Origin of the sequence: Methylobacterium sp. Leaf94, from assembly GCF_001426045.1 — a bacterium.
GTDB lineage: Bacteria > Pseudomonadota > Alphaproteobacteria > Rhizobiales > Beijerinckiaceae > Methylobacterium.
This window is the reverse complement of record NZ_LMRM01000008.1, coordinates 108,428-160,443: the sequence shown is the minus strand read 5'-3', so window position 1 is coordinate 160,443 and position 52,016 is coordinate 108,428. Positions and strand designations below refer to the sequence as shown.

Genomic DNA, 52,016 nt, shown 5'->3' with positions numbered 1-52,016 from the left:
GAGCAGCCATCGCATCCTCCTCAGGCTCCAAACCCAGGAATGAATCACGACCGAGATGCCGACGCTACCCCGCGTAAGTCCTGCTCAGCGAGGCTTGGTATGAGTGCATTCCTTGCGGGGGGCGCACCTCCGGAAGCGAGACGCTGGAGTCGAGGCAATCCTCAGGTCAATGACCCTAAAATTGCTAATGATCCTCGGATCGTCGACGACGTGACGGCCGTCGCGAACGCCAACATGGCCGATCAAGATCACGGGCCTATCGTGTTCGTCGAGGCTTTTCGGCTACACACCCCGAACCGAAGCTCTCGGGCCGCCGGTGAATGGCCCGTTTTCGGGATCCGCTGACGGCGGATCCTACTGATCACATGGGTGGATATCTGCCAGTCCGCTTTTGAGAGATGATGCGAAAGAAGCCGACGCCGCCGTGTGCCGAGGACATGCGGTCATGAGCCATTGTTTGTTACCCTCTGAACACACACGGCTAAAAAGCCCTGAAGTAGTATTGACGGCGTGCCGTTTGGTCGGGCTCCTTATGCCCGACGGTTCCTCTCCGGAGGATCAAAAGGGAACGCGGTGAGGACGAGGTCCGAAAGGGCCTCCCCGAAGCCTCGGCTGCCCCCGCAACTGTAAGCGGCGAGCCCATCATCAACACGTCACTGGGTCTTCGGGCCTGGGAAGACGATGAGAGGGCGGTGACCCGCGAGCCAGGAGACCTGCCGTCAGTCGTGGTCACACGCGAAACGCATCGGGCGGGGTGTCCTGATGGGTGTCGAGGCGTTCGGCTGTCCTCACGACAGGCAAGCGCCCAGGCCTCGTTCGCGGTGACGTGCCACAGACGTCGCCCGAGGCTTGTCCCGTGTCCTTCCCCTCCCGATCCGCGTGCCTGCGCACGCTCGCGCTCGCCTGCGCCTCCCTTCCCGTATCCGCCCTGGCGCAACAGGCTGCAGCACCCTTCGCCGGCGTCCCGCGCGGCGCCGAGGCGGCCGTCACGCTCTCCGAGCTTTCCGTCTCCGCCACCGGCGTTCCGACCCCGGTCGACCAGGTCGGATCGAGCGTCACCGTGCTTACCGCCGCCACCCTAGAGGCCCAACAGCGCCGCACCGTGCCGGATGCCCTCCAGCAGGTGCCGGGCCTCAACGTCGTCCAGACCGGTGGACCTGGGGGCCAGACCTCGGTGTTCATCCGCGGCTCGAACTCCAACCACGTGAAGGTGCTCATCGACGGGATCGACGCGACCGACCCGTCGAACCCGAACGGCTCGTTCGACTTCGGACAGCTCCTGACCGACGACCTTTCCCGCATTGAGGTGCTGCGGGGTCCCCAGAGCGGCCTCTACGGCAGCGACGCCATCGGAGGTGCCATTTCCTTCACGACAAAGCGTGGCGAGGGACCGGCCAGGGCTACCGCGCGGATCGAAGGCGGGTCGTTCGGGACCTTCAATCAGAGCGGCAGGATCAGCGGGTCGGAGGACGGCTTCGACTATTCGGTCTCGATCCAGCACTTCCGTGCGGCGGCAACGCCGGTGACACCACCGAACCTCGTCCCGTTCGGCCGCCCGATTCATCCCAACTTCTATGACAACGAGACCGTCTCGGCGAAGTTCGGCTACCAGTTCACCGACACCTTCCGCATCAACTCGGTGACGCGCTTCATCAATTCCCGTCTCCTATTCACGGGAACCGACTACAGCACCTTCCCAGCCTTCCCGGCGGCGTTCCGGAGTGCCGCCGACGTGCAGCAGGTCTTCACCCGCAACGAGGCCGAGTGGACACCGTTCGCTGGGTTCCACAACCTCTTCGCGATCAACTACTCGAACTTGTTCAACAGACAGCAGGGCCCCCTCGACCCCCTTGCCACGCCGGACGCGACGACGGGCCTGGGCGAGCGCACGCGCTACGAGTACCGCGGGGACTACCAGCTCTCGCCCGGCAACCTCGTCCTGTTCGGCGCTCAGCGTGACGACGAGAGCCTGTCGACCACCGACCCGAGCCCGTTCGGGGCCGGCAACTTGCGGGCGAGGAACGGCAACACGGCCGGCTACGGGGAGGTCCAGCTGACGCCCTTCGAGCGGGCGTCGTTCGTTGCCAACATCCGCCACGACGAGAACGACGCCTTCGGGCCGGCCACCACCTTCCGCGTCGCGCCGAGCTACATCCTGCCCTTCACCGAGACCCGGATCAAAGGCAGCGTCGGCACCGGCTTCAAGGCGCCGACCCTGAGCCAGCTGTTCCAGAGCTTCCCGGCCTTGAACTTCTTCGCCAACCCGAACCTCAGGCCGGAGGAGAGCCTCGGCTACGACGCCGGCATCGAGCAGCCCCTGGGGGACCGCGTCCTCGTCGGCGCGACTTACTACGCCAACGACTTCAAGAACCTCATCACCTCGAACGCGACGTTCACCTCGAACGAGAACGTCGGCCGGGCCGAATCGTACGGGGCGGAAGCCTTCGTCGCTGTCCGGTTCTCCGATACCTTTAAGGGCCGGGTCGACTACACCAACACGGTGACCAAGAACGAGATCACCCACCAGGAGCTCCTGCGACGGCCCCGCCATAAGGGCAGCGCGACGGCCTTCTGGACACCCCTCCCGGGCCTGACCGTCAGCGGGACCGTGATCGTGCTCGGCCACTTCGTCGACGGCAACCGCGACTTCTCGGTGGCCCGGCTCAAGAACCCCGGCTTTACCCTGGTCAACCTCGCGGTGAACTACGACGTCAGCGAGACGGTGAGCGTGTTTGGGCGGGTCGATAACCTGTTCGACCGCCGCTACGAGAACCCCACCGGCTTCCTCGGGGCAGGCCTCGCCGTTTACGGCGGCGTCCACCTGACCGCGTTTTGAGACCGCCGATGGCACGACGGTCAGGCTTCGCGGTCCTGACGGTGATGCTGGCGGTCAGCCAAATCTGGTCGATTGCCGCTGGGATGGCCGCCCCGGCATCCGGGGGACCCCGGCACGTCGTCTCGATGAACCTCTGCGCGGACGAGCTCGTCCTGCGGCTTGCCGACCGCGATCAGGTCGCCGCCGTAACCTACCTCGCTCAAGACCCGCGCGGCTCGACCGTCGCACGGGAGGCTGCCGGCATCGCGGTGACGCGCGGCCTGTCGGAGGAGATCGTCGCCCTCCGGCCCGACCTCGTCGTTGCCGGTGCCTTCACGACACGGACCACGGTGGGCCTGCTCAAGCGCGTCGGCTTCCCCCTTCTCGAACTCGCCGTACCCAACGACTTCGAGGGGGTGCGGGCCCAGATCCGGACCGTCGCTGCGGCCCTCGGGCACCCGGCGCGCGGCGAGGCGATGGTCGCGGACCTCGACGCACGGCTGGCGCAGGTGATGCCGGCGGCCAAACCCTTGCGGGCCCTCGTGATGCGTCCGAACGCCTTCACGGTGGCACCCGGCAGCCTCGGCGACGCGGTGATCCGTGCCGCCGGCCTCGCCAACGTCGCCGCCGAACTCGGTCGCGACCGGTTCGGGCAGGTCCCGCTGGAAGCGGCGGCCTTGGCCGACGCCGACCTCATCGTCCTCGACGAGGGGGAGCCCGGCGCGCCGTCGCTCGCCGATGCCCTGCTGCATCATCCCGTCCTCGACGCGCTGCGCCGGCAGGGGCGTACCGTCTCGATTCCGAACCGGCTCTGGACCTGTCCAGGTCCGCAGGTCGCCGAGGTCGTGGCCTTACTCGCTGCGGCGGCACACCAACGGGCGGCACGATGAACGCTCCCCTCCCGCCTCCCATGCGGGTCGACCGGGCGGTCGTCGGACCCCGCGCGGTCGTCTGGATACTCGGCCTGCTTGTGCTCGTCCTGACGGTCGCGTCCATCGCGGTCGGGTATGCCCCCTTCGACGTTCCGGCGGCGGCTGGCGACCTCATCGCCGGACGGGTGACCCTCCCGGCGCTGGTGCTCTGGGAACTGCGCCTACCTCGTGCCTTGCTCGGCAGCCTTGTCGGCTTCAGCCTTGGGCTCACCGGGGCGGCGATGCAGGGCTACCTGCGCAACCCTCTCGCCGATCCCGGCATCCTCGGCATCTCCTCGGCTGCGGCCCTTGGGGCCGTGGTGGTTTTCTATGGCGGCTTCGCAGCCTCGCTTAGCCTGGCCCTTCCGCTCGGCGGGATCGCCGGCGCCGCCGTGGCGGCGCTCGCCCTGAACCTCGTTGCCGCAAGAGGCGGCACCACGCTGGGATTAATCCTCGCCGGTGTCGCCCTGTCGAGCCTCACGGGTGCCATGACGGCGCTGGCGCTAAACCTGTCGCCCAACCCCTACGCGGCCCTGGAGATCGTGTTCTGGCTGATGGGGTCGCTCGCGGACCGCAGCATGGATCATGTCTGGCTTTGCCTGCCGTTGATGGCGGTGGGCTGGGGCCTGATGCTGTCCACCGGCCGCGCGCTGGATGCCCTGACGCTGGGCGAGGACACGGCCGCGAGTCTCGGCTTCCATCTGGTCTCGGTCCGCCTGCGCCTCGTCACGGGCGCGGCACTCGCCGTGGGCAGCGGCGTCGCCGTCAGCGGCGCAATCGGCTTCGTCGGCCTCGTGGTGCCCCACCTCGTGCGACCACTGGTCGGCGCACGCCCTGGTGCCAGCCTATGGCCGAGTGGCCTCGCCGGGGCCGCCCTCGTGCTTGCCGCTGACTTGGGCGTTCGTCTCCTGGCAACGCGGCCTGAACTCAAGCTGGGCGTGGTGACTGCCCTCGTCGGGGCGCCGTTCCTGATCGTTCTGTTGATGCGCGAACGGGGGCGCGGCGCATGAGCCTCGCTACCGAAGCCCTCGATGTACGCCTCGGCGGCCGGGCAGTCCTCTCCAGCGTGAGCCTGTCCCTTGAGCCGGGCACGCTCGTTGGTCTGGTCGGTCCGAACGGCGCTGGCAAGACCACCCTCCTGCGAGCCCTTGCGGGCTTGGTCGCCCCGACCAAGGGCCGCGTAAATATCGACGGTATGCCGCTCAAAGGCATCTCCCGCGACGCGCGCGCCAAGCGCATCGCGGTCCTTTTCCAGGGCGCGGGGGCCGGTTGGCCGATGCAGGTGCGTGACCTCGTCGCCCTCGGCAGGCTGCCGCATCGACGCGCGTTCGGTCGCCTCGATGGCGCCGATCACGCCGCCATAAATCGAGCGATGGCACGGACCGATGTCGCGCGCTTCGCCGAGCGGACCGAACCGACCCTGTCCACGGGCGAGCGGATGCGCGTGCTGCTGGCGCGGGCGCTCGCCGTCGAAGCGGAGTGGTTGTTGGCCGACGAACCGATCACCGCCCTCGACCCTGCCCACCAGCTCGACGCCATGACGCTGTTGCGGAGCGTGGCCCTGGCCGGCACCGGCGTCGTCGCCGTCATGCACGATCTGACCCTCGCGGCCCGGTTCTGCGACCGGATCGTGGTCCTGGGCGCGGGACGTGTCGCCGCCGATGGACACCCGGACGTTGCGTTGACCGACCGGCTACTTTCGGACGTCTTTGGCGTCACAGTTTGCCGTGGAGCTGGACCGGACGGAGTCCCCTACATCCTGCCCTGGAACCGTTCGGGGCCCCATACGGAGGAGATCGATGCAGCCTTCCCCAAACAGCCCTGATGCCACCGTCGCCCTTCTGCGCGGTGCACTGGCCGATCCGACCACGGCCTGGAGCCTGGGCAGCTTCGGTGCCATCGCCGAGTTCATGCGCGATCCCGACGAACCCGTCGTGGCGCTGCCGGACGAGCGCCTGGGACTTGCGACCACGCGCGGGGCCATCGCCCTGACCCCGAGCTCCGACCTGCGGCCCGTCGCCTACGAGACGGCCGTTTCGTCCGGCTGGAACCACGCCATCGCGCTTTGCTTGCCGGAGGCGACCTGCGCGATGAACCGCAGGACCGTGGTGACGGAGCTCGGGCCCGACCGAAACGCCGCCCGGGTCGAGGATCGCGACGGCATCCTGTTCGACCTCGGCCTCGGCCTTCTCGCCGTGGATGCCTGCGTGCGGGTACGCGATCCGGAGGCCGTCGAGCGGCTGCGGGCCGGCGTCGGCATGCCGCTATTCGACCACGCAAACCCCATCGGGCCGCATCTCGTCGCCATGAGCCCGCACCGGGTATTCCTGGCGCGGGCCGGGCGCGTCGAGGTCTATGCCCCGATCCCCGGGGCTGGCGGTACCAGTCCTGAAGGTCCGCACACGCACGTACTGCCGAAGCTCCTGCGCAGCGGTCGGACCCATGCCGCCACGACGCCGATCCCGGCGGGCTGGGTCCCCTGCGGAGGCCTGCACCCGGCCCACCCCTACAAGGACATGATGGGCGACCGCATCACCTTCGATACCGGCCGCTACGAAGCGTTCCAGGCGATGCTCGACCATTGGGGTGATCCGGAACTCGTGGCCATCAAGCGCGGCGGGCCCGAGGCGCCCGGCGGCACGGTGTCGACCCGCCACGCCCAGGGCGCACGCCGGGTCGCCGAGGCCCAGGCACGTTACCTGCGGGGCGAGATCATCGAGGCCACGGCAGGCGACGACGAGGATGCAGAGGCGGCGGCCTGACCGTGACCCGGACGGTGCCCGGCAGGAATCGGTGGGGTACGCCCCAGAGGGTAATCGGCCTAATCGGCTGCCCGGGCGCGGGGAAGACGACCTACGCCCGCCGCTTCGATCCGCTCGACGGCTGGGTCCACCTCACCCTCGACGACTTCCGTCAGACCCTCTGGCCGCCGCACCGGCAGGTCTACTGGGAACTCAGGCAGGGCTCACATGACGATGCGGCCCGGGACCTCCTGCACCGGGTCAAGGAAGCGGCCCTGGATGCCGCCCTGACGAGCGGCTTCAGCGTGGTGATGGCGGACACACATCTCATCAGACCCGTGTTCGAGCGCGAGCTTGGGATCGTCGCCCGACACGGGCTCACCGTGGAGTGGAAAGTGTTCGACGTGCCGTGGGAGGTTCTGAAAGTCCGCAACGCGGAGCGTGGTCGGGTGGACCCGTCGCATCGCCAGCCGGATGAGGTCCTCCGGTTCACCTACGAGGTTTTCCAATCCCCGGACGCTTGGTGGCGTAGCTTGTCGCCGCAGCAGGTCGAGGTCCTGACCTGACGGACGCAGCGAGCGATCCGTGTTCCCAAGTGTTGCCGGCAGGGCATAACCCCTCGTGCATTGCACTTGGTCCGTTGACGGGCATGGGCGTCGGCATGGTACCTCGGCTGTGACGGTTCCTCCCCGGAGGATCAAAAGGGAACGCGGTGCGGGGGTAGCCCCAACGCCGCGGCTGCCCCCGCAACTGTAAGCGGCGAGCCCTTCGCCACCGACGTCACTGAGCGGCCTCGCTCGGGAAGACGGTGAAGGGCGATGACCCGCGAGCCAGGAGACCTGCCGTCAGTCGTGGTCACACGCGAGACACGCTGGGCGGGGTGCCCCGGCGGGTGCGGAAGCATGCGCGCTGCGCGTGGTTCGGCCTCGTTCGCGGTGACGTGCCACTGCCGTCGCCCGAGGCCCATCAACGTGTCCCGTTCACCGTCCATCCCGCTGATGTCCGTGCTGGCCCTGTCCTGCGCGATCCCCACCGCCGTCGCCGCCCAGGGGGCGCCCTCGGGCGAGACCGCCGTGGTGCTCGACGCGCTTTCGGTCGAGGGTACCCTTACCGCCATGCCGACCTACCGGGTGCCCGAGCTCTACAGCGGCTCCAAGACGGTGACGCCGCGCCGCGACCTGCCGCAGCAGGTCGACGTGGTGCCCCGGGAGGTCCTGGTCGACACCGCCGCGACCCGGGTCGAGCGCGCCCTCGACTACGTACCCGGGGTCGGCAAGCAGAACGACTTCGGCGCCCAGAACCTCGCCCTCTACTCCGTCCGCGGCTTCGCAACCCAGGATATCTTCCAGAATGGGTTCAACATCGCCCGCGGCTACAACGGCGCCCCCGACACCCAAAACGTCCAGTCCATCGAGGTCCTGAAGGGCCCGGCCGGCGCCCTCTATGGCCGCAGCGATCCGGGCGGGACCGTGAATATCCTCACCAAGCAGCCCGTAGCGCGACCCTTCGTCGAGATGGGCACTCTGTTCGGCAGCTTCGGCAACGCACGCACCACGGTCGATGCCGGCGGGGCGCTGAGCGAGGACGGCAGCGTCCTCTACCGCTTCAACGGCGCGCTCGCCCGCCAGGACAGCTTTCGAGATTTCGTCGACGGAGATCGGGTGCTGCTCGCGCCGGTGGTGAGCTGGCAGGTCACCCCCGACACCAAGATCACGTTCGAGGCGCAGTACCTGCGCAACCGCCAGACCTTCGACCGCGGTACGGTGGCGGTGAACAACCGCCTCGGCCTCGTCCCGCGCTCGCGCTTCTTCGGCGAGCCGGGCGACGATTCCGTATCCGAGAGCGCGCTGCTGCAGGTGCGGTTGGAGCACGCCTTCAACACCGACTGGCATTTGCGCGTCGCCACCCACCTTAACACCGGAAGCCTCACCGGCCTGCAGACCGGCACGACCGGGATCCTCGACGACGGCCGCACGCTGCTGCGCGAGTTCCGCCAGCACGACTTCACCTGGGGCGTCGCCATCGGGCAAGCCGAACTCGTCGGGCGCTTCGAGACCGGGCCCATCGCCCACACCTTGCTGCTCGGCCTGGAGCACGAGCGCTACAACAGCACCGAGAACCTCCTGCGCTCGACCCCGCGCCTCGACCCCTTCGCCATCGACCTGTTCAACCCGGTCTACGGGCAGGCCAAGCCCCCGTTCACGCGCCGCTACAGCGCAAGCGAGAACGTCGGCAACACGGCGGTCTACCTCCAGGACCAGATCGCCCTGAGCCCGGAATGGAAGCTGCTGCTGGGCAACCGCACCGACTTCTACAACCAGACCTTCCGCGACAAGGTCGCGAACGAACGGACCGAACAGGACCGTACCGGCTTCTCGCCGCGGGCCGGGCTCGTCTACCAGCCGCTGTCGTTCCTGGCGCTCTACGGCAACGTCGCCGCCTCGTTCCGCCCCAACACCGGCTTCGACAGCGCCTCCCGGCCCTTCGCGCCCGAGACCGGGTTCGCGTACGAGGTCGGGGCCAAGCTCGACCTGTTCGACGGCCTCAGCGTGACGGCCGCCGCCTTCCACATCGAGAAGGAGAACGTGCTCACCACCGATCCGGCGGACTTCTTCTTCCAGATCGCCGCCGGGGCCGTACGCAGCCAGGGCTTTGACGTCAGCCTCGTCGGGCAGGTCACCCCGGAGTTCCGGGTGATCGGCGGCTATGCCTTCATCGACGCGGCCGTCACCCGCGACGAGGTGCTGCGTCCCGGGTCACCCCTCCTCAACATCCCGCGCCATAGCGGCTCGCTGCTCGGCATCTACGAGGTCCAGGCCGGCGACTGGAAGGGTTTTGGGATCGGCGGCGGGTTCCGGGCCGTCGGTTCGCGCCTCGGCGACAGCGGGGTCGAGAGCTTCCGGCTGCCCGGCTACGTCCTGACGGACGCGCTGGCCTACTACCGCTATGAGAACCTGCGCTTTGGGCTCAACGTCGACAACATATTCGACGAGACCTACTACGAGCGCTCCTACAACACCTTCTGGGTCGGCGTCGGCGAGCCGCGGCGGGTCACCGTCAGCATGACGGCACGGTTCTGATGGGCGAGCGTCCGGAGCCATTCGAGGCGTCCGCCGGCATGTCGGCCCTGTCCGGCCGCATCGCGTCAATCGATGCCCTGCGCGGACTGGTGATGGTGCTGATGCTGCTCGATCATCTGCGCGAGACCTGGTTCCTCCACGTTCCCGTAGCCGACCCGATCGACGCTCGGACAACTCTGCCGGCCGTGGCCCTGGCCCGTCTCGTCGTCAGCCTGTGCGCACCCATCTTCATCGCGCTGACCGGCGTGGCAGCTTTCCTGTTCGGCACCAAACATTCGCTGGCCGAGACACGAGCCTACCTGCTGAAGCGTGGCCTCGTTCTAATGGCGCTGGAGGTCATCTACCTCTCGGAACTGTACTGGGGCGTCGCCAGTCCGACGATTTGGCTGCAGGTGATCTGGTGCATCGGCATCTGCATGATCGTCCTGGCGGTGCTGATCGGCCTGCCGCGTCCGGTCCTCTTCGTTGTCGGATCGCTGATCGTCTGCGGACACAACCTCCTCGACCCGATCCACCTCCAGCCTGACCAACCATTTTTCGCTGTCTGGGCGATGCTGCACCAGCGTGACGTCATCGCGCTGCCCTTGGGGCTGGTCGCAAAAACGACCTATCCCGTGTTCCCGTGGATTGGCGTGATCGTGCTCGGCTACGCAGTCGGCCCGTGGTTCCTACCGAGCGTCGAGGACCGCACCCGCGAGCGCCGGTTCCTGGCCCTCGGCTGCGGGATGCTCGTCGCCTTCGTGGTGCTGCGCCTGGCGAACGGGTATGGCGACAAGCCCTGGTTCGTGGTCGAGGGCGATGCACTTCGGACCGCGATGAGCTTCCTCGCATTGACGAAGTATCCCCCCTCGCTGCTGTTCCTGCTGCTGACGCTCGGAATCGGGGCGCTCCTCCTCGTTGCGCTTGAACGAATGCGCGACGCCCCAGTCGTCGCGGCCTTAGCAGTGTTCGGCGGTGCGCCAATGTTCTTCTACTTGCTCCACCTGACGATCCTGCGGCTCCTGTACCATGGTGCCGCCGCCATCTGGGGCCCGACGCAGGGCAGCGTGTTCGGCGTGGAAGATTATGGCTGGGTGCTGGCCTGGTACGTCGGCCTGGTCGTACCCTTGTACTGGCCGACGGCGTGGTTCTCGCGCTTCAAAGTGGCACGTCGCGATATCGCCTGGCTCAAGTATCTCTAGTTTCAAAGCACAACTTGGTCCGATCGTCTCGTCCCCTCTCCGACGAATTGCTTTACGATATATTGCGCAAGTTATTCCTTAGCACCAGCCATGGTCTTAGATTGATTGCGCAATGACGCGCGGGTCCCAGTCGCCCTTATACAAACGACCGCTTTCGAGCATCAACGAAGCTTTGGTGAACGACCAGTTCGGGTCGTAAGCAGCTATTCGAACGGTCAAGCTGATTAGGTTCAGACCATAACCCCGGCACGCGGGTACGAGCTGGGATCGCTCCGGACGCCGCCGATCTCTTAGTGCCCCCTGACAGCCTGGAAACAGTCACGTGGTCGCCGGAGGGAGCCCTGTATCGCGTGGTGGGCGACCCGGAGGCGGAACAGCATCACCGAGGACGAATGCCGCCGCCGGGAGGCACTGGCGAGCGCCGTATTCAGGGCATGCGGGTTGGACCTGATGGCCTTCAACGATGCAGCTCGCCGCCCAGACGTGGTTGTCCCGGTGCTTTGCGACCGTTGGGATCGAACTGGTTTCGGAGAACTGGGCAGCTGAAAAAGACTGCACCCCCAGTGCACCCCACAGCGAATAACCTGGGGTGCAGGGTTAGCGGCCATTCCCGCTAACATACTGAGATTGTTTGGTTAGTTTGGTGGGTGCACAAGGGTTCGAACCTTGGACCCGCTGATTAAGAGGCCTCTGAAAGCCTAGCAGTCTCAAAGACCATTTCGACAAATTCCCTCTTCGTTCCTGCATTGTAGGAAAAGGGAAATTTGGCCTTGTCGAAACGAGAGTTGATCCCCCCTCCCCCCTCGAAAACGAAGAACGCCGTCGCGGGGGTGAAGGCCCGCAACGGCGCTAAACAGAAGACCCCGGGTAAGAGCTTCGGTGCGAAGAATACCGCCGCGCGGCCCGCGCTGGCAAGTCGCCTCGTCGCGCTGATCGGCCGGGACGGCACGGTCACCGCCCTCTTCAACCGGCCCGATGAGATGCGTGCCTTCCTGCAGGGAGGCCGGGCATGAGCGACCTCCGCACCATCGCCACCGTCCGCAAGAACAACTCGGAGGAGATCCGGGTAAGCGTCGCCATCCATGATGGCTACGCCCTCGTCGACATGCGGGTGTTCTCGGCGCCCCGCAGCAGCCGCGGCGAGCCCGTGGCGACCAAGGCCGGCATCTGCCTCACTCGGACCAAGCTGCCCGAACTCATCCTGGCCCTGCAGGCCGCAGAGCGCGAGGTGATGCGATGATGGGCTCCACCATGGTGCCCGACGTGGTGCCCCCGACCGCCTTCGACAGCGAGCAGGCCCTGCTCGGCGCCATCCTGCACAACAACGACGCCCTCGACCGCGCCCGCGATCACGTGCAGCCCAGCGACTTCTTCGAGCCGCTGCACCGGCACATCTTCGAGGTGATGATACAACGCCGGGATGCCGGCGAGGCCATCGACTTCGGGCTGATGAAGGCTGTCCTCGGCAACGCCGACCTCGGCGGCCAGACCGTCGGCGGATACCTCGCCAAGCTGGTCTCGGAGGCGATTACCGTCAGCGGCGCGGCGAGCTATGCCCGGCTGATCGCCCAGGCCGCGCGGATGCGGCGAGTGCTGGAGACCTCCCAGGCCGCTGTCGCAGCCATGACAGACGGATCGGTGCGAAGCCCGACCGAATACGCCGCCTACATGATCGAGGCGCTGGACGAGGTCGCAAGCGCCGGCCTTAGCGAGAGTGCCCGGCGCGTCACTCTCGGCCAGGGCGTCGCCAGCGTGCTCGCCCGGGTAGATCAGACCCGGATGGGCAAGGGCATCATCGGCGTGCCCTACGGGGTGCCGAAGCTCGACACCGCCACCCTCGGCATGCGCCCCGGACAGTTCGTGGTGCTCGCCGGCCGGCCCGCCATGGGCAAGACCACGGCCGCTCTCCACATCGCGCTGACGGCCGCGCGCCGCAGTGGAGCTGTCGGCCTGATCTCCCTGGAGATGAACGCCGAGGAGCTGTCCGAACGCGTACTCTCGGCCCTGGCCTACAATCCGCGGGAATGGGACCAGATTACCTACCGGGCCATCGCCGAGGCGCGCGGACTGTCAGAGACCGCCATGGGCCGCCTGCGCGATGCGACAGAGGCGTGCGCCGACATCCCGCTCTGGATTGAACAGCAGCCCGGCCTCACCCTCTCGCAGATCTCGGCCCGGGCCCGGCAGATGAAGCTTAAGGCCGAGCGGATGGGCATCCCGTTCGCGGCTCTCATCATCGACCACATCGGCTTGATCCGCCCGTCCAAGCGCTACTCGGGCAACCGGGTGCAGGAGATGACCGAGATCAGTTCCGGCCTGAAGGGGCTGGCCAAGGAGCTCGGTATTCCGGTGCTCGGCTTGTCCCAGCTCAACCGCGAGGTGGAGAAGCGCCAGGACAAGCGCCCCATCCTCTCAGACCTGCGCGAAAGCGGGTCGATCGAGCAGGATGCCGACGTGGTGCTCGGGCTGTACCGCGACGCCTACTACCTCGAGCACAAGGCTGACCGAACCGACGTCGAGGAGGATCGGCTCGCGCGCACCATCAACACGCTGGAAATCGAGATCCTAAAGCAGCGTTCCGGACCCACGATCCGGATCGAGTGCTTCTGTGATGTCGCCTGCAATGTCCTGGCGGAGGCACGCTGATGGTCGGTTTCTACAAGCACGACATCCCCGCCTGGATGAACGGCACCGAGACACTGAGCGACAGTGCTTATCGCGCCTACCACGTCGTCATTCAGCTCATCATGCTCAACGAAGGGCCAATCGCCATGAACGAGCGTGGCCTGTCCGGCCGCTGCAACATGACCGTGAAGGCGTTCGGACGGGCGCTCGCCGAACTGGTCGCAGCCGGCAAAGTCACGGTGAAAGACGGGTGCATTCACAACGCGCGGGCGGATCGCGAGCTCGAATCGGTGATGAAAAATCGGGAAAATGCTGGGAAAGGCGGAAAAACCCGAGCAATCCGCGCAGAAACTCAGAAAAACATCCCGGATGAGACGCCTAACCCATTGGAAACAAACGATGCGTCTCAAGCGACGCTAGAAAACCTTTCAAGCCTAAAAGAGAAGAGAAGAGAAGACTCCCCTATAGTCCCCAAGGGGACAGACCCGCCGGGCTTCGCCGAGTTCTGGTCCGCCTATCCGAAACGAGACGGCGACAACCCCCGGAAGCCTGCCGTGAGGGCCTACGCCAAGGTGATCCGCGACGGAGCCGACCCGGCCGCGATCCTCAAAGCGGTCCGCGCCCATGCGGCCGACCTGCAGGCCAAGGGCAAGGTCGGAACCGAGTTCGTTCCTCTGGCAACGACCTGGCTCAACCAAGCCCGCTTCGAGCGCTTCGCCCAAGGTGGGGGCGTCGATGGCAGCAGCGCCTCCGCGGATCCGGCCGCCTACCTCGCCACGCTCTCGGCTGACGACTGGCGCGGGCACCTACGGCGCTGGAAGACCACCGGTGGGCAGTGGACGCTGGCGCAGAGGACGCCGCCCCCCGACGATCCTCGGACGCTGGTCCCGGCCGGCGTGCTCGCCGAATTCGGGATCCTCCACACGGCCCGGCCGAGCCTCACGCTGCTGACGGGGACAGGCTGATGGCTGCCGGACTGGAGACCTTCGCCAAGGTTCGCGCCCTTCACGATCGCACCGACAGCCCGGGTGAGAAGACCGCGGCGATGCTGAAGATGCAGACCCTCGCCCGGAAGGCCGGGATGAGCGTCGAACAGGCAATGTCCACTTTGGACACCCCGAAACCCAAGACCCAAGCGCAGGCTGCGGCCGACGCCTTCAACGACTTCTTCAACACCCCCGAGATGCGGGCCCAGCGAGCCGAGCGCGAGCGTGAGCGGGCAGCCAAGCGCAGCGTCCTGCTTGCAGAATACGGGTCCGAGGATGCCGTCTGGGCCGACACCGAACGTGAGACTGCCCTGCGTCGAGCCTGCGAGCCCTTGTTTGGCTCGGGTGAGACCTGGAACACCATCTATCGCCTGGACGGATGGGGGTCCCTCGACTCCCGCTCGCGGATGCCGGAGAGCGTCCGCCAGGCGGTCACAAGGGCATGGCCCTTACCGGCGACGACTGCGGCCGCGTGGGCGGAGTACGAGGCTGCGGAGAAGCGGGACAGCGACCGGTGCGCCTTCGATAGGGACTACTCGCCCCATCTGTGGGCCGACGCGCGCCGCTACGTCCTCGAGGATCTCTGCCAGTGCCTTCCGGCCCGGTCCCTGAACGACATCCGTGCACGGCTCTCCTGGATGGAGCATGTGGCCCGGCTCGACATGGCGCGATCATGGGAGGAGCAGGAGCCAGCCTTAAGCACCCTCCGCGCCGACATTGAGCGCATGGGGGCTCGTATCCGGGACGAGGCTGCACCCGTCCAAAGTGGACAACGAGGTACGAGCGAGCCGGTGAGCTCCCCCGATCCGGGGACCTCAAGCCCCCCCGTCCAATCTGGACACCCCTGCCGTACCAACGCCGAGAAGCGCCGCGACGTGCTGGCCCTGCTTGATACCGAGAACGCTGGCACCGCCCCTCTCACGGATCGTGAGATCGCGCGCAGAGCAGGTGTCTCTCCGCAGACCGTCGGAAACATCAGGAGGCGCAGCCATGTGGAGGGTTGAGGCAAGCTTGCCGGACTGCATAACCATGCACCGGAGCGCGAACGGCAACGCAACCGGAGTGATCACCTCAACCCGCCTCGGTGAATGCTACGAAGCCTTAAGCTCGATTAGCTTTCGGCCAATGTTGTATAGGCGCTTATCATCTTCGTGGGCACACCGCGTGAGGTTCGCGATCTTATGGTTATCGCGCTGTCCCATTTTGTACGCTTCGATAACGTGCCCCATCTCCTTGGCGTCGCCTTTGCTGAAGGCTTCTTTTAGTTCGGGCCGGCCTTTCACGTCTTCGCCCTGGTTCAAGCTCCAGTCCAAGTCCTCTTTAACTGATTTCCAGTTTGCGGACATGCTTACCTCCCTCGTCCCATACGGGACCGGGATCAGGATACGCTGCTTTTAAGGCTCGTCGAGCTTTCATGAACTTCGCGAGTAAATGGGAGGCGCCCATGGCGACGGATGCCGAGCGTCCAGCCCTTCATCATGGCTCAGCCACAATGAGGGGCTTCGCGAAGGCACTAAACGACAAACGGCGAGGCTCTCGCCCCGCCGCTCGATTATTCCGAAGGTGGATAGCCTTAGTAGGCAGCGCCGCGAACTGGGCGGCTATCCGGATAGCTCATCTCGTCGTTCTGCTCGACGTTACCGTAGCGAGCAGCACGATCACCCCGGCGGGGACCAACCGAACCCGTCACGATGCTATCGGCTGCGCCGACAGTCCCACCGACCACACCGCCCACGGCACCAGTCACGCCACCGAGGACGTTTGGAACTCCGCCGATTAGACCGCCCTGCGACCGCGGCGGGTCAATGTGGGCGCCCCAGACATTGAGGGTCCCATCACGGTTGTAGCTGGCGCTGTCGGAATTGAAGTTCTGAGCGAAGCTCGGGGACGCAGCAAAGCCGATCGCCAGTGCGATGCCGGCGACGATCTTGGAAGAATTCTTCATGGTAGTTCCTTTCGTCCTCCGCCCGATCCGTAAGCGTCTAAGTCGCTCTTGATCAGACGAATGATTGGCGCTGGGCTCTACCTCGTGTCCCTATTCGCTCGCACAACCCTTTTTGTGCATCGGGTCGCAGGCGTATAGTTCAAAGCTAATGAAAAAGATTTGAAATATTGCGCTGCGACATTTGTATTATTCGAAATCACCCTTTGCCATCAGCTAGTTCCGGCTTCTGGTGTTCAGAGGTGCGTGCATCGCAGCAATGCACCTATGCGCTGAGCTCAGCCGCAAGCTAGACCGAGGGGGCACCTCGAAGTTCCCAACTCTAGGACGCTTTTACCGCATCAGGTCCCATCCGCAGATTTTATCCTGCTGGGTTTTCTTGGGGGTGCGGAGTCCGCAGAAAGGCGACCTCATGTCGTCCCCAGGAAATCGCAAAATCTCCCATGTTTGCTATGGCTTAGAGGGACATCGCGAGGCGTTTCGAGTACCGTCTTGCCCTGCGGAGTTTCTACTCCGCACTCCGCACTTACTCCGCACCTCCGCACCACCATCGAGAGGACCCTTCGATGACCGACAGCGAGGAGAATGCCCGGCGTGCTACTCGTGCCTTTGAGGCCGCTGGAGACCGTCTTGCCGAGCGCGGCGTATCGGATTCGGACATCGGCCGGGCATTGGTAGCTGCTGGGTTGTCCCGCTGGTCGCGGTCCGTTGGCGCCGAGGTTCTGGCTGAAGAGCTTGCTCGACTGACTGCAGGCGTTGCCGCGGTGGTCCGCAGCGATATCGGCGAGCCCTCTGTTCCACCGTCCCCAATCCATTGATAGGTAGGCTGGATTGCGGCTTGACGGCTGATAGGTTTTTCCTATTCTTGTTTTCAGGTCACGGGACGGCACGCCGGGCGCTGCCGTTACGATCGCAGGGGTCACCTCTGCGAGGGATCGCCTAAAGCTCAGTACCTCGGCATGAGCGATTCTGCTGAGGCTGCTGCGGTGCCAGATCAAGCCATCGCGCGAGATGCAGGTGGATTGGGACGGTGATGAGCTGAGGCCGCTGACGTCAAAAGCGTCGGTGTGAGCGCGGGCTCCCATCAGGTTTCGCATTCGCGAGGCCGTTTCCTCACATTCCGAGACGAACGATGACCCACGCCTCCCTCAATGGGACCGCAGGGCACTACCCAAGGGCCATGCTTGGCTCGGTAATGGCCTCGGTCCCCCTCCCGCGCGCGCTTCTGAGCACACGTCCCGATGGACTGCCTGGCCTTCGGGCCGACCTCGATCCGAAGGAGGTTTTGCGTCAGATCGCGGCTGATTTCGATGCGTTCAAGACGCGCCATCGTGGTGAGATGGATGGTGTCCAGTCTGCCTACGATGACATGCAGAAGCGACTTGCCGCACTCGGCATCGCCCCAAGTGGCGACTCTTCTGCCCTTCCGGTCGATCCGGAGTACACCCGCACCTTCGCGAACTGGATGCGCCGCGACGACGGCGAGCAGGAGCTGAAGCGGGCGAACGCCAGCGGCGAGCGAGCCATCATCCGGGCCGCCATGAACAGCGGCAGCAACCAGGATGGCGGGTACATCGCTCCCGTCGAGTGGGATCGGCAGATCCACAAGGCCCTGCGCCTGGAAAGCTCCCTTCGCAACCTCTGCACCGTCGTCAGCACCGCGAGCGGCGGCTACAGCACGCTCTGGAACACGGGCGGCTGGGGCTCCGGCTGGGTCGGTGAGACCGCCACTCGTCCGCAGACCTCGACGGCCACCCTGGCGCCTATAACCTTCAAGGCCGGCGAACTCTACGCGCAGCCGGCCATCACGCAGAACCTGCTGGAAGACGCCGGCATCAATCTTGAGGACTGGCTGGCCGCTGAGGTGGCGGACGAGTTCAATAAGCAGGAGGGCATCGCCTTCATCAGCGGCGACGGTGTGAACAAGCCGCAGGGTTTCCTCAGCTACATCGGCACCGGCACCAACATCCACCCGGGCGGTGAGCCGGGCGTCACGAACACGGGTGCAGCCGCGGCCATCACCGGTGACGGCCTGATCGCCCTGGTCTACGCGCTCGGTGCCCGCTACCGGGCCAACGGGTCGTGGCTGATGAATTCGGCGACGATGGGCGCGGTCTCGAAGCTGAAGGACGGCCAGGGCAACTACCTCTGGCAGCCGTCGCTGATCCTGGGCCAGCCCCCGACCCTCGTCGGCAAGCCGGTCTACTTCGACGAGTCGATGCCCGACGTGGCTGCCGGAGCGCTCCCCGTGGCCTTCGGCGACTGGAGCCGGTTCTACGTGATCAACGATCGCGTCGGTACCAGCCTCCTGCGCGACCCCTATACCGCTAAGCCCTTCGTGCTGTTCTACACCCGGAAGCGCGTCGGCGGCGGCATCCTTGATCCGAGAGCGGTGCGCTTCCTCAAGGTCGCCGCCTAATCCGAGATGGGTCCGGTCCATCAGGCCGCGAAACCTCCTCCCGGACCCTAGCGCCGATCCTGTCGAGACCTGGCGCCAGGGTCGGCGCACACCATTCCAAGATTGCGGGTCGCTTCGTGTTTCGCGCCCGCCGGACCACTCGCATGGTGTCCGCAACAACAGCGAGAGCCGGCAGTCTGCGTATCCCTGGGCGTGGCCGGCACACCTCTTTCCGCGCCCCACCGTGGGGCGGAAACTCCCAGGCGGGACCACGGATGTACTGGCCCGCCTGGGGGATCACTCAACCAGTTCCTTCCACAATCAAGCTGCCACCGCCAGAGAAGCCTGTAGGCAATGGTGGCGTGGTTCCAATCTCTCGAATGTTCAGAGGACTTCCTATGCGCTTCGTCCTTGTCATCCTCGCACTCTTCTTGCCCCTGGTGGCTCAAGCGCAAAACCTGCCCGGGCCTCGGTTTCGGGCACCGCCAGCGAATGACAACTCGGATCTCGGCGCAACGACGGGCTACATCCGCCGGATGTTCACCGGAACGGTGTTCGCTTCGACCTATCTGACGGACCTGACATGCGCCACGGACCAGAGTGACAACGTCACAACGGCAGCAGCAGCGGTGCCTGCTGGGGGCCGACTGGTCTTCCCGGCCGGCTGTGTGCGCATCGGCAGCACGGTCACCAACACGAGCCAGTTCTGGGAGGGGGCAGGACGCGCCGAGGCCGGTGGGACAGAGTTCCGCTACACCAACGCCAGCGGACCCGCGGTGAAGTTGATGGGCGGCGGTGCTCGCTTCAGCAATTTCCGTATGACCCACACGGTCGATCCTACGGTCACGGCAGCCGTTGCGATCCAGATGGCCGACGGTATCCAGAACCCGCGCGGGCAGATGGTGGACCACGTCGCAATCCGAGATTTCCGCGACCAAGTCGACATCCAGTCCGGCGAGTTCTGGTCCTTCACGCACTTCGATCTCTACCGCGCAAAACGGTATGGGATGCGCATCCGGAACGGCTTCAATGTCGACAGCGGTGACGGCTCAATCGTTGCCGGCACAATTTACACGGACCTCGTGGCCGGTGGTGACGCGGCGATCCGCCATGAAAGCGGCGGTGGCCTGAAGGTTTCGGCCACCAAGATCCTTCAGTTCGCTCGAGGCGTCGACTTGGCGATCGCGAACGACAGCGAGACCAGCGACCTGTTCCTCGATGACAGCGTGAGCATCGAGGGCCAGTACGATACCGCCGTCTCGCTCGGGCGGATCAGCCCTACCGGTAACGGCAAATTCTACAACATCCGCATCAACGCACAGATCGCAGCCACGCCGGTCTCTGTCGCGGTCCACGCCGGCATATCCAACGCAGTGATCGGCCCTATCGTCAGATCGACGGGGTACGGGGTCATCATCGACGGAGGGGACAACATCACGGTCCCAGACGGTACGGTGATGGAACAGGTGGGTAGCGCAGCGGTGGCGGTGAACGACCCGGCCACCAACGTCAGCGTCGGTAAGGTCAACTGCACCACCTGTGTGGCGATCACAAACGACAACCGTAACACGGGGGCGGGGCCGATGACGCGGTACGAGACGCTACCCATCAACCTGCCGCAGTCCACAAGCTACAAGGACATCGCTCAGATCGACATTCCGCCGCTGCGTGGTGCGCGCATCAGCGTTCAGGTTGAAGGCGTTTTGCAAACCGTCGGGAACGTGAACCGCTTCATCGACACCTTGGCCAGCAACACGGGCTCTGCGGTGTCCATCCCGGCATCCCTGGTTGATTCTTCGATCGGCAGCCAGGTCGACCTTCGCTTCGATGTAGGCACTGTCCCTGGCTCTGTTCGTATCGGCGTCAGACCCAATGCTGCGGCCGGAGGCGGCAATCTTCAGGGATCGATCACAATCAGGGTCGATGGAAAGACAACCCGATTTAAGCTGCTCTGACCTTCCGGTCACCAAAAGCGCAGCTGGCGCTCTTCGGTGAGGGCTGCGGACCCGAGGCCTTCGTGCCGCTCCCCGACGGCAAGCGGATCCCTGTGGCGATGTCTGGTACGGCCCCCAGCAGCGAGCCGGCCTCGAGCACTGACGCTCGCACCTTCAACATCGACCTGCGGGGCTCCTCCCTCACGGAGGCCCAGGTCAAGGCGGCTCTCGACCAAGCCATCTCGGCGCATGACGCCAACATCAATCGGACCATGGGTCAGCGGATCGCGAACTGGCGCGAGCGATATTGAAGCCTGGAACAGTACTCCGAAGTGGCATATCCGGGCGCCCTCCCCAATATGACATTAGGAAGTTGGACTACGAGACATAGATATTCAGTGAAAAAGTGACCTGAAGATCATGGCGCAGGAGTCAACAGATAGGTCTTCGTTTCTCCAAAGATAAAAACACATGTTGTGCAGATAATTGATATCAAATCCCCTTGGCTCGTCCTCGTAGGAAGCACAACAGAGATAAGCGATATCGAAAGATAAGAGCTGATTGTGATATTCTCTGTAGAACCGCGGCAGTCGAGTCATGTCCTGTGCATCGTCATACGAAAGACCGAGCACATGATCCGCCTCAACAGCGTCAAGATCACCGTAGTCACTATCAGTAAACTCAACCTCGGTGATGATTTTACTCTTGTATAAAGCCTGCATTAAAGCGCCTGCGCGCTTATAATGGTCTGGATTTTCTGAATGAAGGAGCACCGTATACCCCTTGATGCTCTGCATGTATTCTATGTAGGCATACTTAATACGTTCAGCGTCGACCTTATTGGTGCATCCAAAATCAGTAATCACTTGACCTGGAACGTTCTCAAAGTGATTTCTAATGAATTCCTGAAAGAAACCCTCATCCTCTAAGCGGTTAAAGATATCCATCCTCGCCTATCTCACAGTTTTTTTGCCAGACGTTCAGACATAAAAAAAAGGCCCTGCAACTTGCAAGGCCTTAAAGAATTGAAGAGGTGTAGTTTTACTTCTTCGTGCCGTAAGCGTCACGCAGAACGGCGAGCGCACTGAGGTTGTCGTAAGGGTCGCGACGCTGCTGCGGCAACGAATTGCTTGGGTACATACGTACCCCCTTGCTGGTGGCAGCGGAGCCGACCGGCTTCTTGCTTTTGACGTCTGCCATGCGAAGCTCCTAAGGTTGCTCCCGACATGCTTAAGACGCTTCTGAAGCTGGTTCAGACGCGCCTGCAGTCAAGATCCGAGATGGCTTGAGAGAGTTTCCTCTCTCTGTGAGTGAGAGATAGCGATACGCGTTCCGAAGTCAATCAGCGCTTGACGGATCCCAGCTAGGTATGCAGCCGCCAAAGCACGGCATTTCTGCGCTACCGCTCTGAGACATCAGAGGATTTTCGATAAGACACAGGCGAAGAGATTTCTTTGAAGTGATGTCTCTGATTTCGTCTCTGAGACCGAGATCATGCCTACGAGAGGGTCTACGCCGCTCGATGTCGCACCTTGCAAACGTCTGCAAGGCGACGGCGAATTCAAGCGAATACTCGAAAATTTGAGAGAGCCTTAAAAATTATTCAACGGCCTGAACCCCGACATTCGTTACTCGGGTGAGCAATCGAGGCCTCTAGCCCAATCCCCGATGCGTAGGGCTAAGGCCTCGGTCTTGCGCTTGGGGCAGCCTCAACAAGCGCCTCCAGATCCCGCCGAAGGACAACGGTTGAACCGCCGATCTTCTTCGCTGGAATTTCCGCCCTCGCGATCATCGCCCACATTGTCGAAGCACTGATGCCGATCATCCGGGCCGCCTCGGGAACTCGGTAGGCGAGCGCTGGATCGTTCACTTTCGAGACGATGGGTTCGCTCAAGCCGGCTTCATCCTGATGCGCTCGATAGGGCAACGGCATGGCCTGTCCCTACATTCCCGGCTTTGGTCCTGGAAGGGGCGCAGGAGCAGATGCGTGCTGGGCGTTAGGCCTTCGTCCCCTGAAACGGCCGGAACAGCCAGGCAAGCCGCCCAGCCTCTTCATCCTCGGCATCACTGATCTGATCGACGATCTGCCCGAGTGGTGCCGGTAGTTCGACCTCGTACTTATCAAGGATGATGGCTGCGTCGAGCAGGGCGTTGATGTGAGCCTTGGGCACAAGCTGGTCGGCAGCCTGGGCTGCGAGCACTTGGTCAGCGAGGAGGGTCGCAAGGCGGGTCACCTCGGAAAGGCGATCGAGAGTATCCACTTTCTCGCTGCTGGGCATCACAGGCTCGCTGCTCATGGCTTCTTATCAAGCTGGGACGCCTCAGTTGTTGGGAGACGAGGATGATGGCTAGTCACGCTTAGCGATTGAGTCGGGGATCATGCTGATATCAATTTTGGGACTTGCCGCTCCGAAAGCTGCTGCAGCAGATGTGATAACAGCTGCTGCACGCTCCATACCTCTTTTGTCATTATCTTCGCCTGTTAACGTTCTTTCAATTTCTCGTAGAATCAACTGGTCTATTTCATCTATTAAGTGATGGAGTAGGTCTGTGCCAAATTTATCCAGATTATCTTTTTGGTGCGGAAGGACGGAAGCAATGATTGAAAGCGTTTTATCCTTATTCTCTAGGGCATCTGCGCCTATGCCAGTACGGCCGAGGGCGACTAGCGTATAGGGGTAATACAATATATGTCTATATGCTGTGAAATAAGTCCATAACAACGGTGAAATGAATGGTCTTTCCGCAATTGGATAGCCTTTGTTTTTCACCTCGTCGAGCTTATAGGATTGCCAAATACTCTCTAAAAATGATTTCATTTTGTCTGACTCTGCACCGCCAGCAGAAGCAATTTCCAATACCCTGTCCATTCTCATTACAGAAGTAAGCTGGGACAAAGATTTAAGTGTAGACAATTCGCACATGGAGCTCCATAGGCGCTCCACAGCTTCTAATCGGCGCTTGTCTAAGGCCGCATGTCTACTGGATATACCAGATAGAACACCACTTCTAAGTGCGGCAATTTGCTCATCTCTCCTCCGGACCTCGGCTTTCTGAGCTTCCTCGTCCTGCCGCAGTTGAGATCTGAGGACCTCCAACTTTGCATCGAATTTGTGCTGGACTGATTTCTCAATCCTAGCTCTGTAAATTGGGCCTGCTATCGCGCCAACAATGCCCAACATGCTGGTGCTTGCTAGCGCCGGAACCCAAGCCGAAACGAGCGGCCACCAATCCAAGGGGATCATTTACGCTTCGCCTTCAGTGCCTCCTCGACGAGCCGGCGGATGGCTTCGGATCGTGAAGGAATGTCGACCTCGGTGCGACGCCAATCATCAATCTCGCTTGCCTGCCCCTCAGTGAGGCGAAGCTGAACTGACACAGGGAAATCGCGTCCTGCTGGCCGACCTGCCTTTTTCGGGTTTACCGGAATTGACTCATCCATATTTCTAATTTACCAGAAAGGCAGGCCGAGCGGAAGCGTCAACTTCCTGCCCGGCCCTGACCACTCACGTCGAGGCACGACGCATCATGGCTATCCGGAATTCTACAGCATCGGCTCGCGCCGGTGAACGCTCTCGCTCGCCTTTCGCAGCGGTTTACTCCCGTCCCATGCCCCTGCTGGAGCCTGATGAGGCTGAGGCGGAGGACGGGCCCGTCATCACTCCGGTGCGGCCCGACTCGGCACACGTCCGAGCGCCCCGCTTCCTCGACTTCGCCGGAGACCTTGTCTCGGCCGTCCTGATCATCGCCGGGGGCGTGTTCGCCTACGGCTTCGTGCAGCTCGGTTGAGGGGAGGCGAGCATGTCGACGAAACCAAATCCTCCCCCGTCGAGCACTGGGTTCCCCCTACGCCAGCGCGTTGTCTCAGCATTCAAATCAACTGGCAGGAGGCAGGGATGAACGCGAAACCAAATCCTCCCCCCTCCCGCTCGGATCGGACGCTTCGCGAGCGCGCCGAGGCCGTGAGGTCCGCCGCCGCTCGGCATTCTCCGCCTTCGCTCGATGCCCGCCTAGACGTCGGCCGTAGCCTCGCTGACCAGTTTGACTTCGCGCCGTTCAGCGTCGTCGATCTTGCCCGCCTCTACGAGCTCACTAGGCAGACCGACGAGTACTGGGGCCAGATCGGCAGCATGCCTCTGTGCAGCAACGAGGATGGCCAAGGCTTCTCGGTTCTCACCAATCTTGGCCGGTTCGCCGAAATTGAGGAACACCGCATGGCGTTCCTTCGAGACAAGTGCGTGGCCGAGATCAGCCGGCGGGTGCCGGCGAACGATGCCGAGCGCGACGAAATCCTATGTGTTCGCATCATGCACGAGATCGACTGCAATGGCCGGGTCGATCGCTTGGATGCACCCACCCTCCTCGTTGAAGCGCTGAAGGCATGGGGCTGATCATGAGCAACGTTGTTCGCTTTCCGGCCTCTCGCCGGATCCAGGCCACTACCATCCCGCGGGAGGAGTTCGAGCGCTTGGCCGAGCTCGCCCTGGATGTCGTCGACAAGATCGTTGCGATCCTCGACGCGGCGGATGGCGATGCTGACTTCGAGTTTGGTGGCGATGCGGAGCCGTCTTTGGGCGCACCCGAGGGGCATGAGAGCCAAGTCGTGTGGCTGCGTGGCGGTTGGGACGACTTAGAGGCTTCTTAGTGCAGCGTGGGAGTTGCCACCATCATATAATGGTGGTAGGTACCACTCATGACTGATGCTCATCTCATCCACTTCTCGGCTGGCGAAGCTAATCGCATCACCGGGCTGACCCCGGTGATGCAGCGTGACTGGAGGCGCCGTGGCTTCCTCCTGCCGGTGGAGGGGCGAGCGAGCTTCAATGCCTTCGATCTTTCGGATCTGAAGATCATGAAGCTGCTTGCTGACGGCGGCGTAGGGCCTGCGTCTTCCAGGGCCTGGAAGCGGGCCGTGGCCTACTCCGTCGTGTCTCACGCGCTGAAATCCCCGGACGCCTACGAAGTGACCCTAGGTAATAGCGATGAGACTCGTCGGTCCATTCTGCGGCGCTACAGCCAGGAACCGGGAGCGCATACCGGCGAGTTCTTGCCGGCCAACGCGCACCACATGATCTTGCGTGCGCCACGGTTCGCCATCTGGTGGGGCGAAGAGCGGGCCTCAATGGGTGACAGCCTCGACGAACTGCATGGCTCACGCAATCAGCCCGGAGCGCCCACGATCCCCGGCATCTACCTGGACATCCATGGAGCGGCGACCGACCTGCTCCGCGATGCGGGTCATCTCGTGAAGCTTGAGGCGTAGCAATGGCCCGCCGTCAGACGATCACTCAAGCTGCCATCTCCCACGCTGTGCAGCGTGCTCAGGTTGCCGGTCCTGATTCCGGTCGGGCCGAGGGCTGACGATGGCTCGTCCGGTATCCTACCCGCTCGGTTCCTGGCCGCTGGAAATGCGCGCCGAAACCGCAGCTGCCTTCTGCGATGAGCCGAGCGTCGAAGCATTCCGGGCCAAGGTCGATCGCGGCATCTACTCCCGCCCCCGGACCGAGAGAGGCTGTTTGCCGAAGTGGCACCGTGAGCGTCTGTCTCAAGACATCGCCCGCCGGCACGGCCTTGTAATGCCCTCCCTCCCCCTGGCTGAAAGCATCGAGGGCCTGATCTGATGCCGCGTCGCAAGCCCCAGGGCTGGCCTAAGCTGATGGTGACGCGACGGCTGAAGTCTGGCCTGACCGGCTATTACTGGGTACCGCCCACCTGGGCGGCGAAGGGCGGTTGTCTGGTTCGGTCGGAAGCCCTTGGCACCGATTATGGAGCGGCGAAGTCCCGCTGTGACGACGTCCTCAATCCGCAGTTCGACGCTTGGCGCCAAACCGGAGCCATGCCTGTGGAGACGATCCGCACTCGCACAGGCACGTTCGATTGGATGGCCGCGCTTTACAAGACGTCGCCGAAGTACACCAGCAAGCCGCCCAAGACCCGCAAGGGCTATGACGCGGCCCTGCATCTCGTCTCCAGCTACGTGCTGAAGGATGGCCGGCGTTTCGGCACCCTGACGCTCGGAAGCATCACACCTGGCGCTGCCGATCGCCTCTACGAGCGCCTGAAGCTCAAGGCCGATGGTACGGAGCGCATCCGCACAGGCATCCTCGCCATGAGCATCGCGAAGCGCGCCTGGAACGTAGCGCGCCGCGACAAGCCCGATATCGTGCCGGCGGAGAATCCTTTCGCCAAGATGGATCTCGCCTACAAGGCCAAGCCGACCCGGCCGGTTACCCACGAGGAGCTACTGCGCTTCGTGGCCGCCGCGGATGCTGCCGGTGAACCCTCGATCGGTACGGCGGCGATGATCGCGTTCTTCTGGCTACAGCGTCAGGAGGACATCCTGAAGCGCTTGGCCTGGACGCACTACCGTCCGGCTGACAAGCCGGGCCTTGCCCGAATCTTCCACCACAAGACCGGCGAACTCGTCGAGCTGCCGCTGTTCGACGTGGATGGCACGGTGCTCTGGCCCGAACTGATGGATCGGCTGGAGCGCTTACCCCGCCGCGGTACTCTAATCGTCACGCGCGACGTGCCGGACCGGCGCCGCAAGATCCACCTGCCGTGGGGCGAGGACTACTTTCGGCATCGCGTGGCGGACATCCGTGAGGCGGCCGGCATCGACCACGAAGTGAAGTTCATGGGCCTACGCCACGGCGGGAACGTCGAAGGCGCCGAGGCTGACCTGACAGACGCTCAGCTCCGCGCGCTGAGCGGCCACCTGACCACCGCAGCCCTGCTCCGGTACGCGCAAGCGACCCCGAAGCAACGGCAGGCGGGAGCGCGGAAACGCTTGGACGCTAGAACGAAGAAGGAAAGTTTGTCGAAATGAGCCAGTGAGGTCGTGTCGAAACGACGTCCTACGAACTGGCTAAGTCATTGAGATGTTTGGTGGGTGCACAAGGGTTCGAACCTTGGACCCGCTGATTAAGAGTCAGCTGCTCTACCAACTGAGCTATGCACCCAACGCCTTGCGGCGATCGCTGCGGCCCACCAAGTCCGCTGCGACGAGGGGGCTGATAGCAAACGCCCCGGGGGGTGTCCACCCCCGGGGCGTTATTTTCTCGGCTAAACCGCGGCCGGGCTCTGGGCATGCAGGCGCTCCGCCCAGGCTTCGAGCTTATTGAGGGCCGAGAGGTAGGCACGGGCCGAAGCGACGAGGGTGTCGGGGTCGGCGCCGCGGGCGGTCACACTGCGCTCGCCGCTCTTGAGGCGCACCGAGACCTCGGCCTGGGCATCCGTGCCCTCGGTGACCGCGTGGACCTGATAGAGTTCGAGGTCGGCCTGATGCGGCACGAGAGCCTGAATCGCGTTGAACACGGCGTCGACCGGGCCGTTTCCGACGGCCTCCTCGGTGACCATCCGGCCTGCGATATCGAGCTTCAGGGTCGCCCGCTGCGGGCCGCGGGTGCCCGCGATCACCGACAGGGAGACGAGGCGGATCCGGTCATGCGCCGTGGCGAGGTTCTCGTCGACCAGGGCCTCGATGTCCTCGTCGTAGACGTGCTTCTTGCGGTCGGCCAACGCCTTGAAGCGCTCGAATACGTCCTGCATCTGGTTGTCGCTCAGCACGAGGCCGAGTTCGTCCAGCTTCGCGCGGAAGGCGGCCCGGCCCGAATGCTTGCCCATGACGAGCGAGGTCTTGGCAACGCCGACCGAGGCCGGAGTCATGATCTCGTAGGTCTCCGTGTGCTTGAGCATGCCGTCCTGGTGGATGCCGCTCTCGTGCGCGAAGGCGTTCCGACCGACAATCGCCTTGTTGTACTGCACGGGAAAGTTCGTCGCATGGCTGACGAGCTTCGAGGCGCGGGTGAGCATCGTGGTCTCGATGCCGCTCTCAAAGGGCATGACGTCGCCGCGGGTACGGATCGCCATGACGATCTCCTCTAAAGCAGCGTTGCCGGCCCGCTCGCCGATGCCGTTGATGGTGCACTCCACCTGCCGCGCGCCGCCCTCGATGCCGGCCAGGGAATTGGCGATGGCGAGACCCAGATCGTCGTGGCAATGCACCGAGAAGATCGCTTTGTCGGCGTTCGGCACCCGGTTCCGGACGTCCTGGAACATCCGGCGGTACTCGTCCGGTGTGGCGTAGCCCACGGTGTCGGGCAGGTTGATGGTGGTGGCGCCCGAACGGATCGCCGCCTCGACGCAGCGGCAGAGATAGTCGATCGGCGTGCGGGTGGCGTCCATGGCCGACCATTCCACGTCCTCGACGAGGTCGCGGGCCTGGGACACCGTCTTCAGGATGATCTCCACCACCTCATCCTCGGACTTGCGCATCTGGTGCGCGAGGTGGATCGGCGAGGTCGACACGAAGGTGTGGATACGGCCGCGCCTGGCCTGGCGCACCGCCTCGCCGGCCCGGGCGATGTCGGCGGGAATCGCGCGGGCGAGACCCGCGACGGTGGCGCGCTTGACGCGCCGGGCGATCTCGGAGACCGCCGCGAAATCGCCGTTCGACGCGATGGGGAAACCCGCCTCAATGATGTCGACGCCCATGGTGTCGAGGAGTTCGGCGACCGCGAGCTTCTCGTCGAGGGTCATGGTGGCACCGGGGCACTGCTCGCCGTCGCGCAGGGTGGTGTCGAAGATGAGAACGCGGTCCTTCGCGCGGGCTTCGGGCGCCGGAGTCGGGGAGGTCGTCATGCTGGGTATCCTGTCGGAACGCGGTCCAGAACCGGGGACGCGGCATCGGGAAATCGAGGGGTCCGGGCAAGCGCCGGTGGACGGGCGCCGACCTTCGCAAACTGCACTCCCCTGAGAGCCCAGGCGCACGCGCCCGGACGGCCCTCAGGGGCGGATAAGGAGGAGCAGGGCGGCGAGAGACGCGCGCGACCGGACGGCCGCGAAGGCGGCGTCGGTCATGCTGCGCGTGGAGCCGGCGCTGGCCAAGGCTCGTCTCTCCCGAGAGGCAAGGGCGCACCGCGGCGGCGCGCGAACGCTTGCGAAGGCGGTTTACCTAGCCGCTGAGGGCCCGCTTGACAAGTTTCAGCGCCGCGCCCGCCAGCGATGCGCGCGACCGCCGGACAGGGAGGAATTCGGTCTCAGAGCCCAGTTCCCCACAAGGTCTCGATGGAATTCGCAATCGTTTCGGCCGGATGCATTGCCGTGCGGTCTGCTCCGCCTAGCTTCGCTGGTGGATCGAATACGATTCGGCGGCGAAATCAGTCCGTTCACGCAAGAAAAAATCTGGAAGGAATCCCCATCATGTCGCGGATGCTGTCGCGCACCCTGGCCCTGCCTGCCCTCGCCCTGATCGCCGGAGCGGCGCCGGCGCTGGCGCTGGATGCTGCCAAGACCATCGATGTCGCCGCCCCTCCCGCCAAGGTCTGGGCGACGATCGGCGATTTCTGCGGCATCGGTCAGTGGCATCCGGCCATCGAGAAATGCGTGCTGTCGCAGGACGGCGGCAAGGCTTTGCGAACCCTGAGCCTGAAGGGTGGCGGCACCATCGTCGAGTCGCAGACCAAGCGCGACGACAAGGCCATGAGCTACACCTATGCCATCGTTTCCGGTCCGTTGCCGGTGAGCGACTATTCCTCGACCCTCTCGGTGATGCCCAAGGGCTCGGGCTCGACCGTGAACTGGACCGGCAGCTTCAAGGCGAAGGGCGCGCCGGATGCGGTGGCAATCGATGCGATCTCCGGCATCTACGATTCCGGCCTGAAGGCTATCGCCGACAAGTCCAAGTAAGCGGATCGAAGTAAGCGGACCAAGACCGAGGGCGGCTCACCCGAGGCCGCCCTCGCCTGCAGGTTCATTCGGACCCGCGCCCGATTGACCAGCCAGAGCACTCGGCGCAAAACCGGCCCGGATCAAGCTGTGCCGTGTCCCGGCACGGGTACCGTCAGGAGCCGCCGTGTCCCGGGTCAGCCTCGCCGTCGCCGTCCTTCTCTCCGCCGCCCTGCTCGGCGCCTGCAAGCCGACCGCCTCGGCGCCCCCCGCGGTCGCCGTCGCCGCAGCCCCCGTGGTCGCCGCGCCCCTGCCACAGGGCACCGGCTGCGGCCCGTCCATCGCCCGCACCCAGGCGGTGGTCGAGAGCGATGTCGCTACCGGCAACCTCAACCCGCCCGTCGGCGAGCGCTTCGGGGCCGACCTGCGCCACGCCGCCGATGCCTGCGCGGGCGGCCGCGAGCGTGAGGCCCTCAGTCTGCTCGGTGCCGCCAAGGCACGCTACGGCTACCGCTGAGCGCCCGCGAAGGCGTCGGTGAGATAGGCGCGCACGAAGCCGGGCATCCGAGCGGCGTCGAGGTCGTCCAGCCCGCGCGCGATGGCGAAGCCGGCGAGTTCTGGCGCGGCCTCGCTTTGGCGGTGTGCCTCCATCCGGCCATGCAGCACCTCGGCCGTTTCCGCAAAGCGGACCGGGAGCAGGAAGGCGTGCTGGCTCTGGCCCGAGACCAAAACCCACGCCTCCGGCGCATCGGCCGGAAGGGCAAGACCCGTTTCCTCCAGGAACTCCCGCCCGGCGCTGCCGGCGAGATCGACGCGACCGCCCTCGCGGGTGTCGGTTCGATCCGGGGTTCCGCAGGCGAAGTAGATCTGCCCGGCATTGGCTGTGTGTCCGCCCATGATACCCAAGAGGGCCGCGCCGTCGGCGCTCCACGGCACCACCGCCGCGAAGGCGTTGGTTACCGCCGGATCCGGGGAGCCGGCCAGGCGGAAGGCGAGGAACTGAGAATACGCGACCTCGAACAGGTCGATCACGCAGGTCGATCCGTCGATGCGGCAGTCGCGGGCAAGGAGCACCTGTCCGTCGAACAGGTCCGGCCGCTCGGCGCGTCGCCGCGCCCAGGTCTCGGCGATCGCCCCGGCATGGTCGCGGGCCCAGGACCAGTCGGAGGGGACCAGCCGGGCCTCGATGTGCCGGAGCGGCGTCAGCGTGAAACCGTCAGACAAGCAGGGTGCCCTCACTCACCAGCACCGCCGCCCCGCTGATCTCCACGGAGCGCAGGGCACCGGCCTCGATGACGAGCTGGACCCCGATCGTACTCGGTCGGCCCATGGCGACGCCTTGGCGTAGGACGATGTCGTGCTCCCCGTCGCCCAGGGGCTCGAACTGCATCATCACTCCGGCGAAGGCCGCTGCGGCCGAGCCGGTGGCCGGGTCTTCCGGCACGCCGAGATGGGGCGCGAACATCCGGGCCTGATAGCGGTGGCCGACCTCTTCGGGGTTGAGGGTGTAGCAGTAGAGCGCGGCCGGAGTGCCGAGATCATCGAGGGCTGCCGGCACGACGCGAGCCCGGTCGAGGGCCGCTCGGCTGGCGAGGGGCACGAACAGGAAGGAAGGGCCGGTCCGGTGCCGGCTCGGGACGTGGCGGGCGAAGCCGATCTCACCCGGCTCCAGGCCCAGGGCGGCCGCGACTAGGTTCGTCTCGGGTCCCTCCCCCAGATATTCCGGGAGCCCCGGCATCTTGAAGCGCCCGGTACCGCGCCCCTCCCCGGGCTCGACCACGCAGGCCAGGGTTCCGAGGGGGGCCTCGAGCCCGAAGGCCATCGCGTCGGTGAGCCCCGCCCGCTGGTCGCGCAGGGCAAGGAGGATGGCGGTGCCGAGGGTGGGGTGCCCGGCGAAGGGCAGTTCGGACGTGGGCGTGAAGATGCGCATCCGGGCGCGGTGCCGGGGTGTCTCGGGCGGGAGAACGAACACCGTCTCGGACAGATTGAACTCGACGGCCAGGGCCTGCATCGCGGCGGTGTCGAGGTCCTCGGCATCGAGCACGACGGCCAGGGGATTGCCGGTCAGCGCCGTGTCGGTGAACACGTCGAGGGTCACGAAGCGGCGGGGCATGGCGGGGTCTCCAGGCTCTCTGAGAATCAACCTTAGACGGTGTCCACCGGAAACGTCTCGCTCGGCGTGACGAACTCGTCCTGCGCCGCCACCGTGAGGATCTCGCGTGAGCCCGCCTCGGCCGTGCGGCGCAGGAGACCATAGACCGAGGCGCCGGCCATACCCAGGGCCAGCGCGGCCGAGCACGTCCGGGCGTAGTGCACCAGGAACAGAGCCGCGATGGCGTCGCCCGCGCCATTCACGTCGAGGTGAAGGCGCGGCGTGCGCAGGCGCCAGAAATGGCCGCCCTCCCCCGCCAGAAGGTCGATGGCGTCGTCCGGCGTATCGTCGGTGACCAGCGAGGTGACGAGGACAACGCGGGGTCCCAGCGCCTGAACCGAGGCCACCGCGCGCTTGGCCTCCGCGAGGGTGCCGGTCGGCAGGCCCGAGAGGTGGTTCAGCTCGAACTGGTTCGGGGTGACGATGTCGGCCGCGGGCACCGCCTGCTCGCGCATGAATTCGGGGATGCCGGGCCGTACGTAGATGCCGCGGTCGGTGTCGCCCATCACGGGGTCGCAGGCGTAGAGGGCCTGTGGGTTCAGCGCCCGCACCGAGGCCACGGCCCGCACGATGGCGGTCCCGATATCGGCCGAACCCATGTAGCCCGAGAGGACTCCGTCGCAGGTCCCGAGCACGCCCCGCTCGGCAATGCCGGCGACGAGGTCCTCGATCGCCGGGCCATCGAACACCCGGCCGCGCCAGGCGCCGTAGCCGGTGTGGTTGGAGAACTGCACCGTATGGATCGGCCAAACCTCGACGCCGAGGCGTTGCATCGGAAACACCGCCGAGGCGTTGCCCACGTGGCCGAAGGCAACGTGGGACTGGATCGAGAGGATGTTCATGCCGGAATCTCCCGAAATCCCGCGGCCGAGGAGTTGTGGCGCCAGCCCTTAACCCGGTTTTCCTTCCCAACGCACCCCTGCCGGCGCCCCACGCGCTTGCCCCGATCCGCGCCCTCGGTCACAGGAAGGCGCCGAACCTCAAGCGAGCCCCATGGACTTCGATTCAATCCGCACCAGCACCCTCGCCTTCGTGGAGGCGAACCAGGGCTGGACGCCGCTGATCGTCGGCGTGCTCGCGTTCTGCGAGTCCCTGGCCTTTCTCTCGCTGCTGGTGCCCGCCACCTTCCTGCTCCTCGGCATCGGAGCGCTGATGGGCTCGGTCGGTATCCCGTTCTGGCCGGTGATGCTCGCCGGTGCGCTCGGGGCCGCTCTCGGCGACTGGGTCTCCTACGAGTTCGGGCACTATTACAAGGACGGCGCCAAGCAGATGTGGCCGATGCGGCGCTATCCCGCCATCGTCGCCCGCGCCGAGGAGTTCTGCCGCAAATGGGGAGCCGGCGGCATCCTGATCGGGCGGTTCATCGGGCCGGCGCGGGCCGTGGTGCCCCTGGTCGCAGGGGTATTCGGTGTGAAGCGCCTGCCGTTCCAGATCGCCAACGTCACCTCGGCCCTGGCCTGGGCCTTCCTCATGCTGGCGCCGGGGGCCGGCCTCCTCGGCTACCTGAAGGGCTGAGGCGCCGTGCGCCGGTTCCCGCCCGAGCGCATCGTCTGTCTGACGGAGGAGACCGTCGAGACGCTCTACCTCCTCGGCCAGGAAGACCGCATCGTCGGGGTCTCGGGCTACGCGGTCCGCCCGGCCCGGGTCCGGCGGGAGAAGCCTCGGGTCTCGGCCTTCACCAGCGCCGACCTGCCCAAGATCCTGGCCCTTGCTCCCGATCTCGTCCTGGCCTTCTCCGATCTGCAGGCTGAGATCGTCGCCGACCTTGCCCGGGCCGGCATCGCCGTGCACCTCTTCAACCAGCGCGACCTAGCCGGCTGCCTGGCGATGATCCGCACCGTGGGCGCCCTGACCGGCGTGTCGGCCGAGGCCGAGACCCTGGCGGCGCGGTTGGCAGACCGCATCGCGGCCGCCGCCGCGGAAAGCGTCGGCCGGCCGCGTCCGCGCGTCTACTTCGAAGAATGGGATGCCCCGATGATCTCCGGCATCGGATGGGTCTCGGACCTCATCGCGGCGGCGGGCGGCGACGACGTCTTCCCCGAACTCAGCCGGCAGGCGGCGGCCCGGGACCGGATCGTGAGCCCGGAGGCGGTGATCGCGGCCCTGCCCGACGTGATCCTCGCCTCATGGTGCGGCAAGCGTGTGAACCGCGCGCACATCCGCGCCCGCCCGGGATGGGACGCGATTCCGGCGGTGGCCGCCGGGCGCATCCACGAGATCAAGTCACCACTGATCCTCCAGCCGGGCCCTGCCGCCCTCACGGACGGTTTCGACGCGATCCGCGCCGCCCTCCGGGGCATAACCTGAGCGGTTTCACGCGGCCGACAGCGGATCGGCCTCGCGCCGGCGCGCGCTGGGAGCCGGTCCCGACGGGGCTGCGAGCCAGGCTTGGCGCCGGGCGATGAGGTGGCGCAGACGGGCCGCCCGCTTCTCCCGGCGCTCGCAGCCGTCGCCGCAGGCGGTGTCGGGACAATCGGCGGCCCCTCCGTCGAACAGGCTCACCAGGGCGAGCACGAAGCCGATCAGCGCCACCACCGCCAGGACGACGACGGGCCAGGCCAGCCCCAGCCCGACCAGCACGGCGATGCCGAGCTTGAGCGCCAGGGAGCCCGCCAGCTTCAGCTTGGTGAGCGTCGCCAGGGTCGCGCCGGCGCCCAGGGCACCGCGCGCCGCTCTCAGCAAGCCCACCCGCAGGCTTCGCCGGGCGGCCAGCGCCTCGAGGCGATCGAGTTCGCGCGCCACCCGCGCCGTCTCGGCGTCCCGGTCTTCGTTCTTCGGCAGACCTGCCTCCTCCGCACCCGATCCACCGCGAGGGGTGCCATGGTCCGGGCCCGTGCTCCAGCCCGACCGGCGCAACGGGGTCGCAGGTGACAAGCCGCGCGGCGGCTGATTTCCTGGGACCAGTCCCGATTCGGGACGTCGTTCCGAAGCATCAGAGCCGTATGTCAGCAGCCCTCGCGTCCGTGATCCTTCCGCCCGACCGGCGTCAGTCGGCCACCGCGCTCCAGGTCCAGCGCGGCGTCCGGCGTCTGTTCGCCGAACTCGGTCACGTCACCATTCCGGAATTCTCCCTGGCGAACGGCCGCCGCGCCGACGTCATCGCCCTCTGCCCGGCCGGGCGCCTGACGATCGTGGAGATCAAGTCCAGCGTCGCCGACTTCCGGGCCGACCGGAAATGGCCGGATTATCGGGACTACTGCGACCGCTTCTATTTCGCGATCCCCGAGACGCTCTCCACCACCCTGACCCCGGAGGACGCCGGCCTCATCGTCGCCGATGCCTTCGGCGCCGCGATCCTGCGCGACCCGGCGGACCATTCCCTCAGCGGTCCCCGGCGCAAGGCCGTGACCCTGCGCTTCGCCCATAGCGCCGCGCGCCTGCTGCACGCTCTGGCCGATCCCGGCGCCATCCGCGAAGGCGCCCTCTGAGGGCACGGCGAATCGCCGCCGATGCACGGGCGGCCCGGCATGGTAAGGAACCACGCGCCACTCATCGATTGCCAACTGCATGCGCCTGCCCTCCCGTCGCCGTCCACACGACGGCGATCCCGCCATCCTGCGACGGCTCCAGGCCGCCTCGGGCCGTCGGTCCCTACTACTCTACCTCGTCATCGTCCTGGTGCTCGTGGCCACCGCCCAGGGCTACGACGGCTCGGCCCATTCCACCCATCACTGGATCGGCCTCGGGGTCTACGCGATCTTCTCCCTCGGCCTCGGGATCGCCGATTGGCGCGCCTCGCAGCGGGACGGCGGGGCGGAGCCCGGCATGGAGTGGCTGGCCTGGACAGCGACCCTGCTGAACGCCGGCGTGGCCCTGTTCCTCATCGTCGAGCACATCCTGCTCGGTGCGGTGGAAACAGAGGAGACGGCCACCGCGGTGAGCCGCCTGCCAGCCTTCCTACTCCTGCTCCAGACCGGACTCAGCATGCGGGTCTGGCACACCGTCGTGTTCTCGGGTCTGGTGAGTCTCGCCTGGGGCGGCACCATCCTCCTCGCCTATCTCGCGCCCGAGAGCGCCCTTCTCGGTCCGCACGTGACCTTGGAAGAGGAGGTGCCCGGCCTGCTCACCTTCCTCGCCGCGAGCCTCGTGGTGATCGATGGGGTGCGCCGCCTGCAGATGGCAGTGACGACGGCTTTGCGGATGGAGCAGGAGCGGACGAGTCTCGCGCGCTTCGTGCCGCGCCGGGTGGCGGGAGAGCTTGCCCAGAGCGGCGGCGGCGTCGGTGCGGTGCAGTCCCGCCACGCCTGCCTGTTCGGCCTCGACCTGCGCGGCTTCTCGGCCTTCTCGCGCGACCAAGCCCAGGAAGAGGTGGTGCGCGCCCTGCTCGACGTCCGCGCCCTGACCCACGTGGCGGTGAGCGAGCACGGCGGCATCGTCGATAAATATGTCGGCGACGGCGTCCTGGCGCAGTTCATCGTCGGGCGTCCGCAGGCCCAGGCGGAGGCAGTGCTGGCATGCGCCCAAACCATCGTCGCGCGTCTCGCGGCGCTGAACGAGGATCGCCGCCGGGAAGAGCGGCCGGAGCTGCGCATCACCATGGCGCTGCATGCCGGCGAGGTGCTGGTGGGGGTCTTCGACGACGGGCACCGGGCCGAGTTCACGGTGCTGGGCACGGCGATGAACCGACTCGCCAGGATCGAGGCCCGGGCCAAGACCGCCGACCTGACCCTGGCGGCCTCGGACGAGGTGATCCGCCTCCTCGATCCGGCTACCCGGACATCGCTCCGGCTCTCCGGCATGCCCCCGTCGGAGTGCCGAGACACCCGCGACATGCTGCTGTTCGCGGTGGACTGGGCCGAGGAAACCGCGGCGGATGCCGCGGCGCCGGAGCATCCGTTCGCCTCCGTCGCGTGAGCCAAGACGGTCAGCCCGAGAACGAGCCGAACCCCTCGAACCCGACACGCTGGCGGGCCGCCTCGTCGGCCTTAAGCCGCTCGAGGAGAGCCGGATCGATCTCGGGGGCTGGGGTCTCCGGTCGGGTGGTCCGGGGCGGCGGACGGTCGTCCGGGACGGAGGGCCAGATCGGACGGTCCGGCTTCACTGTCTGGGTCATCGGAACACTCCTGGCATGCGCTGACGAGCGATTACGAAATACAATATACCAGAATTAGCGCAAGGCTATCCGTGATCCCTCCGAACCGGGGAAGATCCGGTGCGTCGCCCGAGCCCGCTCAGCCCTCGGCCTTGTCCGCCCCGCCGGTCTTCACACCGCGCGTGGGGGCGGTGGCGTGCTCTTTCCGCGCGGCGTCGCCGGTCCATCCCTGCGGAGTCAGGGGCGGGGTGTCGCGGGCGCCCGCCTCCGCGGCCTCGGTGCCGGGCCGATCCAGAGGGTCTCCGGGCGCGTCCTTGACCTGCCCGGTGACGGTGTCCCGTGGACCGGTGGCCAGACCGCCCGACGGATCGGTGCCGGCTTCGGCGAAGGGGTCTTTCGGCATCCGGCGCGTCTCCGTCGTAGGCGGGGTTCGTTCCTTCGGAGAACACCGCCCACGCGGAGCCGGTTCGGTTCAGGTGCCGCAGAAGGTCTGGAGCACGCGCTCGTGCGGCTGCGGAGGCGCGGCATAGGCCGCGAAGGCGGGCTGGTCGTCGTAGGGGCGGGCCAGCACCGCCACGAGCTCGTGGAACGGCGCGAAGTCGTCGCGCGCGACCGCCGCCTCGATCACCGCCTCGACCCGATGGTTGCGCGGGATGAAGGCCGGGTTGACCCGGTCCATCGCCGCCCGGCGCGCGGCCGGGTCCCCCGGCTCGGCGGCGAGACGCGCGCGCCAGCGGGTCGCCCAGGCCTCGTATACGGTGGAGTCGTCGAAGAGGTCGCGCACCGGACCGTCGCCCTCGGGGCCGAGGGCCGCCGCGCCGAGGCGCCGGAAGGTCAGGGTGAAGTCGGCGCGCCCGGCCTGCATCGCCTCCAGCAGGGTGCGGCCGAGCTCGCGGTCCTCGTCCCGGTCCGTGGTGAGGCCGAGCTTGGCCCGCAGGCCGCCGTAATAGGCCGCCTCGAACCGGGGGCCGAAGGCGGCGAGGCGGTCCTGCGCCACGGCGATGCCGTCCTCGGTCTCGGGCGCCAGCAGGGGCAGCAGCGCCTCGGCGAACCGGGTCAGGTTCCAGTGCAGGATGCCCGGCTGGTTGCCGTAGGCGTAGCGGCCATTCTCGTCGATGGCGCTGAACACGGCGGAGGGGTCGTAGGCGTCGAGGAAGGCACAGGGTCCGAAATCGATGGTCTCGCCGGAGACGGCGCAGTTGTCGGTGTTCATCACCCCGTGGATGAAGCCGACGAGGAGCCAGCGCGCGACGAGGTCGGCCTGGCGCTCCACCACCCGGGTCAGCAGGGCGCCGTAGGGGTTGGCGTCTTCCGCCAGCTCCGGATAGTGCCGGCCGATGACGTGGTCGGCCAGCGCCCGCACGCCGTCGACGTCGCCCCGCATGGCGAAGTACTGGAAGGTGCCGACGCGGATGTGGCTGGTGGCGACCCGGGTCAGGACGCCGCCGGGCAGGACCGTCTCGCGCCTCACGGAATCGCCCGTGAGCACCGCCGCCAGGGCGCGGGTGCTGGGGATGCCCAGCGCCGTCATGGCCTCGCTGACCACGTACTCGCGCAGCACCGGCCCGAGGGCGGCGCGGCCGTCGCCCCGCCGGGAGAACGGCGTCGGGCCCGAGCCCTTGAGCTGAATGTCGCGCCGGACCCCGTCGCGCCCGACGACCTCGCCGAGCAGGATCGCCCGGCCGTCGCCGAGCTGGGGCACGCGGTTGCCGAACTGGTGGCCGGCATAGGCCATGGCCAGGGGCTCGGCGCCCTCCGGCACCCGGTTGCCGGCCAGCACCGCGACGCCCTCCGGGCTCTCGAGCCAGGCGGCCTCGATCCCGAGGTCCGCGGCGAGTTCTCGGTTGATCCGGATCAGGCGGGGCGCCGCCACGGGGGTGGGGTTCACCGCAGCGAAGAAGTGCTCCGGCAGGCGGGCATAGGTGTTGGCGAAGGGAATGGCGGCTGTCATCGAGGGCATGGGTCCCGTGTGCGGCGCGGCGCGCGGTGCTGCCCACGAGGTGGGGCGCCGCATGCGCCAAGGCAAATCCCAAGGGAAGAGGCCAAGGCACATCATGGCGTTCCCGAACGTCGCGCGCGGGGCCGTCCTGTCCGGAGGCGACGGCCCCGGCGATGGGCGTATCGGCCCCGGCTCGGGTGATGGCGCACGGCGCGGGGGCCCCGAAGGGGCCGGCCGCGCGCGTTCACCCCGGACAACGCGACCCGTGCTGGGCGGGTTCGGTCAGGAGGCCCGGCGCGCGGGTGCGGCGTCCGCGCAGGATCGCGCGTCCGCCGATGACCGTGACCGAGAGCACGAAGCCGGCCAGCAGGTCGGGCAGGTAGTGCCCACCGGCCCCGAGGGTCGCCACCACGATGACGGCGTTGAGGGCGATCGCCAGGGGGCCGAGGACCGGGATCGGCGCCAGCGCCCAGGCGGTCAGCACCGCGAGGCAGACGTGGAAGGAGGGAAAGGTCACGAGGCCGCGGATGTCCTCCAGGGCCAGGATGCGCAGGGTCCCGGCGCGCAGGTGCTCCAGGGCGTCGAGGTGCCAGAGGGCGCCCAGGGTCTCGATGGAGCCGTCCGGCACGGTGGCGAGACCGTACTGCACGAAGGGGCCGGCCGCCGGCACCAGGGCGGCGATGAGCACGACCGTGAGGAGCAGCACGGCGAACATCCGCACATAGGCCCAGAGCCGGCCGACCCGGAGGGTGGCGCTGAGCGCGATCACCGTGAGCCCGACCTGCGGCCCGCTGGTGTGGTAGGCGAGCGCCAGCCACCAGGCGAGGCGCGGCTGCGCCTGCAGGGCAGCGTAGTAGGCGGGCCAGTCGAGGCCGAGCGCCGCCTCCGCCCGGGCCAGCCGCGCATCGGCCAGCGGCAGGGCCCAGGTGGCGGTGAGGTAGTGCAGCACCGCGATCGGCACGGTCACGGCGATGAGGCCGGCGCTCGCCAGGGCCATCGCCCGCAGCTTGGGCTCGGACAGGATCGGGCCGAACAGGACCGCGAGGGCGAGGAGCGCCGCCACGAGGCCCGCCGCCACGCCGAAGCCGAACGGCGCCAGGGCGATCCCGGCCCGGCGCAGCCACACCGCATCGAGGAGGGCGACCGCCAGGGCGAGGCCCCAGAGCGTCGGATGCGGCGCGGCCAGGGCGGCCGAGACCCGGCCGATGCGGGCGATGGGTTTGGCGAGGGCGGATCCTGAAAGGGGGGATCTTGCGAGGGAGGCGGCCTCGGCGAGTCCGCGGCGCGTCCCGCGCGCGGGCATCGAAATCGGAGTTGCGTCGCTCACCCGGCATCCTTCGTGGTTCGTCGCAGCCGGAACTCGGCTTTGCGCCGGTTTGTTGCCCGGCGGCGTTCCTTTTCCCCATCCCGTTCCGGTTCCCAGCCCCGATGGTCCCCCCCGATGGTCCCCCGTTGAGCCGCATCGCCTTCCTGGATTTCGAGGCGTCCTCCCTCGCGAAGACCAGCTACCCGATCGAGGTCGCGTGGGTGTTTCCCGACGGTAAGTCGGAGAGCTTCCTCATCCGCCCGGCCCCGGGCTGGACCGACTGGGCGCCCGAGGCCGAGGCGGTGCACGGGCTCGCCCGGGAACGCCTGGTGCGGGAGGGCGTCGCCCACGACTGGGTGGCGCTGCACATGCTCACGGCCCTGCGCGACGTGGCGCTCTACGCCTCGGCGCCCTCCTGGGACGGGCACTGGCTGAGCCGGCTCCTGCGCGCCGCCGGCCTGCCGCGCCACGCCCTCCGGCTGAAGGCCACGGCGGAGGCGCAGCGCCGCGTCGTCCTGGACGTGCTCGCGGCGGGCGGCGTGGCGCCGACCGCGCGCGACGCCCTGGCGGGCAAGCTCCTGGCGACCCTGCGCCTGGAGGCGCGCGACGATCCGGCGGCGGAGCATCGCGCCCTGTCGGATGCCCGGCGCGAGTGCCGGCGCTGGGCCCGCGCCCGAAGCCGCGCCGCGGCGCTGCTCCGCGAGGAGGGCGGAGGCGGGGTGGAGTGAGCGGTCTCGAGTGGAGAGGGGGCGAGCCTTTGCCCAGCGCCCGAACCCTGCGTCCGGTGAGGCCGGCGAGGTTTCGTCACCCGCCCGCGGCCGTCGCGGATCGGTGCCAGGTGTGCCATTCGGCGGGCAGCGTATCCTCTCCTGCCTGTCGATCGAAACGCAGTTCCTGCTGAGGAACGACCAGCCAGGCCTGCGAGACCTGGACCGCGTCGTGCTGATCGGTGCGGTGAACGCCGAGTCGGGCGCGCGGATCGAAGCAGGGACCGAGGGGACGATCGTCGCGGTCCAGCCGGGAGGCCGCGGCTATCCGGTCGCGTTCGCCAAGCCTGCCGAGGCCCTTGCGGCGGTCCCGGCCGCGCTCCTGACGCTCGCCGTCCCAGCGGAGCGGTGAGCGGGAACGCGGTCGTCCCGCACCGGCTCGGCATCGATACCCGCAAGATCTGCAATGATCTGCTGGACGTGACCCACCCGCATGGCGGGCCGAAAGCACGCTTCTTCCGCGGGTTCGGCTTCGCGCCGACCGAGTCCTTGGCGTTCGCGGACGCCCTCTTTGCCGAAGCCCAGGGCGCTGCCCTCGTCGCCCGCCAGCCCTCCGAATACGGAGCCGACATGCTGACCTGCGTCGGTCCCCTGGGGACACCCTCGGGCCGCAGGCCTTGGATCCGCTCGGTCTGGCTGGTGATCGCGGAGGCCGAGGGCGAAACGGGCCGCTTCGGGGCGGCGTTTCCCGACCGTAACCGGTCGGCGCCGAGCCCCTGATCCGGAGGATCGGGCGCCGATCCGTTCGACCGTGTGAACGACCACCGGGGGTGGTTTGCGGCTCTTTGGCGTCAGGCCCAGGCGACCCAGCCCCGGAAGGCAAACCCGGCGTAGAAGAGGCGGACCCCGCTAAACCTAGCCTCGCGCAACAGCGTCTTGTCCTCCTCGGGCGAAAGGATCGGCAAGCGTTCTACGATCCCGGTCTTTGCACGTTCGGCGTGTGAGCGTTCGATGCCGGAGGCCGTCGCGAAAGCGGCATACCGTGAGAGCCAGAGGTCGCGTTCATCCTGCGGAATGCTGAAGTGCGCCGCGACGAAGGGTGCACCGGGCTTTAGACGACGCCGAATTTCCCGGAGGGTGCGTGACCGCTCCTGACGCTCGATGAAGTGCAGGGTCAGGATGCAGGCGGCAGCGTCGAACGGCCCCTCCGGCGCGCCATCGATCAGCCCCTCATGAAGATGGGCACGGTCGGAGAGGTGGCCCAGGGTTTTCCGGGCAAGGTCGAGCATTGCGGCAGACGGGTCGACGCCGACGAACGTCCACCCGGGCTGCCCCTCGGCGAACACCTTGAGTTCGAGGCCGCCGCCCGCGCCGAGAACGAGCACCTGTGCCTTGTCCGGGGCGCGTTCCGCGAGGAGAAGCCTCGCCATACGTTGCATGTCGGCATAGCCGGGCACCATGCGCGGCGGGTTTTCGGCGTAGCGGGCAACGGCCTGCGGATCTGAGAAAGCATCCATGCCGGATCGTATCACGCGCGACGATCCGGCGAACGTCCGCGTCGGGTGGCTTGCGGACGCTTCGACCCTCTTGGCTCCCCCTCCGAAGCCCGATCCATCAGGCGCGCCAGCCGTGGCGATCCAGACCCATGCTCCCGCCAATCTGAACTTTTGTCCGTCCCCTCGGCTTGATGGACATGCCTCACCCCCCGAACGCGCCGTATGCCCTCGTCGTGGACGACGATTTCCTCGTTCGGATGGATGCGGAAACGATCTTGGAGGATGCTGGCTTCCACGCCCTGTCGGCAGCAAACGGCGTTGAAGCGATCAAGCTGCTTCAGGACCACGCAGACCTGATCGTGCTGCTGTTCACCGATGTGGAGATGCCGGGCGGCCCCGATGGCTTCGAGTTGGCACGAACGACCGCGAGGCGCTGGCCCGACATCTCGATCGTCGTTGCGTCCGGCGGCGTCAAACCGGGGGTGGGGGATCTTCCCGAGGGGGCTGTCTTCCTGGGCAAGCCCTTCAGCGCTCAGATCGTCCACGACCACCTCGACATGATCCTGCCGGACGGTCAGAAACCCGAGCCTCTGAAAGCACGCAAGCGCTAGAAGGGGCGCTGGCCGCGGCCACCGGTCGGACCGGCCGCCCTGTCAGGCGGCGCCGAGATAGGCGGCCTCCAGGCCAGCATCGGCGCTGAGTTCGGCGGCGGTGCCGGCGGTGACGACGCGGCCCTGCTCCAGCACGTAGCCGCGATCGGCCACCGTCAGGGCCAGGGCCGCCATCTGGTCGACGATCAGGATGGTGACGCCCTGGTCGCGCAGGTCCGCCACCACGGCGTAGAGGGCGTTGATCATCGCCGGGGCCAGGCCGAGGGAGGGCTCGTCGAGGAGCAGGATGCGCGGCTGCGCCATCATCCCGCGGGCGATCGCCAGCATCTGCTGCTCGCCCCCCGAGAGCAGGCCCGCCCGGCTCGTCGCCCGGTCGCGCAGGCGGGGGAAGCGGGTGAGCAGCGCCTCGATCTCGGCCGGGTCGATGGGCGCCTTGCGCCCATGGGCCCCGAGGCGGATGTTCTCGATCACGGTCAATTCGGGAAACACCTGCCGGCCCTCCGGCACCAGGGCGAGGCCGAGGCGGGCGATGGTGTGGGCGGGCAGCTGCGCGATGGCCCGGTCCTCCAGCACGATCCCGCCGGAGACCGGCCGGAGCAGGCCGGCGAGGGCCCGCAGGGTCGTCGACTTGCCGGCGCCGTTGGCGCCGAGCAGCGCCACGGTCTCGCCGGGCCGGACCTCGAGGGCGACGCGGTCGAGGACCGGGGCGGCGCCGTAGCCGGCGGTGAGGCCCTGGGTGGAGAGCACCGCGTCGGCCGGCGGCTTCCAGGCGACGGCGCGGGGCCGGGCCGGCGTGTCGGCCCCGCCCAGATAGGCGCGGATCACCGCCGGGTCGTGCCGGATCGCGGCCGGCGTCCCGTGGGCGATCGGACGCCCGGCATCCATGACCAGGATCGCGTCGGAGACGCCCATCACCAGGGGCATGTCGTGCTCGACCAGCACCACGGCGATGCCCTGCCCGGCGATCCGGCGCAGGAGACCGCCCAGGGCGTCGGTGTCGGCCCGGGTCAGGCCGGCGGCGGGCTCGTCGAGGAGGAGGATGCGCGGCCGGCCGGCGAGCGCCCGGGCGATCTCCACCAGGCGGCGGTCCACATGGGGCAGCTCCCCGGCGGGCCGGTCGAGGTCGCCCGCGTAGCCCACGAAGTCCAGCAGGGACGCGGCGGCAACGCGGTCGCCCTTGCCGGAGGGGCGCCAGAGGCGGCCCGGCTCGAAGGCCAGGGCGACGTTGTCGAGGACGCCGAGCGAGCCGAACAGGCGCGTGGTCTGGTAGGTGCGGGCGATGCCGGCCCGGGCGATAATGTGGGCCGGGGCGCCGGCGAGGTCGCGTCCGCCGAGCCGAATCGCCCCGGCCTGCGGCCGGTAGAAGCCCGAGATCATGTTGAGCACGGTGGTCTTGCCGGCGCCGTTGGGGCCGATCAGGCTCGTCACCGCCCCGGCCTCGGCCCGGACCGAGACGCCCTCGGCCGCGCGGATGCCGCCGAAGCGGATGCCGATGCCCTCGACCACCAGGGGCTCGCCCCCGCGCTGCCCGATGAGCAGGGCGAAATCCAGCGCCGGCGGCCGGGTGCCGGTGCGGGGCCGCGGCAGCAGCCGGGCCGCGCTGCCGACGATCCCCGCGGGCACCAGCCAGAGCACCACCAGGGTGGCGAGGCCGAAGAACAGCAGCCGGTACTCGGCGAGCCCCGCCAGGGTCTCGGGCAGGAGCACGGTGACGAGGGCGCCGAAGAGCGGCCCGAGCACGGTGCCAGCCCCGCCGACCACCACGGAGAGCACGAACAGGATCGACTGCGAGAACGGGAACGAACTCGGGGCGATGAACAGCATCAGGGGCGGCAGCACCGCCCCGGCGAGACCCGTCAGCGCCGCCGACAGCGCGAAGGCGAGCGTCTTCACCCGCACCGGGTCGAAGCCCAGGGAGGCGGCCGCCACGTCGGCGTCGCGCACCGCCCGCATCGCCCGCCCGAGGCGGCTGCGGGCGAGGCGATGGAAGCCGTAGAGGGCGAGGCCCGCGCCCAGCACGGCGAGGAGGGCCAGCTCGCGCTCGGCGAAGGGGGTGCCGAACAGGCTCGGCCCGGCGGTGACCACGAGGCCGTTCTGGCCGCCGGTGAGCGCCCCGCCCTCGATCAGGGCGTGCTCGATGATGAAGCCGAACGCGATGGTGACCATGGCGAGGTAGGGGCCCTTCACCCGCATGGCCGGCACCGCGAGCCCCGCTCCGACCAGGCCCGAGAGCAGGCCGGCCGCCGGCAGCGCGAGCCAGAAGCTCAGCCCGGCCCCGGTGAGGATCGCGCTGGCATAGGCGCCGATGGCGTAGAAGCCGGCATGGCCGAAGGAGATCAGCCCGGTCAGCCCGAGGAGGACGTTGAGCCCCGTTCCGGCGACCGTGGTCAGGGCCACCAGGGCGATGACGAAGTGGCTGTAGCCGCCGGTCAGCCCCACCAGGGCCAGCCCCGCCAGGGTCAGGGCCAGGATCGTGAGGGGCATCGCGGCGGGGGCGCGCAGGCGGTGCATCGGCTCAGACCTTGTTGATGGCGGCGCGGCCGAGGAGCCCGTCGGGGCGCAGGGCCAGGGCCAGGATGATCACCGAGAAGACCACGAGCTGGGTGTAGGTGGAGCCGAGGGTCGCGGTGACGCCGGCCTCGACGAGGCCGTAGAGCAGGCCCGCCAGCACCACGCCGGTGGCCGAGCCGATGCCGCCCAGGATCGCCACCGCGAAGGCCTTGATCCCGAACAGCGCCCCCATCTCGGCCGAGACCGAGAACAGCGGCGCGATGAGGAGGCCGGCGGCCCCGGCCAGCAGCGCCGAGAGCGCGAAGGCGCAGGCCACCGTGCGCCGGACGTCGATGCCCATCAGCCGCGCCGCGTCGGCGTTCTGCGCCACCGCCAGGAGCACCCGGCCGAGGTCGGTGCGCCGGAACAGGGTCCGGATCGCCACCGCCACCGAGAGGCCGACCACCGGGATGAGGAGCTGGAGCGGATAGAGGCCGGTGCCGAGGATCTCCACCGGCGTCACCGCCAGGGACGAGGGCAGGCTGCGCGGCTCCTTGCCGAAGGTGAACAGCATCGCGTTGTCGAGGACGATGCCGCCCGCGACCGTGGCGAGGAGCCAGGCGTCCGAGCCCTTCTCGACGAAGGGCCGCACCAGCAGCCGCTCCACCGTGACCCCGAGGAGCGCGCAGCCCAGGAGCGCCCCGAGGATCGCCGCCGGCATCGGCCAGCCCAGCGTCACCGCCAGGGTGTAGCCCAGCACCGCCCCGAGGGTGACGGCGCTGCCCTGCGCGAAGTTCACCGTGCCCGAGACCGCGTAGGTGACGTGGAAGCCGAGCGCCACGAGCCCGTACATGCTGCCGAGGCCGAGGCCGGTGATGAGCGTTCCCGTGAGCATCGGCCCCGTCCCTTCAATTGGTAACGGCGACGATCTCGCCGTTCTGGAAGCGGGTGAAGACGTAGTCCTGCGGCCCGAGGGCGTCGTGCTGGCCCGGCGCGAAGGGCTTGTCGTAGGTCTTGATCAGGCCCGGATAGGTCGCGACCTTGTAGAAGCCGTCCCGCACCTCCGGTCCCTTGGTCGAGCCGGCGGCCTGGATCGCCAGGGCGAGCAGGTGGGTGGCGTCGTAGGCGTTGGCGATGCCCACCGCCGGGGTGACGTCGGCCATCGACTTGATCGCCGGATACTTCGCCTTGAGGGCGTCGAGGACCGCGAGGGCCTTCGGGCTGGTGTTGCCCGCGAAGGTGAAGGTCTGGATGAAGTGGACTCTTGCCGCGCTCGGCCCGGCGAGCTCGTCGAAACGCCCGCCGGCCGGGCCCCAGTGCGAGACCACCGGCACGCTCCAGCCCATCCGGTCGAGGGACTTCACCACCTGGGCCGAGGGCCCGACATTGCCGACGAGGAACAGGGTGTCGGCGCCGGCCTCCCGCAGGCGGGTGAGCTGGGGCACCATGTCGAGGTCGGCGGCCTCGTACTTCTCGATGCCGGCGGCCGGCAGGTCGGCGGCCTTCAGCGCCGCGGTCAGGCCCTGCTGGTTCGACTCGCCCCAGGCGTTGTTGACCAGGATCATCCCGGGCTTCTTCGCGCGATGGGTCTTCACCGCGTAGGCGACCAGGGCCTCGTCCACCAGGGCGTCCACGGCCGAGACCCGGAAGGCGTAGTTGTCGGCCGCCCCGTTGCGGGTGATCCCGGTGCCGGCGGCCCAGGGCCCGAGGAAGGGCACCTTCATCTGGTTGGCGATGGGCACCAGCGCCATCGAGACCGGCGTGTCGAGGCCGCCGACCAGCGCCACCACGCCGACCCGCTGGATCAGCTCGCGGGCGGCGAGCACGCCCTTCGACGGGTTGGCCTCGTCGTCCCGCGCCACCAGCTCCAGGGGCCGCCCGAGCACGCCGCCGCGGGCGTTGACCTCGTCGATGGCGAGCCCGATGCCGCGGGAGATCGCCTCGCCGGATTTCGCCGACTGCCCACTCAGCGCCGTGACGAGGCCGATCCGGATCGGCTCCGCGGCCCGGGCCGCGCCGGCGGCGGAGAGCCCGAGGACGAGGCAGGCGCCCAGAGCGCCGCAGGCCCCCAGGGCGAGGCGGCGGGTCAGGGGCGTCGATCGGCCGGACAGGGGTCGGCTGGACAGGGGTCGGCGGGGCATGGGGTCTCTCCGGCGGCTGCGTCTTGCCCCACCCCGCAACCCCCATGCCAGCCGCTTCGGCCTTGAATTTGCAAGGGGATTCTCGCCAGACCCCGCTCAGTGCCTGCGGATGCGCCAAAGTGCATACACTTGTTGCATGCACTTTGGCGGCGTTTGCGGCAGGGAGGGGCGTGTCCCCGGAGGCCCGACCATGACCGATACCACCGCCCGCGACGCGGCCAACGTCACCGCCTATCTCGAAGCCTCGATGGTGCCCGACCCCGAGCGGGCGGCGACCTACATGGCGCCGGGCATCACCATCGTGTTCACGGGCGGGCGCACCTTCGGGCATCCCCGCGAGGTCACGGCCTTCAATGCCGGGCGCTACGCCTGGGTGAAGAAGCGGATGGAGCGCCTCGATGTGGTGCCGGGGGACGGCGTCACCACGGTCTACAGCCTCGGCACGCTCTACGGCGCATGGCCGGACGGGACGCCGTTCGAGGGCAACCGCTACGTCGACCGCTTCACGGTGCGGGACGGCCTGATCGTGACCATGGAGGTCTGGAACGACAGCGCCGAGCGCCTCCTCAGCCGGCACGACCTGAACACCTGAAGCAGGCTGCGCGCGAGCGAAGCGGCGCCCGGATCGCCGAGCCGGCGCGGCGCTCGCGCGAAGCCCCGTTCCGCCAGCCCGAAGGGATCAGACGGATTCGACGCGAGGGGCGCTCAGCCGCCCACGGGCTCGATATAGGGCGCGAGCAGGCGGCCGAGGTCGCGCTCGCGCGGCGGGGCGGCGACGATGCGCGCCCGCTCGGCCACCGCGTCGAGGTGGTGGTCCATCAGCGCCACGGCCCGCGCGGGGTCGCCCGCGATCAGGGCGGCGGCGAGGGCGCGGTGCTCAGCGACCCCGCATTCGGCGGAATGTGGCCGGCTGTAGAGCGAGAGCACCAGGGCGCAGCGGTAGCCGAGCTCGGCCACGTAGCGCTCCAGCACCGGGCTGCCGGTCATCTGGGCGAGCAGCAGGTGGAACTCGGTGGCCAGGCGGATCGAGGCGCCGTCGGCCCCGCCCTGCGCCGCCTCCTCCCGGGCGATGTGCGCGTGGAGCGCCGCCTGCTGCGCGGGCGTCAGCTGCCCGGCGAGGCGCGCGACCACGAGGCGCTCCAGGCTGATGCGCACGTCGAAGGTGTCGCGCGCCTCCGCCCAGCTCGGAGTCGCCACCACGGCGATGCGGTTGCGCCGCAGTTCCACCAGCCCCTCCCCCGCCAGTTGCCCGAGGGCCTGGCGGGCGATGGTACGGCTGACGCCGAAGCGCTCGCCCAGCGCATCTTCAGGCAGGCGGTCGCCGGGCATGATCGCCCGCTCGACGATCGCCCGGCGCAGGGAGCGGCAGATCGAGCCCACCCGGTCCCGGCTCTCCACCCGCGTCTCGTCGTCCTGCATGTCGCGTCGATCCATCCCGTGCCCGTCGCGGCTCCGGAAGCACGAGTGGGACCAGATCCGGCCCCCTGCCTCCGGCCGAGGGGCCGCGCGGGCGAGGGTCCGGGATGGACTCGACCGATCCGGGTCAGGCGCGGCGCGCATCCTGCGCCGCTGTGACCAGGGCGGCGGCGAGACAGCCGAGGCCGACGAGCAGGGCAGGGCCGAGGCGCTCGCCCAGCAGCAGGGCGGAGGACAGGAGGCCCACCGCCGGAACCCCGAGGGTGGCGTTCGCCATGGTGAAGCTGTCGATGCGCCGGCCGATCGTCGCGAAGATCACGAAGCAGAGCGACGTCGCCACAGGCCCGATGAAGACCAGGAGCCCGACGAGGCGTGGCGACCACGCGACGGCGAGCGGCCCCTCCACCGCGAAGGCGGCGACGGCGAGCGGGACCGCCGCCAGCAGCATCTGCCAGGGCGCGAGGTCGAGGGGATGCGCGCGCCAGCGGTGGCGGCGGACATGCAGGATGACCCCGGCCCAGCAGAGGGCGCAGACGAGCAGCAGGCCGTTGCCGAGGAGCACGTCGGGATCGGTCCAATCCATGCCCATCGGCGAGCAGACCACGGCGACGCCCACGAGGCCGAGCAGGATCGCGACGCCCTGCCGGCGCGACGGGCGCTCGCGCAGCACCAGGCCGGCGCCGAGCAGGACCCAGATCGGTGTCGTGTAGGCCAGCAGCGCCGCCCGGCCCGCATCGGTGTGGCGCATCGCGATCAGGCCGAGGGCCGTGAAGGCCATCATCTGCAGGAGCCCGACGCTGGCGAGCACCGGCCAGTCGGCCCGGGGCGGCCAGCGCAGGCGGCCGGCGAGGCCGAGGAGCCCGAACAGGACCGCGCCGGCGCTGGAAAAGCGCAGGGCCGCGAGCCAGAGAGGCGGCGCGGCGTCGAGGCAGAGCTTCATCGCCGGCCAGCTCAGGCCCCAGAGCAGCACCATCAGGCCGAGCCAGGCCCCCGTCGGAACCCGGATGCGGGGACGGGCCGGCGCCAAGGGTGGCGAGACCAAGGGTGGGGAGAAGGAATTGACCATGAGGGGGTCCGCGGACAGATCGCGGACGAGGCCGCGGCCCAGGATGTTTATCTCTCGCTCGGCGGTATGTTCGTCCCGATTTTCCGGTTAGACCGGTACAATCGGCAAAACATGCCGCATGCATCCGGTTTGGGGACAGATCATGCCGCCGCGGTCGATCATGCTGGATGACGCCTCCCTGCGCATCCTCGAACGCCTGCAACGGGACAGCGAGATCAGCGTCGCCGAGCTGGCCCAGGAGGTCGGGCTCTCGACCTCGCCGTGCTGGCGCCGGGTCAACGACCTGAAGGCCAGCGGCGTCATCCAGCGCTCCGTCGCGGTGGCCGATCCGATCGCCCTCGGGCTGGCGGTCAACGTCTTCGTCCACGTCACGCTGGAGAAACAGACCCAGACCGCGCTCACGGCCTTCGACGAGGCGGTGCGCCACCGTCCCGAGGTGATGGAGTGCTACCTGATGAGCGGCGAGGCCGATTACATGCTGCGCGTCGTGGTGGAGGATCTGGGCCAGTTCCAGAAGCTCGTGCTCGATTACCTCACCCGAATTCCCGGCGTCGCGAGCATCCGCTCCAGCTTCGCCCTGGGACAGGTGAAGTACACGACCGCCCTGCCCCTCGGCCATCTTCGGCGCTGAGGGGCCCTCTGGCTGCGGAGCCTGATCACGGAGCATCCGGGGCTGCGCACCAGCGTCCTGCGCAACCGGTCCATGGGGCCCGCCATCGACCCGATCCCGCAGGGCGCGGACGCGCCGCAGGGGCATTCCGCGTTCGACGAGGCCCTCCGGACGTTCCAGAACGGACGCCTCCACGACGTGATCGGTCACGCCGACACCGTGGCCTCCTCCGCCCGGGCGCTGGGCGAGCCCCGGCCCTGGATCGGGTGGCCCATGACCGAGAATCCGGCCCCGCGCTTCAGCCGGGTGATGGGCGCGCGCACGCCCTGGGGGCGGGCGGTCATCGAGCGCATCGACGCGATCCTGCCGGACGTCCGCGCGACGCAGGCGTTCCGGGAGATCGTCGAAGCGTGGTCCGCACCGGAGGACCGCGCCACGCTGCGGGCCGTCTCCAATGCGTCCTTCCCGTCGCGCGCCTGGCCAGCACCGGTCTGCTCACCGGCCTCGACAACCGGCGGCGCCCCGACGGCGCGCTGGACGCCCCTGCCCGTCGTCGGCGCCCGGACCTGTTCCTGCGGGATCGCGGCCCTCCGGGCGGGCGAGTCCGGCGACAGGCTCGTGACCCGGGCCGATGCCGCGCTCTCCCGCCGAAAGCACAGCGGCCGGACCCCGGTCACCCCGGACGGGGACGCGATTTTCGCCCGTGGCGCGGCTTGGGCCCCCGAGGCGTGGCGCGGTGCTGCGTCAGAGCGGGCGACGAACGGGCGA

At 67.5% G+C, this 52,016-nt stretch carries 58 protein-coding genes, 1 tRNA gene and 2 riboswitches; of the genes, 35 read left to right on the top strand and 24 right to left on the bottom strand.

Features of this window, described 5'->3' with window-relative positions:
• Nucleotides 1-523: 523 nt before the first annotated feature.
• Nucleotides 524-735, top strand: a riboswitch (cobalamin riboswitch).
• A 121-nt stretch (nucleotides 736-856) separates the two neighbouring features.
• From ASG63_RS06855 to ASG63_RS06795, 13 genes are all read left to right on the top strand, one after another.
• Nucleotides 857-2,836: a TonB-dependent receptor plug domain-containing protein gene (locus tag ASG63_RS06855; RefSeq protein WP_056213412.1), complete on the top strand. Its 1,980-nt coding sequence runs from the start codon at nucleotides 857-859 to the stop codon at nucleotides 2,834-2,836.
• 83 nt (nucleotides 2,837-2,919) lie between these two features.
• Nucleotides 2,920-3,705: an ABC transporter substrate-binding protein gene (locus tag ASG63_RS06850; protein ID WP_056213452.1), complete on the top strand. Its 786-nt coding sequence runs from the start codon at nucleotides 2,920-2,922 to the stop codon at nucleotides 3,703-3,705.
• Between the two features lie 20 nt (nucleotides 3,706-3,725).
• On the top strand, nucleotides 3,726-4,736 hold the full coding sequence (locus ASG63_RS06845; RefSeq protein WP_443189778.1) for a FecCD family ABC transporter permease: 1,011 nt from the start codon (nucleotides 3,726-3,728) through the stop codon (nucleotides 4,734-4,736).
• The gene (locus ASG63_RS06840; protein WP_056213407.1) at nucleotides 4,733-5,551 is read left to right on the top strand and encodes an ABC transporter ATP-binding protein; all 819 of its coding nucleotides are present in this window, start codon (nucleotides 4,733-4,735) and stop codon (nucleotides 5,549-5,551) included. Before ASG63_RS06845 ends, ASG63_RS06840 begins: the two co-directional genes overlap by 4 nt.
• Nucleotides 5,526-6,488, top strand: a complete 963-nt coding sequence (locus ASG63_RS06835) for a DUF6925 family protein (RefSeq protein WP_056213405.1) — start codon at nucleotides 5,526-5,528, stop codon at nucleotides 6,486-6,488. The genes ASG63_RS06840 and ASG63_RS06835 overlap by 26 nt, the downstream gene beginning before the upstream one ends.
• Nucleotides 6,489-6,502: 14 nt before the next feature.
• The gene (locus ASG63_RS06830) at nucleotides 6,503-7,033 is read left to right on the top strand and encodes an AAA family ATPase (protein WP_056213450.1); all 531 of its coding nucleotides are present in this window, start codon (nucleotides 6,503-6,505) and stop codon (nucleotides 7,031-7,033) included.
• A gap of 96 nt (nucleotides 7,034-7,129) precedes the next feature.
• Nucleotides 7,130-7,328: riboswitch (cobalamin riboswitch) on the top strand.
• Nucleotides 7,329-7,438: 110 nt separating this feature from the next.
• Nucleotides 7,439-9,547 carry a TonB-dependent siderophore receptor gene (locus ASG63_RS06825; protein ID WP_244479836.1) on the top strand — a complete coding sequence of 703 codons (2,109 nt, stop codon included), beginning with the start codon at nucleotides 7,439-7,441 and terminating at the stop codon, nucleotides 9,545-9,547.
• Nucleotides 9,547-10,728, top strand: a complete 1,182-nt coding sequence (locus tag ASG63_RS06820) for a DUF1624 domain-containing protein (protein WP_056213403.1) — start codon at nucleotides 9,547-9,549, stop codon at nucleotides 10,726-10,728. Before ASG63_RS06825 ends, ASG63_RS06820 begins: the two co-directional genes overlap by 1 nt.
• A 764-nt stretch (nucleotides 10,729-11,492) precedes the next feature.
• Entirely contained in the window at nucleotides 11,493-11,741 is a 249-nt protein-coding gene (locus ASG63_RS06815) for a hypothetical protein (protein ID WP_156394099.1), read from the top strand.
• Nucleotides 11,738-11,968, top strand: coding sequence for a hypothetical protein (locus ASG63_RS06810; RefSeq protein ID WP_056213398.1), 231 nt, complete (start codon nucleotides 11,738-11,740; stop codon nucleotides 11,966-11,968). The genes ASG63_RS06815 and ASG63_RS06810 overlap by 4 nt, the downstream gene beginning before the upstream one ends.
• The gene (locus ASG63_RS06805) at nucleotides 11,965-13,374 is read left to right on the top strand and encodes a replicative DNA helicase (RefSeq protein ID WP_082559202.1); all 1,410 of its coding nucleotides are present in this window, start codon (nucleotides 11,965-11,967) and stop codon (nucleotides 13,372-13,374) included. The genes ASG63_RS06810 and ASG63_RS06805 overlap by 4 nt, the downstream gene beginning before the upstream one ends.
• The gene (locus ASG63_RS24010) at nucleotides 13,374-14,318 is read left to right on the top strand and encodes a YdaU family protein (RefSeq protein WP_082559201.1); all 945 of its coding nucleotides are present in this window, start codon (nucleotides 13,374-13,376) and stop codon (nucleotides 14,316-14,318) included. The genes ASG63_RS06805 and ASG63_RS24010 overlap by 1 nt, the downstream gene beginning before the upstream one ends.
• Nucleotides 14,318-15,343, top strand: a complete 1,026-nt coding sequence (locus ASG63_RS06795) for a hypothetical protein (RefSeq protein ID WP_056213389.1) — start codon at nucleotides 14,318-14,320, stop codon at nucleotides 15,341-15,343. Before ASG63_RS24010 ends, ASG63_RS06795 begins: the two co-directional genes overlap by 1 nt.
• Before the next feature lie 87 nt (nucleotides 15,344-15,430).
• On the opposite strand, the gene ASG63_RS25080 is transcribed toward ASG63_RS06795, so the two are convergent.
• Complete coding sequence (locus ASG63_RS25080; RefSeq protein ID WP_156394098.1) at nucleotides 15,431-15,685, bottom strand: hypothetical protein; 255 nt, start codon at nucleotides 15,683-15,685, stop codon at nucleotides 15,431-15,433.
• A gap of 227 nt (nucleotides 15,686-15,912) precedes the next feature.
• Nucleotides 15,913-16,284: a hypothetical protein gene (locus tag ASG63_RS24005; RefSeq protein ID WP_244479835.1), complete on the bottom strand. Its 372-nt coding sequence runs from the start codon at nucleotides 16,282-16,284 to the stop codon at nucleotides 15,913-15,915.
• Nucleotides 16,285-16,847: 563 nt separating this feature from the next.
• Here ASG63_RS24005 and ASG63_RS25075 point away from each other — a divergent pair.
• The 4 genes from ASG63_RS25075 (at nucleotide 16,848) to ASG63_RS06780 (ending at nucleotide 20,924) form a co-directional block, all read left to right on the top strand.
• Nucleotides 16,848-17,099 (top strand): hypothetical protein, encoded by a 252-nt coding sequence (locus ASG63_RS25075; protein ID WP_156394097.1) that lies wholly within the window; start codon nucleotides 16,848-16,850, stop codon nucleotides 17,097-17,099.
• A gap of 314 nt (nucleotides 17,100-17,413) precedes the next feature.
• Nucleotides 17,414-18,700: a phage major capsid protein gene (locus tag ASG63_RS06790; protein ID WP_210171797.1), complete on the top strand. Its 1,287-nt coding sequence runs from the start codon at nucleotides 17,414-17,416 to the stop codon at nucleotides 18,698-18,700.
• Between the two features lie 377 nt (nucleotides 18,701-19,077).
• On the top strand, nucleotides 19,078-20,634 hold the full coding sequence (locus ASG63_RS06785; RefSeq protein WP_056213387.1) for a hypothetical protein: 1,557 nt from the start codon (nucleotides 19,078-19,080) through the stop codon (nucleotides 20,632-20,634).
• 98 nt (nucleotides 20,635-20,732) lie between these two features.
• On the top strand, nucleotides 20,733-20,924 hold the full coding sequence (locus ASG63_RS06780) for a hypothetical protein (protein WP_056213385.1): 192 nt from the start codon (nucleotides 20,733-20,735) through the stop codon (nucleotides 20,922-20,924).
• Between the two features lie 84 nt (nucleotides 20,925-21,008).
• On the opposite strand, the gene ASG63_RS25070 is transcribed toward ASG63_RS06780, so the two are convergent.
• The 5 genes from ASG63_RS25070 to ASG63_RS25060 all read right to left on the bottom strand — a co-directional run bounded on the left by ASG63_RS25070 (nucleotide 21,009) and on the right by ASG63_RS25060 (nucleotide 23,537).
• Complete coding sequence (locus ASG63_RS25070) at nucleotides 21,009-21,560, bottom strand: hypothetical protein (protein ID WP_156394096.1); 552 nt, start codon at nucleotides 21,558-21,560, stop codon at nucleotides 21,009-21,011.
• A 94-nt stretch (nucleotides 21,561-21,654) separates the two neighbouring features.
• Nucleotides 21,655-21,813: a hypothetical protein gene (locus ASG63_RS25065; protein ID WP_156394095.1), complete on the bottom strand. Its 159-nt coding sequence runs from the start codon at nucleotides 21,811-21,813 to the stop codon at nucleotides 21,655-21,657.
• A gap of 478 nt (nucleotides 21,814-22,291) precedes the next feature.
• Nucleotides 22,292-22,546 (bottom strand): helix-turn-helix domain-containing protein, encoded by a 255-nt coding sequence (locus ASG63_RS24000; RefSeq protein ID WP_082559200.1) that lies wholly within the window; start codon nucleotides 22,544-22,546, stop codon nucleotides 22,292-22,294.
• 64 nt (nucleotides 22,547-22,610) lie between these two features.
• Nucleotides 22,611-22,910, bottom strand: a complete 300-nt coding sequence (locus ASG63_RS06775; protein WP_244479834.1) for a hypothetical protein — start codon at nucleotides 22,908-22,910, stop codon at nucleotides 22,611-22,613.
• A 51-nt stretch (nucleotides 22,911-22,961) separates the two neighbouring features.
• Nucleotides 22,962-23,537, bottom strand: a complete 576-nt coding sequence (locus ASG63_RS25060) for a hypothetical protein (protein WP_156394094.1) — start codon at nucleotides 23,535-23,537, stop codon at nucleotides 22,962-22,964.
• Nucleotides 23,538-24,222: 685 nt separating this feature from the next.
• Between ASG63_RS25060 and ASG63_RS06770 the strand changes: the two genes are divergently transcribed.
• From ASG63_RS06770 to ASG63_RS06750, 6 genes are all read left to right on the top strand, one after another.
• Nucleotides 24,223-24,402 (top strand): hypothetical protein, encoded by a 180-nt coding sequence (locus tag ASG63_RS06770; RefSeq protein WP_244479833.1) that lies wholly within the window; start codon nucleotides 24,223-24,225, stop codon nucleotides 24,400-24,402.
• A 107-nt stretch (nucleotides 24,403-24,509) separates the two neighbouring features.
• Nucleotides 24,510-25,004: a hypothetical protein gene (locus ASG63_RS06765; RefSeq protein WP_156394093.1), complete on the top strand. Its 495-nt coding sequence runs from the start codon at nucleotides 24,510-24,512 to the stop codon at nucleotides 25,002-25,004.
• Entirely contained in the window at nucleotides 24,995-25,258 is a 264-nt protein-coding gene (locus tag ASG63_RS06760; protein WP_244479832.1) for a hypothetical protein, read from the top strand. The genes ASG63_RS06765 and ASG63_RS06760 overlap by 10 nt, the downstream gene beginning before the upstream one ends.
• Before the next feature lie 48 nt (nucleotides 25,259-25,306).
• A complete protein-coding gene (locus ASG63_RS06755; protein WP_056213379.1) occupies nucleotides 25,307-25,876 on the top strand; it encodes a hypothetical protein in 570 nt (189 codons plus the stop codon).
• A gap of 100 nt (nucleotides 25,877-25,976) precedes the next feature.
• Nucleotides 25,977-26,234, top strand: coding sequence for a hypothetical protein (locus tag ASG63_RS25055; RefSeq protein ID WP_156394092.1), 258 nt, complete (start codon nucleotides 25,977-25,979; stop codon nucleotides 26,232-26,234).
• Nucleotides 26,234-27,442, top strand: a complete 1,209-nt coding sequence (locus ASG63_RS06750) for a hypothetical protein (protein ID WP_156394091.1) — start codon at nucleotides 26,234-26,236, stop codon at nucleotides 27,440-27,442. The genes ASG63_RS25055 and ASG63_RS06750 overlap by 1 nt, the downstream gene beginning before the upstream one ends.
• A 57-nt stretch (nucleotides 27,443-27,499) precedes the next feature.
• Here ASG63_RS06750 and ASG63_RS06745 read toward each other — a convergent pair.
• Nucleotides 27,500-27,575, bottom strand: a tRNA-Lys gene (locus ASG63_RS06745).
• A 103-nt stretch (nucleotides 27,576-27,678) separates the two neighbouring features.
• On the bottom strand, nucleotides 27,679-29,256 hold the full coding sequence (locus ASG63_RS06740; RefSeq protein WP_056213376.1) for a 2-isopropylmalate synthase: 1,578 nt from the start codon (nucleotides 29,254-29,256) through the stop codon (nucleotides 27,679-27,681).
• A 561-nt stretch (nucleotides 29,257-29,817) separates the two neighbouring features.
• On the opposite strand from ASG63_RS06740, the gene ASG63_RS06735 reads away from it, so the two are divergent.
• Nucleotides 29,818-30,303: an SRPBCC family protein gene (locus ASG63_RS06735; RefSeq protein ID WP_056213373.1), complete on the top strand. Its 486-nt coding sequence runs from the start codon at nucleotides 29,818-29,820 to the stop codon at nucleotides 30,301-30,303.
• 166 nt (nucleotides 30,304-30,469) lie between these two features.
• Nucleotides 30,470-30,799 carry a hypothetical protein gene (locus ASG63_RS06730; RefSeq protein WP_056213371.1) on the top strand — a complete coding sequence of 110 codons (330 nt, stop codon included), beginning with the start codon at nucleotides 30,470-30,472 and terminating at the stop codon, nucleotides 30,797-30,799.
• Here ASG63_RS06730 and ASG63_RS06725 read toward each other — a convergent pair.
• From ASG63_RS06725 to pdxY, 3 genes are read right to left on the bottom strand one after another with little or no spacing between them, the layout of a single operon-like run.
• Nucleotides 30,790-31,506 carry a hypothetical protein gene (locus ASG63_RS06725; RefSeq protein ID WP_056213369.1) on the bottom strand — a complete coding sequence of 239 codons (717 nt, stop codon included), beginning with the start codon at nucleotides 31,504-31,506 and terminating at the stop codon, nucleotides 30,790-30,792. The two genes, ASG63_RS06730 and ASG63_RS06725, sit on opposite strands and share 10 nt — an antisense overlap.
• Entirely contained in the window at nucleotides 31,499-32,395 is an 897-nt protein-coding gene (locus ASG63_RS06720) for a PhzF family phenazine biosynthesis protein (RefSeq protein WP_056213366.1), read from the bottom strand. Before ASG63_RS06720 ends, ASG63_RS06725 begins: the two co-directional genes overlap by 8 nt.
• A gap of 32 nt (nucleotides 32,396-32,427) precedes the next feature.
• Complete coding sequence (gene pdxY, locus ASG63_RS06715; RefSeq protein WP_056213364.1) at nucleotides 32,428-33,276, bottom strand: pyridoxal kinase PdxY; 849 nt, start codon at nucleotides 33,274-33,276, stop codon at nucleotides 32,428-32,430.
• A gap of 151 nt (nucleotides 33,277-33,427) precedes the next feature.
• Here pdxY and ASG63_RS06710 point away from each other — a divergent pair, with 151 nt between their 5' ends.
• Complete coding sequence (locus ASG63_RS06710; protein ID WP_056213362.1) at nucleotides 33,428-33,949, top strand: DedA family protein; 522 nt, start codon at nucleotides 33,428-33,430, stop codon at nucleotides 33,947-33,949.
• A 6-nt stretch (nucleotides 33,950-33,955) separates the two neighbouring features.
• On the top strand, nucleotides 33,956-34,741 hold the full coding sequence (locus ASG63_RS06705; protein WP_056213361.1) for a cobalamin-binding protein: 786 nt from the start codon (nucleotides 33,956-33,958) through the stop codon (nucleotides 34,739-34,741).
• Nucleotides 34,742-34,747: 6 nt separating this feature from the next.
• Here ASG63_RS06705 and ASG63_RS06700 read toward each other — a convergent pair whose 3' ends face one another.
• Nucleotides 34,748-35,176 carry a hypothetical protein gene (locus ASG63_RS06700; RefSeq protein WP_244479831.1) on the bottom strand — a complete coding sequence of 143 codons (429 nt, stop codon included), beginning with the start codon at nucleotides 35,174-35,176 and terminating at the stop codon, nucleotides 34,748-34,750.
• Between the two features lie 200 nt (nucleotides 35,177-35,376).
• On the opposite strand from ASG63_RS06700, the gene ASG63_RS06695 reads away from it, so the two are divergent.
• Together ASG63_RS06695 and ASG63_RS06690 are read left to right on the top strand one after the other, a co-directional pair.
• Nucleotides 35,377-35,862, top strand: a complete 486-nt coding sequence (locus ASG63_RS06695) for an MmcB family DNA repair protein (protein WP_056213359.1) — start codon at nucleotides 35,377-35,379, stop codon at nucleotides 35,860-35,862.
• Between the two features lie 79 nt (nucleotides 35,863-35,941).
• Nucleotides 35,942-37,288: an adenylate/guanylate cyclase domain-containing protein gene (locus ASG63_RS06690; RefSeq protein ID WP_082559199.1), complete on the top strand. Its 1,347-nt coding sequence runs from the start codon at nucleotides 35,942-35,944 to the stop codon at nucleotides 37,286-37,288.
• Between the two features lie 10 nt (nucleotides 37,289-37,298).
• Here ASG63_RS06690 and ASG63_RS06685 read toward each other — a convergent pair whose 3' ends face one another.
• The 4 genes from ASG63_RS06685 to ASG63_RS06670 form a co-directional block, all read right to left on the bottom strand.
• Nucleotides 37,299-37,487: a hypothetical protein gene (locus ASG63_RS06685; RefSeq protein WP_056213357.1), complete on the bottom strand. Its 189-nt coding sequence runs from the start codon at nucleotides 37,485-37,487 to the stop codon at nucleotides 37,299-37,301.
• A 118-nt stretch (nucleotides 37,488-37,605) separates the two neighbouring features.
• Complete coding sequence (locus ASG63_RS06680; protein WP_056213355.1) at nucleotides 37,606-37,869, bottom strand: hypothetical protein; 264 nt, start codon at nucleotides 37,867-37,869, stop codon at nucleotides 37,606-37,608.
• Nucleotides 37,870-37,938: 69 nt separating this feature from the next.
• Entirely contained in the window at nucleotides 37,939-39,417 is a 1,479-nt protein-coding gene (locus ASG63_RS06675; RefSeq protein WP_056213438.1) for a protein adenylyltransferase SelO, read from the bottom strand.
• Nucleotides 39,418-39,649: 232 nt separating this feature from the next.
• The gene (locus ASG63_RS06670; RefSeq protein WP_244479830.1) at nucleotides 39,650-40,732 is read right to left on the bottom strand and encodes a phosphatase PAP2 family protein; all 1,083 of its coding nucleotides are present in this window, start codon (nucleotides 40,730-40,732) and stop codon (nucleotides 39,650-39,652) included.
• A gap of 101 nt (nucleotides 40,733-40,833) precedes the next feature.
• On the opposite strand from ASG63_RS06670, the gene ASG63_RS06665 reads away from it, so the two are divergent.
• The 3 genes from ASG63_RS06665 (at nucleotide 40,834) to ASG63_RS06655 (ending at nucleotide 42,198) form a co-directional block, all read left to right on the top strand.
• A complete protein-coding gene (locus ASG63_RS06665; RefSeq protein ID WP_056213349.1) occupies nucleotides 40,834-41,439 on the top strand; it encodes a 3'-5' exonuclease in 606 nt (201 codons plus the stop codon).
• Nucleotides 41,440-41,551: 112 nt separating this feature from the next.
• On the top strand, nucleotides 41,552-41,830 hold the full coding sequence (locus ASG63_RS06660; RefSeq protein ID WP_056213347.1) for a hypothetical protein: 279 nt from the start codon (nucleotides 41,552-41,554) through the stop codon (nucleotides 41,828-41,830).
• Nucleotides 41,827-42,198 (top strand): DUF6883 domain-containing protein, encoded by a 372-nt coding sequence (locus ASG63_RS06655; RefSeq protein WP_056213344.1) that lies wholly within the window; start codon nucleotides 41,827-41,829, stop codon nucleotides 42,196-42,198. The genes ASG63_RS06660 and ASG63_RS06655 overlap by 4 nt, the downstream gene beginning before the upstream one ends.
• 71 nt (nucleotides 42,199-42,269) lie before the next feature.
• On the opposite strand, the gene ASG63_RS06650 is transcribed toward ASG63_RS06655, so the two are convergent.
• Entirely contained in the window at nucleotides 42,270-42,935 is a 666-nt protein-coding gene (locus tag ASG63_RS06650) for a class I SAM-dependent methyltransferase (RefSeq protein WP_056213342.1), read from the bottom strand.
• Nucleotides 42,936-43,147: 212 nt separating this feature from the next.
• Between ASG63_RS06650 and ASG63_RS06645 the strand changes: the two genes are divergently transcribed.
• A complete protein-coding gene (locus ASG63_RS06645; RefSeq protein ID WP_338011811.1) occupies nucleotides 43,148-43,525 on the top strand; it encodes a response regulator in 378 nt (125 codons plus the stop codon).
• Between the two features lie 42 nt (nucleotides 43,526-43,567).
• Here ASG63_RS06645 and ASG63_RS06640 read toward each other — a convergent pair whose 3' ends face one another.
• From ASG63_RS06640 to ASG63_RS06630, 3 genes are read right to left on the bottom strand one after another with little or no spacing between them, the layout of a single operon-like run.
• Nucleotides 43,568-46,036, bottom strand: a complete 2,469-nt coding sequence (locus ASG63_RS06640) for a branched-chain amino acid ABC transporter ATP-binding protein/permease (protein ID WP_056213338.1) — start codon at nucleotides 46,034-46,036, stop codon at nucleotides 43,568-43,570.
• Nucleotides 46,037-46,040: 4 nt separating this feature from the next.
• The gene (locus ASG63_RS06635; RefSeq protein ID WP_056213336.1) at nucleotides 46,041-46,910 is read right to left on the bottom strand and encodes a branched-chain amino acid ABC transporter permease; all 870 of its coding nucleotides are present in this window, start codon (nucleotides 46,908-46,910) and stop codon (nucleotides 46,041-46,043) included.
• Between the two features lie 13 nt (nucleotides 46,911-46,923).
• Nucleotides 46,924-48,156 (bottom strand): ABC transporter substrate-binding protein, encoded by a 1,233-nt coding sequence (locus ASG63_RS06630; protein ID WP_056213334.1) that lies wholly within the window; start codon nucleotides 48,154-48,156, stop codon nucleotides 46,924-46,926.
• Between the two features lie 190 nt (nucleotides 48,157-48,346).
• Here ASG63_RS06630 and ASG63_RS06625 point away from each other — a divergent pair, with 190 nt between their 5' ends.
• The gene (locus ASG63_RS06625) at nucleotides 48,347-48,748 is read left to right on the top strand and encodes a nuclear transport factor 2 family protein (RefSeq protein ID WP_056213332.1); all 402 of its coding nucleotides are present in this window, start codon (nucleotides 48,347-48,349) and stop codon (nucleotides 48,746-48,748) included.
• A gap of 113 nt (nucleotides 48,749-48,861) precedes the next feature.
• Here ASG63_RS06625 and ASG63_RS06620 read toward each other — a convergent pair whose 3' ends face one another.
• Together ASG63_RS06620 and ASG63_RS06615 are read right to left on the bottom strand one after the other, a co-directional pair.
• Nucleotides 48,862-49,575: a GntR family transcriptional regulator gene (locus ASG63_RS06620; RefSeq protein WP_056213328.1), complete on the bottom strand. Its 714-nt coding sequence runs from the start codon at nucleotides 49,573-49,575 to the stop codon at nucleotides 48,862-48,864.
• Nucleotides 49,576-49,699: 124 nt separating this feature from the next.
• A complete protein-coding gene (locus ASG63_RS06615; RefSeq protein WP_056213326.1) occupies nucleotides 49,700-50,638 on the bottom strand; it encodes a DMT family transporter in 939 nt (312 codons plus the stop codon).
• Between the two features lie 142 nt (nucleotides 50,639-50,780).
• Here ASG63_RS06615 and ASG63_RS06610 point away from each other — a divergent pair, with 142 nt between their 5' ends.
• Complete coding sequence (locus tag ASG63_RS06610) at nucleotides 50,781-51,269, top strand: Lrp/AsnC family transcriptional regulator (protein ID WP_056213324.1); 489 nt, start codon at nucleotides 50,781-50,783, stop codon at nucleotides 51,267-51,269.
• Between the two features lie 185 nt (nucleotides 51,270-51,454).
• Here the strand turns inward: ASG63_RS06610 and ASG63_RS25050 are convergent, their stop codons facing one another.
• Nucleotides 51,455-51,601, bottom strand: a complete 147-nt coding sequence (locus ASG63_RS25050; RefSeq protein ID WP_156394090.1) for a hypothetical protein — start codon at nucleotides 51,599-51,601, stop codon at nucleotides 51,455-51,457.
• Between the last annotated feature and the right edge of the window lie 415 nt (nucleotides 51,602-52,016).

Excerpts from the sequence above, each read along its gene's own strand:
- ASG63_RS06850 (WP_056213452.1), top strand. The coding sequence starts at position 2,920 with ATGGCCGCCCCGGCATCCGGGGGACCCCGGCACGTCGTCTCGATGAAC.
- ASG63_RS06845 (WP_443189778.1), top strand. The coding sequence starts at position 3,726 with ATGCGGGTCGACCGGGCGGTCGTCGGACCCCGCGCGGTCGTCTGGATA.
- ASG63_RS06840 (WP_056213407.1), top strand. The coding sequence starts at position 4,733 with ATGAGCCTCGCTACCGAAGCCCTCGATGTACGCCTCGGCGGCCGGGCA.
- ASG63_RS06835 (WP_056213405.1), top strand. The coding sequence starts at position 5,526 with ATGCAGCCTTCCCCAAACAGCCCTGATGCCACCGTCGCCCTTCTGCGC.
- ASG63_RS06820 (WP_056213403.1), top strand. The coding sequence starts at position 9,547 with ATGGGCGAGCGTCCGGAGCCATTCGAGGCGTCCGCCGGCATGTCGGCC.
- ASG63_RS06810 (WP_056213398.1), top strand. The coding sequence starts at position 11,738 with ATGAGCGACCTCCGCACCATCGCCACCGTCCGCAAGAACAACTCGGAG.
- ASG63_RS06805 (WP_082559202.1), top strand. The coding sequence starts at position 11,965 with ATGATGGGCTCCACCATGGTGCCCGACGTGGTGCCCCCGACCGCCTTC.
- ASG63_RS24010 (WP_082559201.1), top strand. The coding sequence starts at position 13,374 with ATGGTCGGTTTCTACAAGCACGACATCCCCGCCTGGATGAACGGCACC.
- ASG63_RS06795 (WP_056213389.1), top strand. The coding sequence starts at position 14,318 with ATGGCTGCCGGACTGGAGACCTTCGCCAAGGTTCGCGCCCTTCACGAT.
- ASG63_RS25080 (WP_156394098.1), bottom strand. The coding sequence starts at position 15,685 with ATGTCCGCAAACTGGAAATCAGTTAAAGAGGACTTGGACTGGAGCTTG.
- ASG63_RS24005 (WP_244479835.1), bottom strand. The coding sequence starts at position 16,284 with ATGAAGAATTCTTCCAAGATCGTCGCCGGCATCGCACTGGCGATCGGC.
- ASG63_RS25075 (WP_156394097.1), top strand. The coding sequence starts at position 16,848 with ATGACCGACAGCGAGGAGAATGCCCGGCGTGCTACTCGTGCCTTTGAG.
- ASG63_RS06790 (WP_210171797.1), top strand. The coding sequence starts at position 17,414 with ATGACCCACGCCTCCCTCAATGGGACCGCAGGGCACTACCCAAGGGCC.
- ASG63_RS06785 (WP_056213387.1), top strand. The coding sequence starts at position 19,078 with ATGCGCTTCGTCCTTGTCATCCTCGCACTCTTCTTGCCCCTGGTGGCT.
- ASG63_RS06780 (WP_056213385.1), top strand. The coding sequence starts at position 20,733 with ATGTCTGGTACGGCCCCCAGCAGCGAGCCGGCCTCGAGCACTGACGCT.
- ASG63_RS25070 (WP_156394096.1), bottom strand. The coding sequence starts at position 21,560 with ATGGATATCTTTAACCGCTTAGAGGATGAGGGTTTCTTTCAGGAATTC.
- ASG63_RS25065 (WP_156394095.1), bottom strand. The coding sequence starts at position 21,813 with ATGGCAGACGTCAAAAGCAAGAAGCCGGTCGGCTCCGCTGCCACCAGC.
- ASG63_RS24000 (WP_082559200.1), bottom strand. The coding sequence starts at position 22,546 with ATGCCGTTGCCCTATCGAGCGCATCAGGATGAAGCCGGCTTGAGCGAA.
- ASG63_RS06775 (WP_244479834.1), bottom strand. The coding sequence starts at position 22,910 with ATGAGCAGCGAGCCTGTGATGCCCAGCAGCGAGAAAGTGGATACTCTC.
- ASG63_RS25060 (WP_156394094.1), bottom strand. The coding sequence starts at position 23,537 with ATGTGCGAATTGTCTACACTTAAATCTTTGTCCCAGCTTACTTCTGTA.
- ASG63_RS06770 (WP_244479833.1), top strand. The coding sequence starts at position 24,223 with ATGCCCCTGCTGGAGCCTGATGAGGCTGAGGCGGAGGACGGGCCCGTC.
- ASG63_RS06765 (WP_156394093.1), top strand. The coding sequence starts at position 24,510 with ATGAACGCGAAACCAAATCCTCCCCCCTCCCGCTCGGATCGGACGCTT.
- ASG63_RS06760 (WP_244479832.1), top strand. The coding sequence starts at position 24,995 with ATGGGGCTGATCATGAGCAACGTTGTTCGCTTTCCGGCCTCTCGCCGG.
- ASG63_RS06755 (WP_056213379.1), top strand. The coding sequence starts at position 25,307 with ATGACTGATGCTCATCTCATCCACTTCTCGGCTGGCGAAGCTAATCGC.
- ASG63_RS25055 (WP_156394092.1), top strand. The coding sequence starts at position 25,977 with ATGGCTCGTCCGGTATCCTACCCGCTCGGTTCCTGGCCGCTGGAAATG.
- ASG63_RS06750 (WP_156394091.1), top strand. The coding sequence starts at position 26,234 with ATGCCGCGTCGCAAGCCCCAGGGCTGGCCTAAGCTGATGGTGACGCGA.
- ASG63_RS06740 (WP_056213376.1), bottom strand. The coding sequence starts at position 29,256 with ATGACGACCTCCCCGACTCCGGCGCCCGAAGCCCGCGCGAAGGACCGC.
- ASG63_RS06735 (WP_056213373.1), top strand. The coding sequence starts at position 29,818 with ATGTCGCGGATGCTGTCGCGCACCCTGGCCCTGCCTGCCCTCGCCCTG.
- ASG63_RS06720 (WP_056213366.1), bottom strand. The coding sequence starts at position 32,395 with ATGCCCCGCCGCTTCGTGACCCTCGACGTGTTCACCGACACGGCGCTG.
- pdxY (WP_056213364.1), bottom strand. The coding sequence starts at position 33,276 with ATGAACATCCTCTCGATCCAGTCCCACGTTGCCTTCGGCCACGTGGGC.
- ASG63_RS06710 (WP_056213362.1), top strand. The coding sequence starts at position 33,428 with ATGGACTTCGATTCAATCCGCACCAGCACCCTCGCCTTCGTGGAGGCG.
- ASG63_RS06695 (WP_056213359.1), top strand. The coding sequence starts at position 35,377 with ATGTCAGCAGCCCTCGCGTCCGTGATCCTTCCGCCCGACCGGCGTCAG.
- ASG63_RS06690 (WP_082559199.1), top strand. The coding sequence starts at position 35,942 with ATGCGCCTGCCCTCCCGTCGCCGTCCACACGACGGCGATCCCGCCATC.
- ASG63_RS06685 (WP_056213357.1), bottom strand. The coding sequence starts at position 37,487 with ATGACCCAGACAGTGAAGCCGGACCGTCCGATCTGGCCCTCCGTCCCG.
- ASG63_RS06680 (WP_056213355.1), bottom strand. The coding sequence starts at position 37,869 with ATGCCGAAAGACCCCTTCGCCGAAGCCGGCACCGATCCGTCGGGCGGT.
- ASG63_RS06675 (WP_056213438.1), bottom strand. The coding sequence starts at position 39,417 with ATGACAGCCGCCATTCCCTTCGCCAACACCTATGCCCGCCTGCCGGAG.
- ASG63_RS06665 (WP_056213349.1), top strand. The coding sequence starts at position 40,834 with ATGGTCCCCCCCGATGGTCCCCCGTTGAGCCGCATCGCCTTCCTGGAT.
- ASG63_RS06650 (WP_056213342.1), bottom strand. The coding sequence starts at position 42,935 with ATGGATGCTTTCTCAGATCCGCAGGCCGTTGCCCGCTACGCCGAAAAC.
- ASG63_RS06640 (WP_056213338.1), bottom strand. The coding sequence starts at position 46,036 with ATGCACCGCCTGCGCGCCCCCGCCGCGATGCCCCTCACGATCCTGGCC.
- ASG63_RS06635 (WP_056213336.1), bottom strand. The coding sequence starts at position 46,910 with ATGCTCACGGGAACGCTCATCACCGGCCTCGGCCTCGGCAGCATGTAC.
- ASG63_RS06630 (WP_056213334.1), bottom strand. The coding sequence starts at position 48,156 with ATGCCCCGCCGACCCCTGTCCAGCCGACCCCTGTCCGGCCGATCGACG.
- ASG63_RS06625 (WP_056213332.1), top strand. The coding sequence starts at position 48,347 with ATGACCGATACCACCGCCCGCGACGCGGCCAACGTCACCGCCTATCTC.
- ASG63_RS06620 (WP_056213328.1), bottom strand. The coding sequence starts at position 49,575 with ATGCAGGACGACGAGACGCGGGTGGAGAGCCGGGACCGGGTGGGCTCG.
- ASG63_RS06615 (WP_056213326.1), bottom strand. The coding sequence starts at position 50,638 with ATGGTCAATTCCTTCTCCCCACCCTTGGTCTCGCCACCCTTGGCGCCG.
- ASG63_RS06610 (WP_056213324.1), top strand. The coding sequence starts at position 50,781 with ATGCCGCCGCGGTCGATCATGCTGGATGACGCCTCCCTGCGCATCCTC.
- ASG63_RS25050 (WP_156394090.1), bottom strand. The coding sequence starts at position 51,601 with ATGCGCTCGATGACCGCCCGCCCCCAGGGCGTGCGCGCGCCCATCACC.